This window comes from Micromonospora sp. NPDC005257, from assembly GCF_042872445.1.
In the GTDB taxonomy this organism is placed as follows: Bacteria; Actinomycetota; Actinomycetes; order Mycobacteriales; family Micromonosporaceae; genus Micromonospora.
The window spans coordinates 402,739-460,409 of sequence record NZ_JBIAKL010000001.1; the positions used below are offsets into that span (position 1 = coordinate 402,739).

General features: G+C 73.7%; 49 protein-coding genes (2 of these 49 only partly in view). 39 read left to right on the forward strand and 10 right to left on the reverse strand.

What is annotated here, in order from left to right; all coding sequences use genetic code 11:
* The 7 genes from ACFYO8_RS01535 to ACFYO8_RS01565 form a co-directional block, all read left to right on the forward strand.
* Window positions 1-169: the end of an ABC transporter substrate-binding protein gene (locus ACFYO8_RS01535; protein WP_354864023.1), read on the forward strand. It extends 827 nt beyond the left edge of the window; only the last 169 of its 996 coding nucleotides appear in the window; its start codon lies beyond the left edge, outside the window; it ends in the stop codon at window positions 167-169.
* Between the two features lie 72 nt (window positions 170-241).
* The gene (locus ACFYO8_RS01540) at window positions 242-1,777 is read left to right on the forward strand and encodes a sugar ABC transporter ATP-binding protein (RefSeq protein ID WP_354864021.1); all 1,536 of its coding nucleotides are present in this window, start codon (window positions 242-244) and stop codon (window positions 1,775-1,777) included.
* The gene (locus ACFYO8_RS01545; RefSeq protein ID WP_354864019.1) at window positions 1,774-2,844 is read left to right on the forward strand and encodes an ABC transporter permease; all 1,071 of its coding nucleotides are present in this window, start codon (window positions 1,774-1,776) and stop codon (window positions 2,842-2,844) included. The genes ACFYO8_RS01540 and ACFYO8_RS01545 overlap by 4 nt, the downstream gene beginning before the upstream one ends.
* Window positions 2,841-3,833 carry a galactofuranose ABC transporter, permease protein YjfF gene (yjfF, locus tag ACFYO8_RS01550; protein ID WP_354864017.1) on the forward strand — a complete coding sequence of 331 codons (993 nt, stop codon included), beginning with the start codon at window positions 2,841-2,843 and terminating at the stop codon, window positions 3,831-3,833. The genes ACFYO8_RS01545 and yjfF overlap by 4 nt, the downstream gene beginning before the upstream one ends.
* Window positions 3,834-3,859: 26 nt before the next feature.
* The gene (gene araA / locus ACFYO8_RS01555) at window positions 3,860-5,362 is read left to right on the forward strand and encodes an L-arabinose isomerase (protein ID WP_357710964.1); all 1,503 of its coding nucleotides are present in this window, start codon (window positions 3,860-3,862) and stop codon (window positions 5,360-5,362) included.
* A 247-nt stretch (window positions 5,363-5,609) separates the two neighbouring features.
* Entirely contained in the window at window positions 5,610-7,685 is a 2,076-nt protein-coding gene (locus ACFYO8_RS01560) for an RICIN domain-containing protein (RefSeq protein ID WP_357710967.1), read from the forward strand.
* A 317-nt stretch (window positions 7,686-8,002) separates the two neighbouring features.
* On the forward strand, window positions 8,003-8,992 hold the full coding sequence (locus ACFYO8_RS01565) for a LacI family DNA-binding transcriptional regulator (RefSeq protein ID WP_354864011.1): 990 nt from the start codon (window positions 8,003-8,005) through the stop codon (window positions 8,990-8,992).
* Between the two features lie 118 nt (window positions 8,993-9,110).
* Here ACFYO8_RS01565 and ACFYO8_RS01570 read toward each other — a convergent pair whose 3' ends face one another.
* From ACFYO8_RS01570 to ACFYO8_RS01580, 3 genes are read right to left on the reverse strand one after another with little or no spacing between them, the layout of a single operon-like run.
* Window positions 9,111-9,722, reverse strand: coding sequence for a copper resistance protein CopC (locus tag ACFYO8_RS01570; protein WP_357710970.1), 612 nt, complete (start codon window positions 9,720-9,722; stop codon window positions 9,111-9,113).
* Between the two features lie 21 nt (window positions 9,723-9,743).
* Window positions 9,744-10,976 carry a Dyp-type peroxidase gene (locus tag ACFYO8_RS01575; RefSeq protein WP_354864007.1) on the reverse strand — a complete coding sequence of 411 codons (1,233 nt, stop codon included), beginning with the start codon at window positions 10,974-10,976 and terminating at the stop codon, window positions 9,744-9,746.
* Window positions 10,973-11,539, reverse strand: coding sequence for a copper chaperone PCu(A)C (locus tag ACFYO8_RS01580; RefSeq protein ID WP_354864005.1), 567 nt, complete (start codon window positions 11,537-11,539; stop codon window positions 10,973-10,975). The genes ACFYO8_RS01575 and ACFYO8_RS01580 overlap by 4 nt, the downstream gene beginning before the upstream one ends.
* Before the next feature lie 229 nt (window positions 11,540-11,768).
* On the opposite strand from ACFYO8_RS01580, the gene ACFYO8_RS01585 reads away from it, so the two are divergent.
* Entirely contained in the window at window positions 11,769-12,173 is a 405-nt protein-coding gene (locus ACFYO8_RS01585) for a transcriptional repressor (RefSeq protein WP_354864003.1), read from the forward strand.
* 123 nt (window positions 12,174-12,296) lie between these two features.
* Here ACFYO8_RS01585 and ACFYO8_RS01590 read toward each other — a convergent pair whose 3' ends face one another.
* Both ACFYO8_RS01590 and ACFYO8_RS01595 read right to left on the reverse strand, forming a co-directional pair.
* Complete coding sequence (locus ACFYO8_RS01590; RefSeq protein ID WP_387256627.1) at window positions 12,297-17,759, reverse strand: carboxyl transferase domain-containing protein; 5,463 nt, start codon at window positions 17,757-17,759, stop codon at window positions 12,297-12,299.
* A 245-nt stretch (window positions 17,760-18,004) separates the two neighbouring features.
* Window positions 18,005-18,406 (reverse strand): DUF2188 domain-containing protein, encoded by a 402-nt coding sequence (locus ACFYO8_RS01595; protein ID WP_387256628.1) that lies wholly within the window; start codon window positions 18,404-18,406, stop codon window positions 18,005-18,007.
* A gap of 199 nt (window positions 18,407-18,605) precedes the next feature.
* Here ACFYO8_RS01595 and ACFYO8_RS01600 point away from each other — a divergent pair, with 199 nt between their 5' ends.
* Window positions 18,606-19,256: a class I SAM-dependent methyltransferase gene (locus ACFYO8_RS01600; RefSeq protein ID WP_387256629.1), complete on the forward strand. Its 651-nt coding sequence runs from the start codon at window positions 18,606-18,608 to the stop codon at window positions 19,254-19,256.
* A gap of 13 nt (window positions 19,257-19,269) precedes the next feature.
* On the opposite strand, the gene ACFYO8_RS01605 is transcribed toward ACFYO8_RS01600, so the two are convergent.
* On the reverse strand, window positions 19,270-20,466 hold the full coding sequence (locus tag ACFYO8_RS01605) for a sugar efflux transporter (RefSeq protein WP_387256630.1): 1,197 nt from the start codon (window positions 20,464-20,466) through the stop codon (window positions 19,270-19,272).
* A 56-nt stretch (window positions 20,467-20,522) separates the two neighbouring features.
* The gene (locus ACFYO8_RS01610; RefSeq protein WP_355096717.1) at window positions 20,523-22,097 is read right to left on the reverse strand and encodes an FMN-binding glutamate synthase family protein; all 1,575 of its coding nucleotides are present in this window, start codon (window positions 22,095-22,097) and stop codon (window positions 20,523-20,525) included.
* A 40-nt stretch (window positions 22,098-22,137) separates the two neighbouring features.
* Here ACFYO8_RS01610 and ACFYO8_RS01615 point away from each other — a divergent pair, with 40 nt between their 5' ends.
* The 4 genes from ACFYO8_RS01615 to ACFYO8_RS01630 all read left to right on the forward strand — a co-directional run bounded on the left by ACFYO8_RS01615 (window position 22,138) and on the right by ACFYO8_RS01630 (window position 24,649).
* On the forward strand, window positions 22,138-22,746 hold the full coding sequence (locus ACFYO8_RS01615; RefSeq protein WP_387256631.1) for an RNA polymerase sigma factor: 609 nt from the start codon (window positions 22,138-22,140) through the stop codon (window positions 22,744-22,746).
* Window positions 22,739-23,452 carry a hypothetical protein gene (locus ACFYO8_RS01620; protein ID WP_354863991.1) on the forward strand — a complete coding sequence of 238 codons (714 nt, stop codon included), beginning with the start codon at window positions 22,739-22,741 and terminating at the stop codon, window positions 23,450-23,452. Before ACFYO8_RS01615 ends, ACFYO8_RS01620 begins: the two co-directional genes overlap by 8 nt.
* 68 nt (window positions 23,453-23,520) lie before the next feature.
* The gene (locus ACFYO8_RS01625; RefSeq protein WP_354863989.1) at window positions 23,521-24,051 is read left to right on the forward strand and encodes a hypothetical protein; all 531 of its coding nucleotides are present in this window, start codon (window positions 23,521-23,523) and stop codon (window positions 24,049-24,051) included.
* A gap of 37 nt (window positions 24,052-24,088) precedes the next feature.
* Window positions 24,089-24,649, forward strand: a complete 561-nt coding sequence (locus ACFYO8_RS01630) for a DUF5872 domain-containing protein (protein ID WP_354863987.1) — start codon at window positions 24,089-24,091, stop codon at window positions 24,647-24,649.
* 67 nt (window positions 24,650-24,716) lie between these two features.
* Here the strand turns inward: ACFYO8_RS01630 and ACFYO8_RS01635 are convergent, their stop codons facing one another.
* Window positions 24,717-25,910: an endo-1,4-beta-xylanase gene (locus ACFYO8_RS01635; RefSeq protein ID WP_355014845.1), complete on the reverse strand. Its 1,194-nt coding sequence runs from the start codon at window positions 25,908-25,910 to the stop codon at window positions 24,717-24,719.
* A 205-nt stretch (window positions 25,911-26,115) separates the two neighbouring features.
* Entirely contained in the window at window positions 26,116-27,120 is a 1,005-nt protein-coding gene (locus ACFYO8_RS01640; RefSeq protein WP_354863983.1) for a LacI family DNA-binding transcriptional regulator, read from the reverse strand.
* A 177-nt stretch (window positions 27,121-27,297) separates the two neighbouring features.
* On the opposite strand from ACFYO8_RS01640, the gene ACFYO8_RS01645 reads away from it, so the two are divergent.
* The 9 genes from ACFYO8_RS01645 to ACFYO8_RS01685 all read left to right on the forward strand — a co-directional run bounded on the left by ACFYO8_RS01645 (window position 27,298) and on the right by ACFYO8_RS01685 (window position 41,046).
* A complete protein-coding gene (locus tag ACFYO8_RS01645; protein ID WP_354863981.1) occupies window positions 27,298-28,566 on the forward strand; it encodes an extracellular solute-binding protein in 1,269 nt (422 codons plus the stop codon).
* Window positions 28,563-29,561: a sugar ABC transporter permease gene (locus ACFYO8_RS01650; protein WP_354863979.1), complete on the forward strand. Its 999-nt coding sequence runs from the start codon at window positions 28,563-28,565 to the stop codon at window positions 29,559-29,561. Before ACFYO8_RS01645 ends, ACFYO8_RS01650 begins: the two co-directional genes overlap by 4 nt.
* Entirely contained in the window at window positions 29,558-30,424 is an 867-nt protein-coding gene (locus tag ACFYO8_RS01655; protein WP_387256632.1) for a carbohydrate ABC transporter permease, read from the forward strand. Before ACFYO8_RS01650 ends, ACFYO8_RS01655 begins: the two co-directional genes overlap by 4 nt.
* A gap of 39 nt (window positions 30,425-30,463) precedes the next feature.
* Complete coding sequence (locus tag ACFYO8_RS01660) at window positions 30,464-32,782, forward strand: glycoside hydrolase family 3 N-terminal domain-containing protein (protein WP_354863975.1); 2,319 nt, start codon at window positions 30,464-30,466, stop codon at window positions 32,780-32,782.
* A 205-nt stretch (window positions 32,783-32,987) separates the two neighbouring features.
* Entirely contained in the window at window positions 32,988-34,094 is a 1,107-nt protein-coding gene (locus tag ACFYO8_RS01665) for a glycosyltransferase family 39 protein (protein ID WP_354863973.1), read from the forward strand.
* A 105-nt stretch (window positions 34,095-34,199) separates the two neighbouring features.
* Window positions 34,200-36,068: a glycosyltransferase family 2 protein gene (locus tag ACFYO8_RS01670; RefSeq protein ID WP_354863971.1), complete on the forward strand. Its 1,869-nt coding sequence runs from the start codon at window positions 34,200-34,202 to the stop codon at window positions 36,066-36,068.
* Complete coding sequence (locus ACFYO8_RS01675; protein ID WP_387256633.1) at window positions 36,062-37,216, forward strand: glycoside hydrolase family 26 protein; 1,155 nt, start codon at window positions 36,062-36,064, stop codon at window positions 37,214-37,216. Before ACFYO8_RS01670 ends, ACFYO8_RS01675 begins: the two co-directional genes overlap by 7 nt.
* Window positions 37,217-37,356: 140 nt before the next feature.
* Window positions 37,357-38,244: an alpha/beta hydrolase gene (locus ACFYO8_RS01680; RefSeq protein ID WP_354863967.1), complete on the forward strand. Its 888-nt coding sequence runs from the start codon at window positions 37,357-37,359 to the stop codon at window positions 38,242-38,244.
* A gap of 93 nt (window positions 38,245-38,337) precedes the next feature.
* Window positions 38,338-41,046, forward strand: a complete 2,709-nt coding sequence (locus tag ACFYO8_RS01685) for a LuxR family transcriptional regulator (protein WP_355014840.1) — start codon at window positions 38,338-38,340, stop codon at window positions 41,044-41,046.
* A 32-nt stretch (window positions 41,047-41,078) separates the two neighbouring features.
* On the opposite strand, the gene ACFYO8_RS01690 is transcribed toward ACFYO8_RS01685, so the two are convergent.
* Entirely contained in the window at window positions 41,079-41,837 is a 759-nt protein-coding gene (locus tag ACFYO8_RS01690) for a class I SAM-dependent methyltransferase (RefSeq protein ID WP_354863963.1), read from the reverse strand.
* Between the two features lie 182 nt (window positions 41,838-42,019).
* On the opposite strand from ACFYO8_RS01690, the gene ACFYO8_RS01695 reads away from it, so the two are divergent.
* From ACFYO8_RS01695 to ribA, 17 genes are all read left to right on the forward strand, one after another.
* Window positions 42,020-44,299: an FAD-dependent oxidoreductase gene (locus ACFYO8_RS01695; RefSeq protein ID WP_354863961.1), complete on the forward strand. Its 2,280-nt coding sequence runs from the start codon at window positions 42,020-42,022 to the stop codon at window positions 44,297-44,299.
* Window positions 44,296-44,616: an antibiotic biosynthesis monooxygenase family protein gene (locus ACFYO8_RS01700; protein ID WP_354863959.1), complete on the forward strand. Its 321-nt coding sequence runs from the start codon at window positions 44,296-44,298 to the stop codon at window positions 44,614-44,616. Before ACFYO8_RS01695 ends, ACFYO8_RS01700 begins: the two co-directional genes overlap by 4 nt.
* Complete coding sequence (locus ACFYO8_RS01705; RefSeq protein ID WP_354863957.1) at window positions 44,613-45,839, forward strand: cytochrome P450; 1,227 nt, start codon at window positions 44,613-44,615, stop codon at window positions 45,837-45,839. The genes ACFYO8_RS01700 and ACFYO8_RS01705 overlap by 4 nt, the downstream gene beginning before the upstream one ends.
* 52 nt (window positions 45,840-45,891) lie before the next feature.
* Window positions 45,892-46,557, forward strand: coding sequence for a TcmI family type II polyketide cyclase (locus ACFYO8_RS01710; protein ID WP_354863955.1), 666 nt, complete (start codon window positions 45,892-45,894; stop codon window positions 46,555-46,557).
* A gap of 76 nt (window positions 46,558-46,633) precedes the next feature.
* Window positions 46,634-47,017, forward strand: a complete 384-nt coding sequence (locus tag ACFYO8_RS01715) for a DUF1622 domain-containing protein (RefSeq protein ID WP_354863953.1) — start codon at window positions 46,634-46,636, stop codon at window positions 47,015-47,017.
* Between the two features lie 55 nt (window positions 47,018-47,072).
* Window positions 47,073-49,142, forward strand: coding sequence for a heavy metal translocating P-type ATPase (locus tag ACFYO8_RS01720; RefSeq protein WP_387188590.1), 2,070 nt, complete (start codon window positions 47,073-47,075; stop codon window positions 49,140-49,142).
* A gap of 95 nt (window positions 49,143-49,237) precedes the next feature.
* On the forward strand, window positions 49,238-49,639 hold the full coding sequence (locus tag ACFYO8_RS01725) for a MerR family DNA-binding transcriptional regulator (protein WP_354863949.1): 402 nt from the start codon (window positions 49,238-49,240) through the stop codon (window positions 49,637-49,639).
* Window positions 49,636-50,418 (forward strand): molybdate ABC transporter substrate-binding protein, encoded by a 783-nt coding sequence (gene modA / locus ACFYO8_RS01730; protein ID WP_387188588.1) that lies wholly within the window; start codon window positions 49,636-49,638, stop codon window positions 50,416-50,418. Before ACFYO8_RS01725 ends, modA begins: the two co-directional genes overlap by 4 nt.
* Window positions 50,415-51,212 carry an ABC transporter permease gene (locus ACFYO8_RS01735; RefSeq protein WP_354863945.1) on the forward strand — a complete coding sequence of 266 codons (798 nt, stop codon included), beginning with the start codon at window positions 50,415-50,417 and terminating at the stop codon, window positions 51,210-51,212. Before modA ends, ACFYO8_RS01735 begins: the two co-directional genes overlap by 4 nt.
* A complete protein-coding gene (locus ACFYO8_RS01740) occupies window positions 51,209-52,264 on the forward strand; it encodes an ABC transporter ATP-binding protein (RefSeq protein ID WP_354863943.1) in 1,056 nt (351 codons plus the stop codon). Before ACFYO8_RS01735 ends, ACFYO8_RS01740 begins: the two co-directional genes overlap by 4 nt.
* 95 nt (window positions 52,265-52,359) lie before the next feature.
* Window positions 52,360-52,632: a hypothetical protein gene (locus ACFYO8_RS01745; RefSeq protein ID WP_354863941.1), complete on the forward strand. Its 273-nt coding sequence runs from the start codon at window positions 52,360-52,362 to the stop codon at window positions 52,630-52,632.
* Between the two features lie 49 nt (window positions 52,633-52,681).
* Window positions 52,682-53,701 (forward strand): zinc-binding alcohol dehydrogenase, encoded by a 1,020-nt coding sequence (locus ACFYO8_RS01750; RefSeq protein WP_387188584.1) that lies wholly within the window; start codon window positions 52,682-52,684, stop codon window positions 53,699-53,701.
* A gap of 2 nt (window positions 53,702-53,703) precedes the next feature.
* The gene (locus ACFYO8_RS01755) at window positions 53,704-54,102 is read left to right on the forward strand and encodes a 6-carboxytetrahydropterin synthase (RefSeq protein WP_030499242.1); all 399 of its coding nucleotides are present in this window, start codon (window positions 53,704-53,706) and stop codon (window positions 54,100-54,102) included.
* Between the two features lie 4 nt (window positions 54,103-54,106).
* Window positions 54,107-55,144 (forward strand): glycosyltransferase family 4 protein, encoded by a 1,038-nt coding sequence (locus tag ACFYO8_RS01760; protein WP_354863937.1) that lies wholly within the window; start codon window positions 54,107-54,109, stop codon window positions 55,142-55,144.
* Window positions 55,141-55,950 carry a class I SAM-dependent methyltransferase gene (locus ACFYO8_RS01765; RefSeq protein WP_354863935.1) on the forward strand — a complete coding sequence of 270 codons (810 nt, stop codon included), beginning with the start codon at window positions 55,141-55,143 and terminating at the stop codon, window positions 55,948-55,950. Before ACFYO8_RS01760 ends, ACFYO8_RS01765 begins: the two co-directional genes overlap by 4 nt.
* 123 nt (window positions 55,951-56,073) lie before the next feature.
* Window positions 56,074-56,994: a lysylphosphatidylglycerol synthase transmembrane domain-containing protein gene (locus ACFYO8_RS01770; protein ID WP_354864488.1), complete on the forward strand. Its 921-nt coding sequence runs from the start codon at window positions 56,074-56,076 to the stop codon at window positions 56,992-56,994.
* Window positions 56,995-57,063: 69 nt separating this feature from the next.
* A protein-coding gene (ribA, locus tag ACFYO8_RS01775) for a GTP cyclohydrolase II (protein WP_354863933.1) crosses the window boundary here: on the forward strand, window positions 57,064-57,671 show its 5' portion. The gene runs 22 nt beyond the window's last position; the window shows 608 of its 630 coding nt (coding positions 1-608); the start codon lies at window positions 57,064-57,066; its stop codon lies off the right edge, out of view.

Sequence of the window (57,671 nt, forward strand, 5' to 3'; positions counted from 1 at the left end):
CGGCAAGTTCAACTTCATCGCCGAGTGCAGCCCGCTGCTCGGCCCGCAGTTGATGGACCTCGCCAAGAAGGTCAAGGCCGGCGAGGAGGTGCCCCCGCGGATCGAGACCGAGGAGACCACGTTCACCCAGGAGCAGGCCAAGGAGGCGCTGCCCAACCGCAAGTACTGAGTCACCCGGGGGCCGCCGTCACAGCCGACGGCGGCCCCCGTACCACCACCGTCGAAGAAGAGGTCCGATGGGATGACGGGTAACCGTCCGGTCCTGACCATGACCGGCATCAGCAAGACCTTCCCCGGGGTCCGCGCACTGCACGACGTCGACTTCCGGCTGTTCCCGGGCGAGGTCCACGCCCTGATGGGCGAGAACGGCGCCGGCAAGTCCACCCTGATCAAGGTGCTGACCGGCGTCTACGGGACCGACGCGGGCGTCGTCACGCTCCACGGCGAGCAGGTCTCGTTCACCGGCCCGATGCAGGCCGCCGCGGCCGGCGTCAGCACCGTCTACCAGGAGGTCAACCTCTGCACCAACCTGTCGGTGGCAGAGAACGTCTTCATCGGCCGGGAGCCCCGCCGGCTCGGCGCGGTGCGCTGGGGCGAGATGCGCCGCCGGGCACGCGACCTGCTGACCCGGCTCGACCTCGACCTCGACGTCAGCGCGCCGCTCGGCTCGTACTCGCTGGCGGTGCAGCAGATGGTCGCCATCGCCCGGGCGATCGACGTGCAGGCGCGGGTGCTCATCCTTGACGAGCCGACGTCCAGCCTGGACGCGGGCGAGGTGGCGCAGTTGTTCCGCATCATGCGGCAACTGCGCGACGAGGGGATCGCCATCCTGTTCGTCACCCACTTCCTCGACCAGGTCTACGGCATCGCCGACCGGATCACCGTGCTGCGCAACGGCACCCTCGTGGGGGAGTACCGCACCGAGGAGCTGCCGCAGTTCAGCCTGGTCGAGAAGATGATCGGCCAGGAGCTGGACGTGCTGGAGCGGCTGGACGAGCAGCAGAAGCGCGCCACAGTCGACGCGGGCGGCGAGGCGCCGCTGGTGGACGCCGCCGACCTGGGCCGGCGCGGCGCGGTCGCCCCGTTCAGCCTGCGCATCCACGCCGGTGAGGTGGTCGGCCTGGCCGGCCTGCTCGGCTCCGGCCGGACCGAGGTGGCTCGGCTGATCTTCGGCGCGGACCGGGCCGACCACGGCCAGGTCCGGCTCGACGGCACGCCGGTGCGCAACCCGATCCAGGCCATCGCCCAGGGCGTCGGGTTCTGCTCGGAGAACCGCCGGGCCGAGGGCATCGTCCCGGAGCTGTCGGTCCGGGAGAACATGATGCTGGCGATGCAGGCGGCGCGCGGCTGGCTGCGCCCGATCCCGCGCCGCAGGCAGGACGAGCTGGTCCGTAGGTACATGGAGGCGCTCAGCATCCGTCCGGCCAACCCGGAACTGCCGGTGCGCAACCTCTCCGGCGGCAACCAGCAGAAGGTGCTGCTGGCCCGCTGGCTGATCACCGAACCGCGCCTGCTGATCCTGGACGAGCCGACCCGCGGCATCGACGTCGGCGCCAAGGCCGAGATCCAGAAGCTGGTCGTGCAGCTCTCCGACGGCGGCATGGCGGTGCTGTTCATCTCCGCCGAGCTGGAGGAGGTGCTGCGCCTGAGCCACCGGGTCGCGGTCATGCGCGACCGCGAGATGGTCGCCCAGCTCGACAACGACGACACGCTCGACGCCGACCGCGTCATGCGCACCATCGCCAGTGGAACGCCCCGGGAAGAGGTGACCCGATGACCGCAGTCGCCGACCGCCTCCGACCGCTGACCGGCCACCGCCTTTTCTGGCCGGCGCTGGTGCTCGTGGTCATGATCGCCGCGAACACCGTCTACCGTCCCGGCTTCCTCGCCGTCGAGGTCAAGAACGGCCACCTGTACGGCACGCCGATCGACATCCTCCGGCTGAGCGCGCCGCTGATCCTGGTCGCGCTCGGGATGACGCTGGTCATCGCCACCGGCGGCATCGACCTGTCGGTCGGCTCGCTCTGCGCGATCAGCGGCGCGATCGCCTGCCTGCACATCAGCGGGGCGGCCGACCAGAGCAGCCCGGCCACGGTGGCCACCGCGCTCGCCCTGGCCTTCGGCGCCGCGCTCGTGCTCGGCGCGTGGAACGGCGTGCTGGTGGCGGTCATCGGCATCCAGCCGATCATCGCCACGCTGATCCTCATGGTGGCCGGGCGGGGCATCGCCCAGCTTGTCACCGAGGGGCAGATCATCACGATCAACTCCGGTCCGTACCGGGCGATCGGGCTCGGGCACTTCCTGACGCTGCCGCTGGCCATCCTGATCGCGCTCGCCGCCGCGCTGCTCGTGGCCGCGTTCACCCGCCGTACCGCGCTCGGGCTGATCGTCGAGTCGGTCGGCGGCAACGCCGAGGCCAGCCGGCTCGCCGGCATCCGGTCGCGGCGCATCGTCTTCCTCGTCTACGTGATCAGCGCGGTCTGCGCCGCGCTCGCCGGTTTCATGGTCACCGCGAACGTCTCCAGCGCCGACGGCAACGCGGCCGGCCTGTGGATCGAGCTCGACGCGATCCTGGCGGTCGTCATCGGCGGCACGTCGCTGGCCGGCGGCCGGTTCTCCCTCGGCGGCACCGTCCTCGGCGCGCTGATCATCCAGACCCTGACCACCACGGTGTACGCCATGAACATCTCGCCGCAGACGTCACTGCTGTTCAAGGCGGTCGTCGTCATCGCCGTCTGCCTCGTGCAGGCCCCGGCGTTCCGCGCCCGGTTCCGTCGCCGCCGGCGCGGGACGGAACCCGGCCCGGCGGCGCCGCAGCGGGAGAAGGAGCAGGTGCCGGCATGAGCAGCACGTCGTTGACCTCCGGCCGGTCCTGGCGGCCCAGCCTGCCCCGGCGGCACGTGCCGGTGCTGGCCACGCTCGCGCTGCTGCTGGTCATGTACGGCATCGGCGTGTCCCAGTACCGCGCCTTCTCCAACGTCCAGGTCGTCTTCAACGTCTTCATCGACAACGGCTTCCTGCTCGTCGTCGCGGTGGGCATGACGTTCGTGATCCTCACCGGCGGCATCGACCTGTCCGTCGGCTCGGTGGTGGCGATGACCGCGATGGTGTCGGCCGCGCTGCTGCGCGACGGCCTGCCTGCGGCACTGGTGCTGGTGATCGCGCTGCTGATCGGCCCGATGCTCGGTTTCCTGATGGGCTGCGCGATCCACTTCTTCGAGATCCAGCCGTTCATCGTGACACTCGCCGGGATGTTCTTCGCCCGGGGCATGTGCACGTTCATCAGCGACGCCTCCATCTCCATCACCGACGGCTTCTGGACCTCGATGTCGCAGCAGCGCATCGGCGACCCGGCCGGCAACTTCGTGTCGATAAGCGTGCTGATCGCGTTCGCGGTGGTGCTGATCGCGGCGTACGTGCTGGCGTACACCCGGTTCGGCCGCAACGTGTACGCGGTCGGCGGCAACGCGCAGTCGGCGCTGCTGATGGGCCTGCCGGTGGCGCGGACCCGGATCGCCGTCTACACGATCAGCGGACTCTGCTCGGCCATCGGCGGCATCCTGCTGTCGTTCTACACGCTCTCCGGGGCGCCGCTGATCGCGGTCGGGATGGAGCTGGACGTGATCGCCGCGGTCGTGATCGGCGGCACCGTGCTCACCGGCGGTTCCGGGTACGTCTTCGGCACCGTGCTCGGCGTGCTGGTGCTGGGCGTGATCCAGACCCTGATCACGTTCGACGGCAGCCTCAACTCCTGGTGGACCAAGATCGTGATCGGCGGTCTGCTCTTCGCGTTCATCCTCCTCCAGCGCCTCATCGGCATCCGGTTCAAGTGACGGTTCCTAGCGCGGAAGGCAACAACATGGCAACTCATCCCCAGCCCGAGGTCTGGTTCCTGACCGGCAGCCAGGGCCTCTACGGCGAGGACACCCTGCGGCAGGTCGCCGAGCAGTCCCGGCAGATCGCCGCGCGCCTGGACGAGTCGCCGGACATCCCCGTACGCGTGGTCTGGAAGCCGGTCCTCACCTCCAGCGCGGACATCCTGGCGGCGTGCCGGGACGCGGCCGCGCAGGGCGTGGTCGGGGTGATCGCCTGGATGCACACGTTCTCCCCGGCCAAGATGTGGATCTCCGGGCTGGACGCGCTGCGCACGCCGTTGCTGCACCTGCACACGCAGGCCAACGTGGCGCTGCCGTGGGACGACATCGACATGGACTTCATGAACCTCAACCAGGCCGCGCACGGCGACCGGGAGTTCGGGTTCATCCAGACCCGACTCGGGGTGGCCCGCAAGACCGTCGCCGGTCACGTCACCGACCCGCGCGTGATCGGCCGGGTGGCGTCCTGGGCGCGGGCCGCCATCGGCTGGTCGGCGGTGCGGACGCTGCGGCTGGCCCGGTTCGGCGACAACATGCGCGACGTCGCGGTCACCGAGGGGGACAAGGTCGAGGCGGAGCTGCGCTTCGGCGTCTCGGTCAACACGTACGGCGTCAACGACCTGGTCGCCGCCGTCGACCAGGTGCCCGACGCGCAGGTCGACGACCTGGTCAAGGAGTACGACGACACCTACCGGGTCGCCGCCGAGCTGCGACCCGGCGGTGACCGGCACGACTCGCTCCGGTACGCGGCGCGGCAGGAGCTGGGCCTGCGCGCGTTCCTCGGCGCCGGTGGCTTCCGGGCGTTCACCACGAACTTCGAGGATCTCGGCGGCCTGCGCCAGCTCCCCGGGATCGCGGTGCAGCGCCTGATGGCCGACGGCTACGGCTTCGGGGGCGAGGGGGACTGGAAGACCTCGGTGCTCGTGCACACGCTCAAGGCGATGGCGGTCGGCGTGCCGGGCGGCACGTCGTTCATGGAGGACTACACCTACGACCTGACGTTCGGCCAGGAGCTGATCCTCGGCGCGCACATGCTGGAGGTGTGCCCGAGCATCGCCGCCGACGTGCCGAGCGCGGAGGTGCACCCGCTGAGCATCGGCGGGCGGGAGGACCCGGTACGCCTGGTCTTCGACGCGGCGTCCGGCCCGGCCGTCGTGCTGGGCATGGCGGACATGGGGGAGCGGTTCCGGCTGGTCGCCAACGCGGTGGACGTGGTGCCGCCGCCGCAGCCGCTGCGCCGGCTGCCGGTGGCGCGCGCGGTCTGGCGCCCGCAGCCCGACCTGGCCGGCTCGGCGGAGGCGTGGATCACCGCGGGGGCGCCGCACCACACCGTGCTGTCCCAGGCCGTCGGCGTGGAGGAGTTGCGCGACCTGGCCGCCATGGCCCGGACCGAGCTGGTGGTCATCGACGCCGAGACGCGCCCGCACCGCTTCGCCGACGAGCTGCGCTGGAATCAGGCGTACTACCGCCTCGCCCGGGGCTTCTGAGCCCTCTCGGGCCGCCCGCCGACCCCCCGCGCGGCGGGTCCCTGTTACGGCTTGACGAACGGCATGTTATCGCTCACAGTCGATGGATAGGGTCACCGGCACCGCTCGCGGGCCGTTCCGGGCGCGATCTGCGCCGCAGTTGCCAGGGATCCGACTCCGCCTGGGTGGGCATCGCTGTTAGCGATAACGCTGCCGTCATCGGCGCGTGCCGCCGTGCCCGGGCTCCGGTCGACGAAGGAGGATCGTGGTGACGGCTCGACTGTCCCGTGGACGTGGACGCCCGGCCCGGCTGCTGGCCGGGGTGGTGGCGCTGCTGGTCGGAGGTGTGGTGGTGGGCGCGGTGCCCGCGCCGGTATCGGCCGCCACAGTGGACACCGGCGCGTACTACGTGCTGGTGAACCGCAACAGCGGCAAGGCGCTGGACCTGTACAACCAGGCGACGAACGACGGCGCGCGGATCACCCAGTGGACGCGCAACGACGGCGCCTGGCAGCAGTGGCAGTTCGTGGACTCCGGCGGCGGCTACTACCGGCTGCGCTCCCGGCACTCGGGCAAGGTGCTCGACGTGACCGGCGCGTCCACCGCGAACGGCGCCGCGGTGGTCCAGTGGACCGACCACGGCGGCACCAACCAGCAGTTCCGGCTGGCCGACTCCGACGGCGGGTACGTCCGGCTGATCAACCGGAACTCGAACAAGGCGATGGAGGTGCAGAACGCCTCCACCGCCGACGGCGGCAACATCGTCCAGTACGACGACTGGAACGGCACGAACCAGCAGTGGCAGCTGGTGCGGGTCGGCGACAACCCGGGTGACCCGGGCACGCCGAGCGGCAACTTCACCAACCCGGCCGTCTGGCAGGACTTCGCCGACGTCGACATCATCCGGGTCGGCGACGTCTACTACATGTCCGCCTCGACCATGCACTACTCGCCGGGCGCGCCCGTGCTGCGCTCCTGGGACCTGGTGAACTGGGAGTTCGCCGGGCACTCGGTGCCGCGGCTGGAGTTCGGCACCAAGTACGACCTGAGCGGCAGCGAGCAGGCGTACGTGGACGGCATCTGGGCGTCGACGCTGAACTACCGGCCGAGCAACCGCACGTTCTACTGGGCCGGGTGCATCGACTTCGCGCAGACCCACATCTACACCGCCGCCGCCGTGGACGGCGCGTGGAGCCGGCTGACCACCATCCCCAACTGCTACTACGACGCCGGCATGCTGATCGACGACAACGACACCATGTACGTCGCGTACGGCAACGGCACGATCAGCGTGGCCCAGCTCTCCGCCGACGGGCGCAGCCAGGTCCGGGCCCAGCAGGTCTACCAGACGCCGTCGAGCATCGGCACGCTGGAGGGCGCGCGCTTCTACAAGCGCAACGGCGCGTACTACATCTGGCTCACCCGCCCGGCCAACGGGCAGTACGTGCTGAAGTCCACGAACGGCCCGTTCGGCCCGTACGAGCAGCGGCAGGTGCTGCTGAACCTGCCCGGCCCGATCTCCGGCGGCGGCGTGCCGCACCAGGGAGGGCTGGTGCAGACCCAGACCGGCGCCTGGTACTACATGGCGTTCACCGACGCGTACCCGGGCGGGCGGATGCCGACGCTGGCGCCGATCACCTGGACCGCCGACGGCTGGCCGCAGGTGCAGACCGTCAACGGCGCCTGGGGCGCGAGCTACCCCAACCCGCTGCCGACCCGCCCGGTCAAGCCGCTCACCGGCACCGACACGTTCTCCGGCACCACGCTCGGCCCGCAGTACGAGTGGAACCACAACCCGGACAACAGCAGGTGGTCGGTGAACGACGGCCTGCGCCTGCAGACCGCGAGTGTCACGAACGACCTGTACCGGGCCCGCAACACCCTCACCCACCGCATCCAGGGTCCGACCTCGACCGGCACGATCGAGCTGGACTACTCGACCATGCGCGACGGTGACCGGGCCGGCCTGGCGATGCTGCGGGACAGCTCGGCCTGGATCGGCGTACGGCGGGACAACGGCGCGACCCGGGTGGTGATGACGAACGGCCTGACCATGGGCTCGAACTGGAACACCACGAGCACCGGGACGGAGATCGCCAGCGCTGCCGTGTCCGGCGGGCGGATCTGGTTGCGGGCGAACGCCGACATCCGGCCCGGCTCGGGTCGGCAGGCGCGGTTCTCCTACAGCACCGACGGGGTGAACTTCGTATCGCTGGGCAACGCGCTGACGCTCAACAACGCGTGGCAGTTCTTCATGGGCTACCGGTTCGGCTTCTTCAACTACGCCACCCAATCGCTGGGCGGCGCGGTGACGGTGCGGCAGTTCTCGCTGACGACACCGTGACAACGGTCACCATTCACGACCGTTGACACATCTTCGAAAGCCCGGGGTGCGGCTGCGGCAATCGCCGGAAAAGCCGCACCCCGGGCCCGAATACACCGCCTCTGAACTGCCTGTTCGTGCCGCTGCGTGACGGGAGGGAATGAGCCGTCGATCGATTCCGCGATATCGCCGCGCCACTGTGGGAACGGTCGATCGGCGGTGCCGATACCGATGGGACCGCTGGCGTAGACTGTCGCCACCCGGGCCGGTCCGGTCGAGATCGACCGGGTATGGCCGCGGGCAGTGGCGAAAGTGAGGTGGCCGTGCGCGGTCCTGCGATGACGGACGTGGCCCGCCTCGCCGGGGTCTCACACCAGACGGTCTCCCGGGTTCTCAACGGTCACCCCAACGTGCGTGAGCAGACCCGCCTGCGGGTGCAGGCCGCCATCACCGAACTCGGCTACCGGCCCAACCGCGCGGCCCGCGCGCTGGTGACCGGCCGATCCCAGGTGATCGGCGTGGTCGCGCAGAACACCACGCTCTACGGTCCGGCGTCGCTGCTCGCCGCGTTGGAGCAGACCGCCGCCGAGGCCGGTTTCGCGGTGAGCATCGGCAGCGTCCGCGACCTCGACCACCGCTCCATCTCGGCGGCCGTGGAACGGCACCTGGCGCACCGGGTCGCCGGCATCGTGGTGATCGCGCCGGTCGAGTCCGCCGGTGAGGCGCTGGAACGGCTGCCCCAGGACGTGCCGCTGGTGACCGTCGACGGCGACCCGCGAAGCCCGATCCCGCTGGTGACCGTCGACCAGGTCGCCGGCGCCCGGGCCGCCACCGAGCACCTGCTGGCCGCCGGGCACCGCACGGTGTGGCACGTGTCCGGCCCGTCGGACTGGTTCGACAGCGCCGGCCGGATCGAGGGCTGGCGCGAGGCGTTGCGGCAGGCCGGCGCCGAGATCCCGCCGCTGGTCCCGGCGGACTGGTCGGCGGCGGCGGGCTACCGGTGCGGGCAGATGCTGGCCCGGATGCCGGAGGTCACCGCCGTCTTCACCGCCAACGACCACCTGGCGCTGGGCGTGTTGCGGGCGCTGCACGAACACGGCCGCCGCGTCCCCGACGACCTCAGCGTGGTCGGGTTCGACGACGTGCCCGAGGCGGCGTACTTCATCCCGCCGCTGACCACGGTGCGGCCGGACTTCGTCGCGGTGGCCGCGGCGAGCCTTGACCTGCTCCTGGCCCAGATCGAGTCGCAGAGCGCCGGGCCGCTGCGGCAGACGATCGCGCCGACGCTGGTGCGGCGCCGCAGCGTCGGCCCGCCGCCCGCCCGCTGAGGCGGTCGCCCTCCCACCGGCGGCCCGGCCGCTCGCCCGTGCCCGGTCCGCTCGTCCTGGCCAGGTCCACTCGCCCATGCCCTGCCCGCTCGCCCGTGTCCGGCCCGCCGTACCGGCGTCAGCGAGCGCGTCCCCGGCGCGCGACGAGCAGCACGATCCCGGCGATCACGACCAGTCCGGCGACCGCCCCGCCGGCGAGCAGCGCCGCCGGCGGGCCGTCGTCGTCGGCACGCGGAGCGGCGGCGTCGGGCCGGCCCGCGTCCGACGGGCCGCCCGACGCCGGGGTGCCCGCCGTGGCGTCCGCGCCGCTCGACGGGGGAGCCGACGGCGACGCGGGCGCCGACGTCTCGGGCGCGGCCGGGTCTGCCACCGTGAAGCGGTACGAGCCCTGGACCGGGTGGCCGTCGCGGGAGACCACCCGGTAGGCGACGGTGTAGGTGCCGTTGCCCAGCGGCTCGTCGATCGTGGCCCTGCCGGTGACGCCGTCCACAGTCGGCGCGCCGGTGGGCACCGCGCGCTGCCCGGCGTCGCTGAGCGTGATGGTGGTGAAGGCCGGGTTCAGGCGCTGCATGAACCGCAGCGTGACCTGCGTCGGCGCGCTGGTGAGCCGGGCGTCGCGCGCGGGGGTGGCCTCCTGCAGCGAGTTGTGCGCCGCCGCGGGTGTGGCCGGGACCAGCAGCAGCGCGGTGAGGGCCGCGGCGAGCAGCGCGGTGACGGATCGGGTACGCATGACGGGCCTTTCCTGTGGTGGTCAGCCGAGCAGCTGCCGGCCGATCCAGCCGCCCTCGGGGCAGCCGGGCGGTACGGCGAACACGGCGGAGCCGATCGGGGTGGTCCACTCGTTGAGCAGGTCGCGCTCGGCGAGCCGGCGTTGGATGGGCAGGAACTGCCGGGCGATGTCGGCCTGGTACGCGGCGAAGACGAGCCCGCTGTCCGCGTTCCCCTCGGGGGTCGGCACGCCGTCGTAGTTGTAGGGCCGGCGCAGGATCTTCTGCCGGTCGTCGGTGACGCGGGCGCGGGTCAGGTGTGAGAAGTCGGGTATCACCGTGAGCCCGTCCGGGCCGAGCGCGGCGAAGTCCGGCTCGTCGTGTTCGGCCCGGCCGGTCAGCGGCGCGCCGGTGTCGAGACGGCGCCCGACGGCCAGTTCCCGGTCGGCGCGGCCCAACAGGTCCCAGGTCTCCAGGTTCATGCTGATCCGCCGCACCACCAGCGTGGTCGAGTCCCGCAGCCAGTCCGGCCCGTCGCCCACCCACACCGCGCTGTCGGCGGGTGTGCCCGGCTTCGGGTTGGCGGTGCCGTCGAGCTGCCCGAACAGGTTGCGCTGGGTACGCCCCGGCTCGGCCCCGGCCGCCCGCCGGAAGCCCTGCTGCACCCAGCGGACGACGGCGAACGGCCGGCTGTCCTTGACCAGGACCCGCTGCGCGTGGGCGACGGTGAGCGGGTCGTCGGCGCAGATCTGCAGCAGCAGGTCCCCGCCGGACCAGCGGGGTTGCAGCCGGTCGATGCCGAACGCGGGCAGCTCGGTCACCGAGGCGGGCCGCCGGTCGTCGAGCCCGGCGGCGGTGTACAGCCCGGGGCCGAAGCCGAACGTGACCGTCAGCCGGGCCGGCAGCACGCTCAGCTCCGGCTCGGTGTCGGCCAGCGCCGGGCGGCCCTGGGTCAGGCGGGCGGCGTCGTCGGAGAGCAGCCGCAGCATCCGGCCGAGCGCCGCCCGGTCGGTGCCGGGACGCAGCGTGAACGCGACGAACGCCGCGTGCGCCTGCGGATCGGTGGTGACCCCGGACTGCCGGGCACCGTGGAACGGCTCGACCGTGTCGCCGACCCGGGCCACCGGGACGGCGTCGCCGGGGCGTACCCCGGGAGTGCGGGAGCGGACGGCGGCGAGGGCGCCGGCGCCGGCCAGCGTGCCCCCGGCGGCCGCCGCGCCGCCGGTGAGCAGGCCACGCCGGCTCACCCGGCGGGCGGGTGCGCCGGTGCCGGTCATGACGCCGGGCTCGCGCCGTGCCCGGGCGCGTAGCTCTCCTGGGCGCCGGTGAACGGCTTCGCCACGGCGGTGAACGTCTGGGTCCGGCCGTCGGCGAAGGTGAGCGTGACGTCGAGCTGGTCGCCGGCGCGCACCGGCCGGGTGAGGTCCATCAGCATGAGGTGGTCGCCGCCGGGCTCCAGGGCGACCTGGGAGCGGGCGGCGACCACGACGCCGCCCTGCTTCTGCCGCATCGTCATCTTCCCGTCGGCCATGGCCATCTCGTGGATCTCGGCCCGGGACACGTCGGTGCTCACGCCGGTGATCGTGACGTCGGTGTCGCCGTCGTTGACGATCGTGGCGAACGCTGCCGTCATGCCCTTGTCGGCGGCCTTCACCCACGGGTCGCGGACCGTGAGCACGCCCGCCGCGGCGCTCGCCGACGCCGGGGCCGGCGCCGAGGTGGCCGGTGAGGTGGCGGACGTCGTGTCCGAGGACCCGCAGGCGGTGATCGAGGCGGCGAGCACGGCGGCGCCGATCAGTGCCGCCGGGCGCTGGAACCGGCGGCGGGTGGTGCTGGACATGACGTCCTCCCCTCGAAGATCCGGTGTTCGTACCGTTTGTCGGCGCGGCGCCACGGATAGTTCCGGCCGGGGCCGTCGGGCACGTCACACCCCGGCCCGGTGGACCGTCGCCGAGCGGGTTCGGCGGTGCGCCCGGAAGGCATAATGGTTCCGGGTGTCACGTGGCGCGCCGGGTGCGGCCGCGGCCGGCCGAGGGTGCCGGGCGGGCGCCCGGACGAGGGAGGCGACGGTGACCCAGGCGACGACCGGGGCGACCCGCAACACCCGTCAGCGTGCCGAGGTGCTGGCGCTACTGCGGGAGTTGGACGGCTTCCACAGCGCGCAGCAACTGCACCAGATGCTCGTCCAGCGGCAGGCGAAGGTCGGCCTCACCACCGTCTACCGGACGCTGCAGATGCTCGTCGACAACGGCGAGATCGACTCGGCCCGGCTGCCCGGCGGCGAGCATCTCTACCGGCGGTGCAGCCAGAGCCGCCATCACCACCATCTGGTCTGCCGCCGCTGCGGCCGGGCCGTGGAGGTGGCCGGCCCGGCCGTGGAGCGGTGGGCCGACCAGGTCGCCGCGCGGCACGGCTTCACCGACGTCGGGCACACCCTGGAGATCTTCGGCACCTGCGACCGCTGCGCCGCCTGACCCGCGCGCGGCGAGCTGACGAACACGGTTCCCGTTACCGGATTGCGTGACCTGTCGCGCATCGCCTCACGTGAAACGGCGGGCGGACCCTCGGGTCCGCCCGCCGTCCCGCGGCGCGACGGGTCAGCGCAGCCGTGCCTCGATCGCCTCGATGACGCGGGGACGCAGCTCGGCCGCGCGGATGACCGCGTCGACCGACCCGACCTCGACGGCCCGCTGGATGCTGTGCACCCGGTCGAACTCGGCGGCCACCTCGCCCAGCTTCTCCGCCCGCACCGACGCGCGCAGCTCGTCCAGCTCGGCGGTGAGGGTCGCCCGCTCGGTGCCGGCCGCGGCGGCGACCCGGGCCTCCAGGTCGCGTACCCGCACGTCGGCCGCGGTGCGGGCGGCGACCTCACCGGCGAACACCACGGCGGCAGCCGGCGCGCCGCCCAGCACCGAGGCGAACGACCCCTCGATCGCCAGGACGGTCATGTCCGGGTTGAGCGCCTTGGAGAAGACCACGAACGCGCCGCCGTGGTAGCGCGAGATCACGCAGAACACGATCGGGCCGCGGAAGTTGACGATCGCCCGGCCGATCTCCGCGCCGTACTCCAGTTGCAGCTTGCGCATCGACTCGGGTGAGCCGTCGAAGCCGGAGAGGTTGGCGAGCACGACCAGCGGCCGGTTGCCGCTGGCCGCGTTGATCGCCCGCGCGGCCTTCTTCGACGAGCGCGGGAAGAGCGTGCCCGCCGTGTAGGTGTCCGGGCCGTCGGTGGGCGGGAAGCCGCGCCGGGGCACCGAGCGGGACTCGATGCCGAGCAGGCACACCGGGATGCCGCCGAGGTGCACGTCCTGCACCACCGCCGTCTCCGCGTCCGCCATGCCGGCCCACCGCTCCAGCACCGGGTGGTCCTGGTCGGCGAGGGCCCGCATCACGGAACGGATGTCGAACGGCTTCTTGCGGTCCGGGTTCGCCGTGGCGGAGAAGATCTCACCGACGGTGGCGAAGTCGCTGCCGGCCACCGCGTGCGGGTAGCCGCAGATGTCCCGGTCCACCGGGTCCATCGTGACCGCCCGGCGCGGGGCGGCCTCGCCCGGCGCGACGTACGTGTGGTCGTAGTGCGCCATCAGCACGTCCCGCGCGGCCGGCAGGTCCGGCGCCCAGTACTGCGCCTGCCCGTTCGGGCCCATCACCCGGTCGTAGCCGCCGATGCCGAAGTTGTCCTCGGCGGAGACACCGCCGGAGAAGTCGAGCGACTGCTTGCCGGTGAGCACCATCGCCGAGTCGGGCGTCATGACCAGCACGCCCTTGGTGTGCATGAGCATCGTCGCCTCGGCGTTCCAGTACGGCTGGGCGCCGACGTTGATGCCCGCCACCACGATGTTGATCTCACCGCCGTCCTGGGTGAACTCGACGATGCGCTTGAGCGCCGCGGCCACCCAGTCCATGTTCTCCGTGCCGGAGGTCATCGAGATCCGGGCGCCGGCGGACAGCGCGTACCACTCCAGCGGCACGCCCATCCGCTGCGCCAGGTCCAGCGCGGCGATCACCCGCCGGCACTCCGGCTCGGACAGCGCGCCGAGCGACTTGGTCGGGTCGCCGAGCAGCACCACCCGGGTCACCCCCTGCGGATGCCGCGGCGTGGGCGTGGTGACCACGCCGGCCACGATCGCCGCGGTGTTGCGGCCCTTCGGCCGGTCCACCGGCACCAGTTCGTTCTCCGCGTCCAGGTCGTGCTCGACGAAGTCGCCCAGAAGGCCGGTCAGCTCGTACGGGTAGACGGTGTTGCGCCCGGCCGCGCGCAGCACCTTCAGCCGGTACTCGTCCAGCGGCTCGACCGGCTCGGCCGGCGGCTCGCCCACTGTCAGTTGCGCGTGCCCGGTCACGTCGAAGGTGATCCGCACGCCGACCTTGGTGAGCTCCCCGGTACGGCGGTCGCGCTGCCGGGCGATGAACAGGATCTCCTCCAGTTCGGCGCCCACAGTGGTCGGGCGTACCCGCGCGGCGATCAGTTCCATCTCCTCGCGGGTCAGCTCGCTGGGCGGCCACACGTAGATGACGATCCGGTTGGTCGGGAACCGCGACTTCGACGGCCGCCGCGACCGCGCCCGGCGGATCGAGTCGATGCAGGCCGCCACCGCGTCCTCGGTGGTCGGCAGCGCCACCAGGCGGCCGTCCTGTTCCCGCAGCTCGGTCAGGTCACGCACCTGCGCGAACGCCACCAGCCGCTGGTCGGACGGATTCTGCCGGGCGACCGCCTGGAACAGGTAGACCTCCTCGTCCAGCGACGGCAGCCGGGTCAGGTCGAACTCGCGCAGCCGCTCCAGCTGCATCCGCTGCGCGATGTACGGGTGCAGGCCGCGGATCAGCCGCTCCTCGGCCATCCCGCCGCCCTCGGCCGGACGGAACGTGACGTGGTGGTGCATCACCGCGCCGGCCCGCCCGGCGACTGTGGTGGTGAGCCGGCGTACCTGCTGCGGCAGCGGGTGCGCGTTCACCACCTCCAGCAGCGCGGCGGCGGTGGCGCCCAGGTCCTCGGGCTGGTTCTCCCAGGCCAGGTAGACGTCCGCGTCGACGGCCTCGCAGTCCCGGGCCACCTCGGCCAGCCCGCGCAGCGCGTCGCCGAGCGCGTCGAAGCGTACGGCGGCCGAGATCACGTCCGACCCGGTCCGCCCGGCCACCACGAACGTGCAGCCCTCGGCGGTGCGGGTGCCGACCTCGATGAGCGCCTTGTTGCCGTAGTACCGGCGGGTGAGCACCTCCAGCATGGTCCCGTTGTCCGGGTGGTTGCGGACCAGACGCTGGCCGAGCAGCCGGACCAGCGGCTCGGTGCTGCGCACCATCTCGGCGATCCGCTCGGCGCGGTCCGGCGCGTCCGGCTGCGCGTCGAGGTGCCGCAGGTGCGAGCGGACCCGGGCGTAGACGCGGGCCCGGTTGCGGCGCAGCAGCGGCTGGGCGAACCAGGCGAACACCACGCCCCGGGCCAGGTCGGCGACCACCGGGAAGCGGACCTGGGTGGCCGCGATGAGGCGTTCCAGCGCCAGCCCGGCCGGCTCGCGCAGCGCCTCGTCCGGCGGCGGCTCGCGCAGCCAGGAGCGCAGCAGCGCGGCGATCACCGTGGCGTCAGCGGCGGCCCGCTGCTGGGCCAGGAAGATCCGGAAGACCGCGGCCTCCAGCTCGGGGGAGCGGTCCAGCTCGGTGACGCCGTAGTGGGCGAGCGCCTTGGCCAGGCGGGCCCGGAACGACTCCGGGGAACCGGCCCGCTCGACGTCGAGGCTCTGCAGGTAGGTGTGGAAGTACTCGCGGGCGCTGGGCGCGTGCCCGCCCGGTGCGTCGTCGCCGGGCCGGTTGCGGCTCAGCTCGGCCAGGTCGGCGAAGATGTCGACCAGGTCCAGTTCCTCGGCCAGCGGCCGGTGCCCGGCCTCGGTGGCCGCGCGCCGCGCGTCCAGGTAGTCGTCGAGCACCCGGCGCTCGTCGTGCGGGTCCACGTCGTAGCCGAGCAGCAGCGCGCACAGGTCCTCCAGGCCGCGTCCGGCCCGGGACCGCGCCGGCACGTCCGCGGGCGCCACGGGCAGGTCCAGCTCCACTGTCGGCCCGGCCGGGCCGGCGGCGGCCTCGGCGTCGGACTCCGCGACCGGCTCCAGGCGCAGCAGTGGCGCCCCGGCCTCCACCTGGGTGCCCACCGCCACCGACGACTCCTTGAGGCGGGCGCGGAACGGCGCCCGCAGCACCGTCTCCATCTTCATCGCCTCCAGCACCAGCACCGGCGCCCCGGCCTCGACCTCCGCGCCGACCGCGAGCGGGGTGGCGACCACGAGCGCCGGCATGGGGGAGCGCAGCACGCCGCCCTCGTCGCGGCTGATCCGGTGCGTCACGCCGTCCACCTCGACCAGGTGGACGGGGCCGTGGGTGTCGGTGAGCAGGCGGAACCGGGCGCCGTTGACGGCGATCTGGCCGGTGTGCCGGTCGAAGCGGTCCAGCTCGACGTCGGCGGTGCGCACGTCGTCGCCGACCTCGACGCCGACCCGGAACCGGTGCGCGCCGACCCGGGCCACCCGCATCCGGTAGGTCACTCCGCGCAGCTTCAGGTCCAGCGGCCGGCCGCTGCGGTGCTGCACCTGGGGGCGACCACCGGCCGCCGTGGACAGTAGCCGCTGCCGTTCGGCGGTCTCGTCCTCCTCGTACGCCTCGATCGCGGCGGCGGCCAGCGCGACGGCGGAGTGCCGGTGCGTGACCAGGCGGCCCTCGCCGCGTACCCGGTCGATCCAGCCGGTGTCCGCGCTGGCGTCGATCACCTCGGGCTGGTCGAGCAGGTCGAGCACGAAGCTCTTGTTCGTCGCGCCGCCGGCGATGACCACAGTGGTGTTCGCCATGGCCCGGCGCAGGCGGCCCAGCGCCTCGTCGCGGTCCCGCCCGTACGCGATGATCTTCGCGATCATGGAGTCGAAGTCGGCCGGGATGACGTCGCCCTCGCTGACCCCGGTGTCGACCCGGATGCCCGGCCCGGCGGGCAGGTCCAGCCGGGTGATCCGGCCGGGGGAGGGCGCGAAGTCGCGGTCCGGGTCCTCGGCGTTGAGCCGCGCCTCGATCGCGTGCCCGCGCTCGACCGGCGGCTCACCGGTGAGCCGCCCGCCGCCGGCCACGTGCAACTGCGCCTTGACCAGGTCGAACCCGGTGGTCGACTCGGTGATCGGGTGCTCGACCTGAAGGCGCGTGTTCACCTCCAGGAACGCGAACAGCCGGTCGCCCGGGTGGTAGAGGAACTCCACAGTGGCCGCGCCGCGATAGCCGACGGCGATCGCCAGCCGCTCCGCGGACTCCTTCAGCTCCGCGGTCTGCTCCGGGCTCAGCACCGGCGACGCGGACTCCTCGATCACCTTCTGGTTGCGCCGCTGCACGGAGCAGTCCCGTACGCCGAGCGCCCACGCGGTGCCCTGGCCGTCGGCGATCACCTGGACCTCGACGTGCCGGGCGCCGGTGACCAGGCGCTCCAGGAACACCACGCCGCTGCCGAATGCCCGCGCCGCCTCCTGGCTGGTGCGCTCGTAGGCGTCGGCCAGCTCGGCGTCGCTGCGGATCACCCGGATGCCGCGCCCGCCACCACCGGCTGTCGCCTTGAGCATCAGCGGGTAGCCGATCGAGGCGGCCGCGCGCAGCGCGTCCTCCAGGCTCTCCACCGCGCCGCGGCTCCACGGCGCGACCGGCACGCCGACCTCCTCGGCGATCAGCTTCGCGCCGATCTTGTCGCCGAGCTTGCGCATGGCGTCCGGGCTCGGCCCGACGAACGTCACGCCGATCTTCTCGCACAGCTCGGCGAACGCCGGGTCCTCGGCCACGAAACCCCAGCCCACCCACGCGGCGTCCGCGCCGGTCTCGACCAGCGCGCGCTCCAGGGCCTTCAGATCGAGGTACGGGCGGGCCGACGCGGGGCCGAGGTCGTAGGCGATGTCCGCCTCGCGGACGAAGGTGGCGGTACGGTCGACGTCGGTGTACAGCGCGACGGTCTCGATCCGGCTGCCGGTCTCCGCGGCCAGTTCCCGGATCGCGTGGATGAGCCGCATCGCGGCCTCACCACGGTTGACGATGGCGACACGGGTGAACACGTGACCGTCCCCTTCGGTAGACCCACAGTGGCGCGCCGGGCGGCGGCGATGCCTCCGGCTTGCCTCACCCTTCCGCCTGTGCGCGGGCCGCGCCATGTCGTAACCGCCGAAGCCTGAGCGGGGACCGTTGTGGGAACCGAACAAAAGTTTTTAGCCAACCGCTCACTACCGGCGGGTATGCGCCAACGGCGCCGGACCCGAGCGGGTCCGGCGCCGTCTTGCGCCGTGCGGTGTTGGGGTGCGGCTCAGCCCGGGATGTCCCGGGGGTCGCGCTCGCGGGGGTACGTGTTCTTCTCGCCGATCGTGCCGTCCTGCTTCTTGATCACGTGCTCGGCGCCGCGTTCGACGGCCATCTCCCGGCCCGCCGCCTCGGCCTCCGCCTTGGTGTCGTGCCGGCTGGTCGCGCGCTCGTTGCCCTCCGGGCGGTTCTTCCACTGTCCGTCCTGCTGGTAGGTGTCGATGTCGCCCTTCGCCATGCCGTCAGCTCCCTCGTTCGCGTGTCCGATGACAAATGTCTGCCCATGCGCGGGGAGTGCTAATCCTGACGGCGCGATCCGGCGGTCGCGCAGGTAGCCGATCACCCGGTCGAAGCCGATCCGGGCCAGGCGGACGACGATCTCCTCCTCCCGGTCCTGCGGGGCCAGCACCAGGACCGGCCGGTCGGGCGTGACGACACTGCCGGCGGTCTCGGCGAACCGGCCGTCGGCCGGGACGTTGAGTGCCGACCCGGCTGCGCCCGCCGGCGGTGCGCCTTTGCCGGAACGGCAAGGTTAATTGCTGTTCGTTCGATCCGGGTGCACGATCGCGGAGGCCAGTCGGGATGCGCCCGGCGGCGAGGAGGCGGACATGACGGGGCACCATGACCACGAGCACCCGGCGGACACCGACGCGGCCCGGTTCTGGGACGAGCGGTACGGCCAGCGGGACCGGATCTGGAGCGGCCGGGTGAACCCGATCCTGGCCGAGGTGGCCGGCGCGCTGCCGCCGGGCACCGTGCTCGACCTGGGCAGTGGTGAGGGCGGCGACGCGGTGTGGCTGGCGTCGCGGGGCTGGCGGGTCACCGCCGTGGACATCTCGTCGGTCGCGCTGGACCGGCTCGCCGTGGAGGCCGAACGGGCCGGAGTGGCGGAGCGGATCACCACCGTGCGGCACGACCTCACCCAGGGCTTCCCGCCCGGCCGGTACGACCTGGTGTCCGCGCAGTTCTTCCAGTCGCCGCTGGTCCTGCCCCGGGAGAAGGTGCTGCCCCCGGCGGCCGAGGCGGTCGCGCCCGGCGGGCGGCTGCTCGTCGTCGAGCACGGCGCGCCGCCGCCCTGGGCCGGGCCCGACACCGGCCACCACCGGTTCGCCGAACCGGAGGAGATCCTGGCCGCCGTGGCCCTCGACCCGGACGGCTGGGACGTCGAGCGGCTGGGCGCGGCACGCCGCACCGCCACCGGCCCGGACGGGCAGACCGGCGAGCTGATCGACCACGTGGTGCTGGTGCGGCGGCGCTGACGGCGCGCGCCGGTCAGGTCCGGGGTGCCGGCCGGGTCAGCAGCAGCACCAGCAGCCCGGCCGCGCACAGCGCGGTGGCCATGCCGTACGCCCACCGGTAGCCGATCTGCGCGGAGAGCCCGAGCAGCGGCCCGGCGAGCATGGCGCCGATCGGGAACGTGTTGGTGAACAGCGTGGTGGCCCGGCCCGGCTCGCCCGGCAGCAGATCCTGCACGTAGGCGATGCCGACGCCGGACACCGCGGCGATGAACAGCGCGTTCACCGGCTGTATGAGCAGCAGAACCGTGACGCCCGGTGCCACTGCGGCGGTCGCGTAGTAGGCGACCCCGCAGGCGCCGCCGACCAGGACCAGCGGCCGCAGCCGGACCCGCGCGGTCAGCGCGCCCAGCCCGAGGATCAGCGGGATCTCCAGCGCCGCGCACAGGCCCAGTACCAGCCCGGCGCGGGAGGGGTCGTCGTTCAGTTCGGTGTCGATGAACAGCGGCATCGCCTGCACGCCGACCGTCAGCGGGCACTGGAGCAGGACGAACGTGAGCGCCGTCAGCGCCAGCCGCAGCCGGGACGCGCCGGGTGGGCCGGGCGCGGCGCCGTCCGGATCGCCCGCGACCGGCCGCGTCGGCAGCTCCTCCAGCCGGAACGCGGCCACCAGCGCGGCCAGCGCGTACATGACGGCGGCCATGCCGTACACCAGGCGGAAGCCGCCGACGTCGAGCAGCACCGCGGCCAGCGCCGGCCCGGCCACCCAGGCCAGCGAGAACACGGTACGCATGAGGCTGACGCCGAACGCGGCCCGCGCCGGATCGTCCCTGTCGAACAGCGCCCGGGTGTACGCGAACGACTGCGGGAACAGCGAGTTCGCCAGTGCCGTGGCGGTCGCGGTCAGCCCCAGCAGGATCCAGTAGTCGCGGACGTACGCGGTCAGGCCCGCGCCGACCACGCCGGCCAGCGCGGCGCCGACCAGCAGCGCGCGCCGGATCGGCCGGCGGTCCGACAGCCGGCCGATCAGCGCGGAGGCGACCACCCCGGACAGCGGGGCGACGATCAGGAACACGGTCACCCGTAACGGACTGGCGTGGACCTCCCGGTCGAGGAACAGCGACAGGAACGGCAGCACCACGGCGGTGGACAGACCGACGGTCAGGAACACCACACCCAGCGGGAGCAGCCGGAATCGGCCGGCGCGCACCGCCGGCCTCGTGTCGACAGCCATGCGGCGGACTGTACGCCGCGGCGGTGCGGCGGCCGACCGGGTTTCCGCTGCCCGGGCTAGCCGACCGCGGTGGGGGAGGGCGGCACGCTGCCGCCCTGCGGCGCCTCGGCCGTCATCAGCCGCACGATCTCCGCCCGGTCCGCTGCCGACGGCATCCCCCACTCCGGCCGGTAGCCGAACGCCCGGTCCAGCGGGGTCGAGGAGGTCCGGCCGTCGAGGATCTCCACGGCGTCGGTGCCGATCAGCCCGGGATGCTCCACGCCGCACGCCTCGGCCACCTTGACCAGGTCGCGGCGCAGCGTACGGATGTAGTTCGCGGCCCGCACCGACTTGCGGGCCGGGTCCAGGCCCCGGGCCAGCCAGGCGTTCTGCGTGGCGACGCCGGTCGGGCAGGTGTCGGTGTGGCACTTCTGCGCCTGGATGCAGCCGATCGCCAGCATCGCCTCCCGCCCGACGTTGACCATGTCGGCGCCGAGCGCGAACGCCACCACCGCGTTGTCCGGCAGGCCGAGCTTGCCGGCGCCGACGAACACCACCTGCTCGTGCAGGTCGCGTTCGGCGAAGGTCCGGTAGACCCGGGAGAAGCCCTGCTGGAAGGGCAGCGAGACCGAGTCGCTGAAGATCAGCGGCGCGGCGCCGGTGCCGCCCTCGCCGCCGTCGACGGTCACGAAGTCCACGCCCCGGCCGGTGTCGCGCATCAGCGTGGTCAGCTCCTCCCAGAACCCCAGGTCGCCGACCGCGGACTTGATGCCGACCGGCAGGCCGGTCTCGGCGGCGAGCAGCTCCACCCAGTCCAGCAGGCTGTCGCAGTCGGAGAACTCGGCGTGCCGGGACGGGCTGACGCAGTCGCGTCCGGCCGGGATGCCCCGGGTGGCGGCGATCTCGGCGGAGACCTTCGCCGCCGGCAGCAGGCCGCCCAGGCTCGGTTTGGCGCCCTGGCTCAGCTTGATCTCCAGCGCCCGTACCGGCTCGGCCGCGACGAGGTCCTTGAGCCGTTCCAGGCTGAACCGGCCCTGCTCGTCCCGGCAGCCGAAGTACGCGGTGCCGAGCTGGAAGACCAGCTCACCGCCGTTGCGGTGGTACGGCGACAGCCCGCCCTCGCCGGTGTTGTGCAGACAGCCGGCCAGCGCCGCGCCCCGGTTCAGCGCCTCCACCGCGTTGCCGGACAGCGAACCGAAGCTCATCCCGGAGATGTTCACCACCGACTCCGGCCGGAACGCGCGCGCCCGGCCGCGCGCCGCGCCGAGCACCTTCGCGCAGGGCAGTGTCACGTCGTGCCCGGCGGCCGGCGCCGACGGCGGGACCGCCCGGCCGAACGTGCGGTGCTTGATGATCGGATAGCCGGAGGTGTGCTCGATGTCGTTGTCGGTGCCGAACCCGAAGTAGTTGTTCTCCTGCTTGGCCGAGGCGTACACCCAGCGGCGCTGGTCGCGGGTGAACGGCCGCTCCTCGTCGTTGCCGGCCACGATGTACTGCCGCAGCTCCGGGCCGATCGACTCGAGCAGGTACCGGGCGCGGCCCAGCACCGGGAAGTTGCGGCGCAGCGCGTGGTCGCGTTGCAGCAGGTCCCGCGCCGCCAGCGCGGCGACGGCGGTGACGGCTGCGGGTACGGCTCTTCTCGCCCAGCTCATCCCGCCACTCTTTCCGGCCCGGCACCCGGTCAAACGCCGGATGGAACCCGGCCGCCCCGGGCGGTGTCATGAATACGGACCGACGGCGGAGGCTGCCCTGGACGACGACGAGCTCGTCACCCGCGTACGCGCCGGCGACCGGGAGGCGTACGACGCCCTCGTCGCCCGGCACACCGCGTCCGCGTACCGGACGGCGGTGCTGCTCGGCGCCGGGCCGGACGCCGAGGACGTGGTCCAGGAGGCGTTCGTGAAGGCGTACCGAAAACTGTCCCGCTACCGGGCCGAGGCGTCGTTCCGGTCCTGGCTGCTCGCGATCGTCGCCAACGAGACCCGGAACCTGCACCGGACGCGTACCCGGCGGGACGGGCTGACGCTGCGCGCGGCGGCAGATCGGGGCGTGGCGGCCACCGTGCCCGACGGGCTCGACGCCGTGCTGGCGGCCGAGCGCCGGACGGAGCTGGTGAGGGCGCTGCGGCGGCTGCCCGTTCGCGACCGCGAGGTGATCGTCTGCCGTTACCTGCTCGACCTCGGCGAGGACGAGACAGCCACAGTGCTCGGGGTGCCCCGGGGCACCGCGAAGTCCCGGGCCCACCGGGCCTTGGCGAAGCTTCGTGCCCTGCTGGACCGGGAGGTGGCGCACCGTGGATGACCTGGAACGGGAGTTGCGGGAGCTGACCGCCTGGCTGGAGCCGGCGCGGACACCGGATGTCACCGCCCGGGTCCGGGCCCGCCTCGACGCGCCCGCGCCCCGCCGCCGGTGGCGGCACATGCTGGCCGCCGCCCTCGCCGCGCTGCTCGTGGCGGCGTTGCCGCCGGGGCGGGCCGCGATCGCCGACGCGGTGACCGGGCTGCTGCGGTTCTCCGGAGTCACCATCGACACCGCCCCCGCGCCGTCACCGACGGGTACGCCCTCGCCGCTGCCCGCGCAGCACGAGGTCGCCCTGGCCGAGGCGCAGCGGCAGGTGCGCTTCCCGATCCGGGTGCCGGCCCGGCTCGGCGCGCCGGAACGGGTGCTCGTCGCCGATCCGGACGGCACCGGCGCCCACCGGGTCGCCAGCCTGCTCTACCGGGGCGGGACGGTCCGGCTGGACGCCTTCGACGGCTCGCTCGACATCGTGTTCCACAAGCGGTCCCTCGGGGCGGACGTGACGCCCACCCAGGTCGGCGGCGAGTTCGCGATCTGGGTCGGTGGTCCGCACGCGCTGGCGTACGTGGACCGGTCGGGGACGGAACGGGTCGCCACCGCGCGGTTGTCCGCCGCGACGCTTATCTGGGAGCGGGCCGGGGTGAGCTACCGGCTGGAGGGAGACCTTACCCGTGAGCAGGCGCTGGAGGTCGCGTCCTCGCTGGAGTGAGCGCGGCGGGAACCTCGGGGCGCCGGGCGGTGTCCTGAAGGCGAGAGTCGTCGACGGGGGAGGCCCGGATGTCCGTTCCGAGAAGTGTCCTGCTGGTGCCGGTCCTGCTGCTGGCCGGTTGCAGTGGCCCGGCCGCGGTCCCGGCCGGCGCGCCGGGCACGGTCCCGGCCACCACGCCTGCCACCGAACCGGCCGTGCCGGCGGCCTGCGCCGAACGGCTGGAGACCGGCCGGCTGCCGGACTGGGCAGACGCCGGGTTCACCGGCGACACCCGCGTGCGGCACGTCCTCGGCACCAGCGGCGACATCGTGGCGATCCTGTTCGCGTACCCGCTGGCGTACGCGCGCGGCGACGGCGCCAACAACAAGATCCTCTGGGTGGCCCGCCCCGAGCCCGGCCGGTCCGAACCGGCGCCGCGGTCCCCCCTGGTGATCACCGCGACGCGGGCCGGGACCGACACCCCTGTCGTCCGGGAGGTCGAGGGCGGGCCCGGGCCGTCCATCGTCGACCTGCCGGCCGCCGGGTGCTGGCGGCTGCGACTGGACTGGTCCGGCCGCACCGACAGGATGGATCTGGTCTATCGGCCGGCGCCTCGCTGACCGGCATGGCCGCCGCCGGTCCGGGTAACGCTGCGTCATGGCGAAGTACACCGAGCCGGAACTGCGGGAGCGCCTCAAGGCCGAGATCCGCGCCTCCGACAGGGGTGGCCGGCCGGGGCAGTGGTCGGCCCGCAAGTCGCAGTTGCTGACGAACGAGTACAAGAAGGCCGGCGGGGGATTCGAGGGCCCGAAGGACGCACGACAGCGCTCGCTGCAGCGCTGGAGCGGCGAGAAATGGCAGACCCGCAGCGGTGACACGCGCGCCCGCAACGGCGGCGAAACGCGCCGTTACCTGCCCAAACAGGCGTGGGAGGAACTGTCGGAGACCGAACGGCGCGCCACCGACACCCGCAAGCGCCGCGCGTCGCGCTCCGGCCGCCAGTATGTGCCGAACACCGGCCCGGCGAAGCGGGCCCGCCGGGACGCCACGGCCGCCGGGCAGATCAACGAGTTGCCGGTGACCGAGGCGGTCAAGCTGGTCCGCGACCTCGGCACCCGGCAGCTCGACGCGGCGCTGCGCCGGGAGCGCGGCGGCAAGGCCCGAAAGACGCTCATCGGACGGCTGGAGTCGGAACTGGGCCGGCGCCGGGCGGCGTGAGCGCGTACCGCCGTGGCACACCGCGACGGCGGGGCCGGCCCGAAGGCCAGGCCCCGCCGTGTGAGGGTCAGCGGCGCGGGTGCTGCGGGACGCGCGGCAGCACGTAGGGCGGACCGGAGAAGATCAGGTCAGCCTTCAGTTCGTGGTACGCCCGCTTCGGCTGGTAGTTCTCGTCGTAGACGGTGGCCAGGCCCTCCGGCGGGTCGGAGAACGCCCCGGGCACCCAGGAGTGCTTGTCGGTGAAGCCCCAGAGGGTGAACGACAGGCAGTGCCGCTCGGCCAGGCAGGCCTGCATCAGCACGCTGAAGTTCGCCGCTGACGCCTGCAACCTCGGGTTGATCTCCGCGGAGTCGCCGGCCTCCACCCTCTCGGTGATCTGGCTGCGCACGTCCACCTCGGTGAGGGCCGTGGCCAGCCCGAGCCCGGCGAACTTGCGCAGGGCCGCGGCCACCTGGAGCGTGCTGAAGTTGCCGTACTGGGTGCCCAGGTGGCCCTGTGCGCCCACGCCGTCGATCGGCACGCCCTTGGCCCGCAGCTCACGGGCCATGTCGTAGACGAACTGCGTCTTGTCGTCGGCCGGGTTGCCGGAGCCGAACGCCTCGATGTTGTAGTCGTTGTAGAACAGCAGCGCCTTCGGATCGGCGGCGCGGGCCCAGCGGAACGCGTCGGCGATGTAGCCGGGGCCCAGGTTCTGCGCCCAGAACCCCTTGTAGTGCAGGGTGGAGGGGGTGTCCCAGGGGTCGCTGACCGCCTCGTTCACCACGTCCCACTGCCAGATCTTGCCCTTGAAGTGGGTGACCACCGCGGTGATGTGGTTGCGCAGGATCTGGCGCAGCTCGGCCTTGCTGATCGAGCCGTCCGCGACGCCGCTGGTCAGCCACGCGGGCAACTGGTTGTGCCAGACCAGCACGTGGCCCCGGACCCGCTGGTTGTTCTTACGGGCGAACTCGATCAGCTCGTCGGCCGGGCCCCAGTTGTAGGTGCCCCGGGTGGGCTCCAGGCTCTCCCACTTCATCACGTTCTCGGCGGTGACGGTGGAGAACTCGGACGCGGCCAGCTCGCGGTAGCGCGGCTCGGCGGCGTCGTTGAGGGCGGCCATGTCCACCGCGGTGCCCACGTACAGGCCGTGGCGCTTGGCCAGGTCACGCAGGCTTTGCGCGGTCGGATCGTACGGTCGTCCGGCTGTCGCGGGTACGACGTTGAGGGCGGTGGCGGTCGCGACGGCGACGGCGCCGGCGGCGAGCCAGCGTCTCAGCTTCATTGTCGTTCCTCTCGGGAGGGTGCGCGCGGCCGGGGGCCGGCGGTGACGGTGCCGGGGACGCCGCGCCGTGGAACGGATCGGCGGGCGCCCGGGTGGACGAAGCGGCTTCCGAAACTTCCGGTCTACCTTCCGGAAGTAGCCCGAAACATTACGGACGCCGATAGCCGCCCGTCAATCACCTGGGCCGTGCGGGTGAGATGGCGGGTCAGCGCAGCGGGCAGCAGGAGGCCCGGACGACCAGCTCGGTGGGGAGCTGGATGTGCGTGTCCCGCTCCACGCCGGCGATCAGGTCGATCAGCAGGCGCAGCGATTCGGCGCCCATGCGTTGCAGCGGCTGCCGGATCGTGGTGAGTGGCGGGTCGACCAGCGCCGACTCGGGGATGTTGTCGAAGCCGATGACCGACAGGTCGTCCGGCACGCGCAGGCCGAGGCCGCGGGCGACGTCCACCGTGGAGATGGCCGAGAGGTCGTTGCCGGCGAAGATCGCGGTCGGCCGGTCGGGGAGCGCGAGCAGTTCGGCGGCGGTGCTGGCGGCGGTCTCGGTGCGGAACCCGCCCACCCGCACGAGCCGCTCGTCCACCGGCACGCCCGCGTCGGCCATCGCCTTGCGGAACCCGGCGTCCCGCAGCCGGGCCGACTCCAGGTCGGGCCGGCCGCTGATGTGCGCGATCCGCCGGTGCCCCAGCGACAGCAGGTGGTCGGTGGCCAGCACCGCGCCGGCGAAGTTGTCGGAGTCGACTGTGGGCAGGCCGGACGGGCCGGTGTGCGGGTCGACGGCCACCACGTGGAAGCCGTGCTTGGTCTCGACCACCGTCGGCGTCACGATCACCGCACCGTCGATCAGCGTGCCGGAGAGCCGGGCCAGCGAGCGCCGCTCCCATCCGATGGCCGCGCCCTCGCCGTCCCCGCTGGAGTAGGCGAGCAGTTGGTACCCGCTGCCGGCGACCTCCCGGGACGCGCCCTTGAGTAGCTCCGTGGAGAACGGCTCGAACTCGGCGACCAGGATGCCCAGCACGTTCGTACGGTGGCTGCGCAGGCTCTGCGCGCCCAGGCTGGCCTCGTACCCCAGCTCGCGGATGACCTCCTGGACGCGCTCGACGGTGGCCTGCGCGACGCCGTACCTTCCATTGACAACCTTGGATACAGTTGCCACCGAGACGCCGGCCGTACGTGCCACGTCCGACATCTTGACGCGCTGGGGGAACACCACGCCGACGATGATAGAGGGCCCTTCCCGGCGGATCGAAGACGATGTCGAAAACGTTATCGATACCGATTGACTTCACGTTACAGCCCTGTAAAACTCCCCGGCAGGTAACCCGGCTGAGTGGTCGAGGAGACATCTATGACGATGAAGCGCCGTGCTGGTGCCGTCCTGGCACTGTTTGTGACAAGCGCTCTGCTGGCCTCCGCGTGCAGCGGTGGTGGCGACGACGAGAAGGCGGCCGAGAGCGAGCTGTACAAGAACCCGGTGACGCTGACCTGGTGGCACAACGCCTCCCAGGACGGGCCCGGCAAGACGTACTGGGAGAAGGTCGCAAAGGACTTCTCCGCGGCCCATCCGACCGTCAAGATCGAGATCGAGGCGATCGAGACGAACCAGCTCCAGCGCACCCGGCTCCCCGCCGCGCTGCTGAGCAACGACCCGCCGGACATCTTCCAGGCGTGGGGCGGCGGCGAGATGCGCGAGCAGGTCGAGGCCGACTACCTCAAGGACATCACCGACCAGGTGAAGGGCGAGGTGGCCGACATCGGCAACGCCGCCGAGATCTGGCAGGTGGAAGGCAAGCAGTACGGCCTGCCGTACCGGATGGGCATCGAGGGCGTCTGGTACAACAAGGACATGTTCGCGAAGGCGGGCATCGCGGCGCCGCCGACCACCTTCGAGGAACTCAACGCCGCTGTCACCAAGCTCAAGGCCATCAACGTCGTCCCGATCGCCCTCGGCGCCGGTGACAAGTGGCCCGCCGCGCACTGGTGGTACAACTACGCGCTGCGTGCCTGCTCGGTCGACACGCTGAAGAAGGCGACGAAGGACCGGACCTTCGACGACCCGTGCTTCGTCAAGGCGGGCCAGGACCTGAAGGCCTTCATCGACACCAAGCCGTTCCAGAACAACTTCATCGCCACGCCGGGCCAGAACGACCCGACCAGCGCCAACGGTCTGCTCGCCAACGGCAAGGCCGCGATGGAGCTGATGGGCGACTGGAACCGGGGCACCCTGGACACCGTCGCCACGGACAAGGCGGCCCTGGGCAAGTTCCTCGGCTGGTTCCCGGTGCCGGCGATCTCCGGCTCCGCCGGTGACCCGAAGGCCGCCCTCGGCGGCGGCGACGGGTTCGCCTGCTCCAAGAACGCCCCGGCCGAGTGCGTCGAGTTCCTCAAGTACCTCGTCAGTCCCGAGGTGCAGAAGGGCTACGCCGCCACCGGCACCGGCCTGCCGGTCGCCAAGGGCGCGGCGGACGGCGTGACCGACCCGGCCCTGAAGTCCATCCTGGAGTCCACCTCCTCGGCCACCTACGTGCAGCTCTGGCTCGACACGGCCTTCGGCAGCACCGTCGGCAACGCGATGAACGACGCGATCGTCGCGATCTTCGCCGGCAACGGGACACCTGAGAAGGTTGTCTCGGCCATGAAGGCGGCCGCAAGCAAGTGACGTCCGCATCGCAGACCCGTATGCCCGCCGGCGGCGTGACCACGCCGCCGGCGGGCCTCCGGTCCGGCGCCCGAGCCGCCTCACGCCGCGCCGAGACCCGCCGCAAGTGGTACGAGATCATCGGGCTGACCACGCCGGCGGTCCTCATCTACGTGCTCTTCGTGCTGGTGCCGATGGGCTTCGCGTTCTACTACAGCCTGTTCCGCTGGCGCGGGGTCGGCCCGCCCACCGAGTACGTCGGTTTCCGCAACTACACGCTCGCGTTCCAGGACCCGATCTTCCTCGACGCGTTGCGCAACAACGCGATCATCGTCTTCGGGTCGCTGCTCATCCAGGGGCCGGTCGCGCTCGGCATCGCCCTGCTGCTCAACCGCCGCTTCCGCGGGCGCTCGGCGTTCCGCCTGCTGATGTTCGTGCCGTACGTGCTGGCCGAGGTCACCGTCGGCATCATGTGGAAGCTGATCCTGACCGACGGAGGCACGCTCGACGCGCTGCTGCGGTCGGTGGGGCTGGGCGGCCTCGTGCAGGCGTGGCTGGCCGACCTGGACGTGGTGATCTGGACGCTGCTGTTCATCCTCACCTGGAAGTACGTCGGCTTCGCCATCATCCTGCTGCTCGCCGGCCTGTCGAACGTGCCGCCGGAGCTGAACGAGGCCGCCGAGATCGACGGCGCGAGCTGGTGGCAGATTCAGCGCCACGTCACGCTGCCGCTGCTCGGCCCCACCATCCGGATCTGGATGTTCCTGTCGATGATCGGCTCGTTGCAGGTCTTCGACATGATCTGGGTGACCTCGGTGCCCGCGGTGCGGTCACTCGGCGCCTCGGCCACCATGGCGACCTACATGGTGGACAACGGCTTCTTCGCCCGGCTCTGGGGCTACGGCAACGCGGTCGCCGTGATCCTGTTCGTCATCTCGTTCGTCGCGGCGCTGCTGTTCCAGCGTTTCCTGCTCAACCGCGACATCGAGGGCGCCATCACCCGGAAGGGGAAGTGACAGTGGCCGTGAACTCCGTATCCGTCCCCTCGGCCGGGCGCCGGCCGGTGCAGTGGAGCACGCCGCTGACGTACGCGCTGGCACTCGCGATCGCGGCCGTGTCGATCGCACCCGTCGTGTACGTCATCGTCGGCGGTTTCCGCAGCACGCCGCAGATCGTGAACGACCCGGCCGGCCTGCCGGACCCGTGGGTCTGGGACAACTACTACCGGGTGCTGACGCAGAGCGACTTCTGGAAGCAGGCGTTCAACAGCGCTGTGGTGGCGCTGGGCACCACGCTCGGTGTGGTGGTGCTCGGCATGGCCGCCGCGTTCGTGCTCGCCCGGTACACGTTCCGGGGCCGCGAAGGGCTCTACACCTTCTTCACCCTCGGCCTGCTGTTCCCGGCCGGCGCGGCGATCCTGCCGCTGTACCTGCTGCTGCGCGACCTGAACCTGATCAACTCCTACTACGCGGTGATCCTGCCGCAGGTGGCCTTCTCGCTGCCGCTCACGATCGTCATCCTGCGGCCGTTCCTGACGGCCATCCCGCGGGAGCTGGAGGACGCGGCCGCCATCGACGGCGCCGGCCGGCTCGGCTTCCTCTGGCGGATCGTGCTGCCGCTGTCGCGGCCCGCGGTCGTCACCGTCGGCATCCTCGCGTTCGTGGCGAGCTGGAACGCGTTCCTCCTGCCGCTGCTCGTCCTCGGGGACGTCAACCTGCACACCCTGCCGCTGGGCGTGCAGAACTTCTCCAGCCAGTACACCACGGACACCGCGGGCGTCCTCGCCTTCACGTCGCTGGCGATGTTGCCGGCGCTGCTGTTCTTCACCCTGGCGGAGAAGCAGATCGTGGGCGGACTCCAGGGCGCGGTCAAGGGCTGAGCGGCAGCGGTACCAGCACAACCAGTGGAAAGGCACACCATGACAGAGGTCCACGCGGTGGTGGGCGGGCCGGCTCGGGCAGGTTCGGACCACGACCGGCCGGACGGGCACGACACCGAGACGCGCGTACGGGAACTGCTCGCTCGTATGACGATCGAGGAGAAGGTCGCGCAGCTCGTCGGGTTCTGGGAGAAGGAGGACGGCGAGGCGGTCGCACCCCTGCAGGGCGAGTTCGCCGACACCGGCCGGCTCGACGACTTCTCCCGGCACGGGCTGGGTCACCTCACCCGCGCCTACGGCACCCGTCCGGTCGACGCCGCGGCCCGCGCTGCCTGGCTGTGGAAGTTCCAGCGGGACCTGGTGACCGGCACCCGGCTGGGCATCCCGGCGATCGTGCACGAGGAGTGCCTGACCGGCCTGTCGGCGTGGAAGGCGGCCACCTTCCCGACGCCACTGGCCTGGGGCGCCGCGTTCGATCCGGACCTGGTCACCGAGATGGCGGCGGCGATCGGGGCCTCGATGCGCGCGCTCGGCATCCACCAGGGCCTGTCCCCGGTGCTCGACGTGATCCGGGATCCGCGGTGGGGCCGGGTCGACGAGTGCATCGCCGAGGACCCCTACCTCGTCGGCACCATCGGCACCTCGTACGTGCGGGGACTCCAGTCGCAGGGCGTGCTCGCCACGCTGAAGCACTTCGCCGGCTACTCCGCCTCACGGGCCGGGCGCAACTTCGGCCCGGTCCACGCCGGTCCCCGGGAACTCGCCGACGTGCTCCTGCCGCCGTTCGAGATGGCGATCCGGGACGGGAACGCCCGCAGCGTCATGCATTCGTACGCGGAGGTCGACGGCGTGCCGGTCGCCGCCGACCCGACGATGCTCACCGACCTGCTGCGGGACCGGTGGGGCTTCGACGGGACGGTGGTGGCCGACTACTACGGCGTCGCCTTCCTCGACCTGCTGCACCACGTCGCGGCCGACAACGCCGACGCGGCGGTGCAGGCGCTGAGCGCGGGCGTCGACATCGAGCTGCCCACGGGCGACGCCTACCTGACCCTGACCGAGACGGTGCGGGCCGGCGGGCTGGACGAGGCGCTCGTCGACCGGGCGGTGCTGCGCGTCCTGCGGCAGAAGCAGGAACTCGGGCTGCTCGACGCGACGTTCGCCGACGAGCCACCGGGCCCCATCGACCTCGACTCGCCGGAGCACCGGTCGATCGCGCGGCGGCTCGCCGAGGAGTCGGTCGTCCTGGTCGCCAACGAGGGCGTGCTACCGCTGGCGGCGGGCCGCCGGGTGGCGGTCGTCGGCCCGAACGCCGACCGGCAGGGCGCGCTGTTCGGCTGCTACTCGTTCCTCAACCACGTGCTGGCCCACCACCCGGGCGTCGAGACCGGCTTCGAGGTGCCGACGGTGCTGGAGGCGGTCCGCGCCGAGATGGGCGCCGACCGGATCACCTTCGCGGCCGGCTGCGAGGTGGACTCGGCGGACCGGTCCGGGTTCGACGAGGCGGTCGCCACCGCGTCCGCCGCCGACGTGGCAGTCCTCGTGGTCGGTGACCACGCCAGCCTCTTCGGCCGCGGCACCGTCGGCGAGGGGTGCGACCGGGACGACCTGGAGCTGCCCGGCGTGCAGCGCCAGCTCGTCGAGGCGGTGCTGGACACCGGAACGCCTGTCGTCCTGGTGCTGCTCACCGGCCGCCCGTACGCGCTGGGCTGGGCGCTGACCCGGTGCGCGGCGGTGGTGCAGACGTTCTTCCCCGGCGAGGAGGGCGCCGGCGCCATCGCGGGCGTGCTCTCCGGACGGGTCAACCCGTCCGGCCGGCTGCCGGTCACCCTGCCCGGCTCGGCCGGCGCGCAGCCGTACTCGTACCTGCACCCGGAGCTGGGGGAGGGCATGAACGGCACCAACCTGCCGGCGACGCCGGTGGCGCCGTTCGGCCACGGCTTGTCCTACACCACGTTCGCGTACGCCGACCTGACCGTGCCGGCCGAGGCGCCGACCGACGGGGAACTGCGGGTGTCGGTGCGCGTGACGAACACCGGCCCGGTCGCCGGTGACGACGTGGTGCAGCTCTACGGCCGCGACCTGGTCGCCTCGGTGACCCGGCCGGTGGCGCAGCTGCTCGGCTACCGGCGGGTGCGTCTGGAGCCGGGCGCCTCGGTCACCGTCGAGCTGACCGTGCCCACCACGCGGCTGGCGCTCACCGACCGCGCGCTCAACCGGGTGGTGGAGCCCGGGGACATCGACGTCTGGGTCGGCACGAGCGCCCGGCGCGACGTCCAGGCGCGGACGACGCTGACCGGTGACACCGCGGCGATCACCGCCGCGTCGCCCCGCTGGACGACCACGGATCTCCGCTGAGCCGGGCCCGCCGGTCGTCCACGGGGCGGCCGGCGGGCTCTTTCAGCTCATATTGGCGTTATGTCGCTTTTGACTCACTAGGCTCCAAGGTGTCATCCAGCCCGTGACCCGGGACGTCCGGCGCTGCCCGCCACGCGTGGGCCGCGTCCCGCCGTCCGGCCGGCTGGACCCGGTCGCCGGCACCCACAGGGATGCGTGAGTCACGATGATGGACGCGGACACCATGGTCCTGCCCCGGCTCGGGGACGCCCCGGTCGAGGACCCGTGGGGCGAGGACCGGCCGCGCCGGGCAACCGCCCGATCCGCCGCCGCGCTGACGTGGTGGCGCGTCGCGGCGTGGCTGGTGCCGGCGGCGCTGATGGGCGTGCTCGGCGCCGCCCGGATCACCGCGTCGGGACCGAGCGCCGAAGAACTCGTCACCCGCCGCGCGGCCACGTCGCCCCGGCCGGGCGTCGGCGCCGCGCTGACCGGCGACGATGTCGCGCTCGGACCGTACCACCTGCTCATGCGCGGCTGGGTGGAGCTGGCCGGCGCGGCGGACCTCGCGTGGCGCGTACCGTCGCTGCTGGCCATGGTCGGCGCCGCGGCGCTCGTCGGCGCGCTCGCCGCCCGGATCGCCACGCCCGCCGCCGGCCTGCCGGCCGGGGTGATCTTCGCGGTGCTGCCCACCTCGATCCGGTACGCGCAGGAGGCGCAGCCGTACGCCCTGGCGGTCTTCGCCGCCGTGCTCGCCACCTGGCTGCTGGTCCCCACGCTCGGCCGGCCGCGCCCGCGGCGGCTGGCGCCCTACGCGGGCGCGGTGCTGCTGCTCGGCCTGTGCCAGCCGGTGGCGTTGCTGCTGCTCGCCGGCCACGGCTGGGTCGTGCTGGCGTTCCGTCGCCGCCATGCCGTCCGGTGGCTGGCCGCCGTGGCCCTCGGACTGCTCCCGGTCGCCGCGCTGTTCGCCGTCGGCCTGCGCGCCGGCGGGCACCTGGCGTCCGGGGTGCGACCCGGCGCCGCCGTGCTGGCGGCCACGCCCGGGGATCTCTTCGGCGTCGCCGCGCTCGGTGGCGTGCTGGCCGGGCTGGCCCTGTTCAGTCTCCCGTTGCGGTACCCGGCGGCGGCCTGCACCGCCTGGGCGCTGGTGCCGGCGCTCGGCCTGCTGGCGCTGGCGCAGGTGATGCCGGTCTGGTCGGCCGTGAACCTGCTGTTCACGGTGCCGGCCTGGGCGGTGCTCGCCGGGGTCGCCCTGTCCCGGGCGCGGACTGTCGGCACCCTTGCCGTGCCGGCGCTCGTCGCGCTGCTCGCGGTGGCGGCGCAGCTCCCGTCGTGACTGTCGACAAACGGGCGATGTCTGCCTGATTATCCGTTTTGCGGGTGATTGTCGGCTTAGCATTCGGTCGGCTCCTGAGCCGGATGCAGACCATGGGGGGAAAACGTGGCCGTCGCCGCCGATACACGCCCGTCCCGCGCCACGACGGCCGGGACGCCGGGTGCCCGCCCGGCCGCGCCCGCCCCGCCCGGGGCGCCCGCAGACCCGGACCGCCGGCAGCGCAACGTCAGCGCCCGTTTGGCGTACGCGCGCTGCGGCGCCACCGCCGGGCCGCTGCGCCCGCCCCGCCGCCCCGACGCGGCGGTCGAGTTCCGCCCCACCGCCTCGGTGGCCGCGCGGCTGGTGCTGACCGTGCTGGTGCTGGTCAACAGCGCCGCCGGCCTGATCTTCGTCGGCTGGCTGCTGCTGCCCCGGCACGTGCCCGGCCCGGGCGTCGTCGGGCTCGGCGGCTGGCAGACGGCCGCCGCCCGGCTCGCGTTCTGCGTCGTCGTCGGCGTCGAGCTGATCCGCCTGGCGCAGAACGTGGTGGTCTGGGTGTTCGCCTTCCACGCCCGGGACCCGGTCCCGGTCGACCCGCCGGTCGGCCTGCGGGTCGCCCTGCTCACCACGATCGTGCCGAGCAAGGAGCCGATCGAGGTCGCCGAGCGGACGCTGCGCCGGCTCCGGGAGATCGTCTACTGCGGGCACGTCGACGTGTGGATCCTCGACGAGGGCGACGACCCGGCGGTCCGGGCGATGGCCGCGCGGCTGGGCGTACGCCACTTCACCCGCAAGGGCCGGCCCGAGTACAACCGGCCCGGCGGCGAGTTCCGGGCCCGGACCAAGTCCGGCAACCACAACGCCTGGCGGGCCGAGCACGAGCACCGCTACGACGTCGTCGCGAACGTCGACCCCGACCACGTGCCGCTGCCGAACCTCCTGGAACGCACGCTCGGCTACTTCCGCGATCCGGACGTCGCGTTCGTGGTGACCCCCCAGGTGTACGGCAACATGCACCAGAACTTCGTCGCCCACGGCGCCTCGGTGCAGCAGTACCTCTACAACGGGCTGATCGCCCGGGGCGGCAACGGCCTGGACGCGCCACTGCTGACCGGCACCGGGCACCTCTACCGCCCGGCGGCCTGGCGGACCGTCGGCGGCTACCAGGACTCGATCATCGAGGACCACCTCACCAGCATCCGGGTGCACGCCGCCGTCAACCCGGCCACCGGCAACCGGTGGAAGGGTGTCTACACCCCGGACGTGGTGGCGCTCGGCGAGGGGCCGACCTCCTGGGCGGACTACTTCAACCAGCAGAAGCGCTGGGCGGCCGGGATCTGCGAGATCCTGCTCCGGCGCGACCTGCGTACGCCGCGCGACCTGCCGTCGCGCCGCCGCTGGCAGTACCGCCTGCTCCAGTTCTACTACCCGAGCGTGGCGGTGAGCCTGCTGCTGGGCAACGCCGCCACCGCGTTGTACCTGCTGACCGGCGTCGACGCGGGCCGGCTCGACCCGCAGGTCTGGGCGACGCTGTGGGGTTGCACGATCGGCACCTGGTTCCTGCTCTGGCTGTGGCTGCGCCGCTTCAACATCGCCCCGCACGAGCGGGAGGAGGTGGGCATGGCCGGCATGGCGCTGGCCCTGTTCGCCGGACCGGTCTACGTGGCCGCCGCGGTGGGCGCCCTGCTGCGCCGCAAGCTCGGGTTCGTGGTCACCGCCAAGGGCGCGCTGCGCACTGTGGAGTCGGTGCGCACGTTCCGGCTGCACCTGTGCTGGGCGTTCGCCGCCGCCGGGCTGCTCGCGGCGAGTTTCGCGCTGGATCACGACTACCCGCTGCTGCGGGTCTGGCCGGCGCTGACACTGCTGACCGGGCTCGCACCGCCGCTGATCTCCTGGGTGGAGAGCCTGCGGGCCCGCCGGGTCCGGGCCGCCGACACGGTCCGTGAGCCCCAGGTGGTGCCCCGGGCAGTGACCGACGGCGGTGCGCCGTGCTGAGGCCGACGCTGCCCCGGGTGGGTCTGGCGCTTGCCGGGTTGCTGCTGCTCGCGTACGCCTTCGTGGTGGCGCCCGGCGCGTGGCGCGACCCCGGCGCCGGCGCCTCGGCCCGGCGGCCCGCCCCGGCGACGCCGCAGGCGAGCACCGACGTGCCGGCGGCGGTCGTGCCGAGCCCGCGCGGCGGCCCGTTCCCCCCGGCCGGGCAGGCGTTCCTCGGGGTGATGACCGACAAGGGCCCGTACGACTTCGCGCCGGTCGACCGGTTCGCCGAGGCGGCCGGGCGGTCGCCGCAGGTGATGCTCTTCGGCGCCGACTGGGCGTCGGCCGAGTTCGACCGCACCCTGTTCGACCGGATCGCCGAGCGGGGCATGATGCCGATGCTCGGCTGGGAGCCGTGGGACCACACGGTCGACCGGGCGGCCCGGCGCACCGGCCTGACCGACCGGCAGATCGACCGGCTGCGCGCCACCCAGCCGGACTACCGGCTGGCGCGCATCGCGGGCGGCGACTTCGACGCCTATCTGAGCTCCTGGGCGCGGGGGATCCGGTCGCTGGGGTACCCGGTCGCCATCCGCTTCGGACACGAGATGAACGGCGACTGGTATCCCTGGTGTGAGCGGGCCAACGGCAACCGCCCGGGCGACTACGTACGGGCCTGGCGGCACGTGCACGACGTCTTCACCGAGGCCGGCGCCACGAACGTCACCTGGGTGTGGAGCCCGAACGCCCGCTGGGACAAGACCACCGCCGGGCTCACCGGCCTCTACCCGGGCGACGGGTACGTCGACTGGGTCGGCGTCACCGGCTACTACGGCAGCGGCGCGTTCACCAGGACGTACTGGTCGTTCGACCAGATCTTCGGCCCGACGATCGCCGAGATCCGCAAGGTCACCGGCAAGCCGCTCGTGGTCACCGAGACCGGCGCCGCCGACGCGGCCGGGTACAAGGCGCGGTGGATCCGGGACACCTTCCGCGCCCTGCCCCGCTATCCGAACCTGATCGGGCTCATCTGGTTCGAGGTGGACAAGGAGAAGGACTGGCGCATCGCCGGTTCCCCGGCGGCGGCGACCGCGTTCGCCGAGGCGGTGGCCGTCCGGCGCTACGACGTGACCTGGTCGCCGGCGGTACGGCCGCGCACCGGGCCCTGATCCCCTACCGGGCCCGGCCGACCTGCCATGCCGGACGGCGCGGTTCACCGAGGGACCGGTGATTTCGCCGATGCGGGCCAGCGGCCCGGGCGCGGATGCTGACGCATGTCGATGTAATTCCGGCGCAAGGAGTAACCGACGTGCCCACCACCCGTTCCCGTACCCCCGTCCGTGCCCTCGCCCGCCTCGCCGTGGCGGCGCTGCTCGCCACCGGCGGAGCCCTCTCCGTCCCGGCCGCGGCGAACGCGGCCAGCCCCTACGAGCGCGGCCCGGCGCCCACGAGCGCCGTCCTGGAGGCCAGCCGCGGCCCGTTCGCCACCTCGTCGATAAACGTCTCCTCGCTGAGCGTGACCGGCTTCGGCGGCGGCGTCATCTACTACCCGACCAGCACCGCCGAGGGCACCTTCGGCGCGGTCGCCATCTCGCCCGGCTACACCGCCTCCTGGTCCAGCCTGAGCTGGCTCGGACCGCGGATCGCCTCGCACGGTTTCGTGGTGATCGGCATCGAGACCAACACCCGGCTGGACCAGCCGGACAGCCGGGGCCGCCAGCTCCTGGCCGCGCTGGACTACCTGACCGAGCGCAGCTCGGTGCGGGGCCGCATCGACTCCTCGCGGCTCGCCGTGGCGGGGCACTCGATGGGTGGCGGCGGCAGCCTGGAGGCCGCGGCGGCCCGGCCGTCGTTGCAGGCCGCCGTCCCGCTCGCGCCGTGGAACCTGGACAAGACCTGGTCCGAGGTGCGGGTGCCGACGCTCATCATCGGCGGCGAGACCGACAGCGTGGCGCCGGTGGCGACCCACTCGGTCCCGTTCTACAACAGCATCCCGGCGTCCTCGGAGAAGGCGTACCTGGAGCTGGACGGCGCGAGCCACTTCTTCCCGCAGACGACGAACACGCCGACGGCGAAGCAGATGGTGGCCTGGCTGAAGCGGTTCGTCGACGACGACACCCGCTACGAGCAGTTCCTCTGCCCGGGTCCGAGCGGGTCGGCGATCCAGGAGTACCGCAACACCTGCCCCAGCGCCTGAGCCCGTCCGCTCCCGGGGTGGTCGCCACGGCGACCACCCCGGGAGCATGTCTGCCTCTTTTCCGACGGGTTGCCCATCTGTGACACTGCATGCATGGTTTCTGCATCGACAGTGCATATAGCCTTGTGGGGGCGGGACGACGAGCGCGACGCGATCCGCCGGCTCCTCGACCGCGACGACGGCGGCGCGCTGCTGTTCCACGGGCCGCTCGGCTCCGGGCGCAGCACCCTGCTGGCGTACGCCCGCGGGTGCGCGGGGGAGCGCGCCGTGCTCACCGGCGTCGGCCTGGCCGACGAGGCGACACTGCCCTACGCCGGGCTGCACCGCCTGCTCGACCCGGTGCTGGACGCGGACGCGGCCCTCCCGGTGCGGCAGCGCCGGCTGCTGCGCCGCGCGCTCGGCGGCGACGGGTGCCCGGCCGAGCAGCGGCTGGCCCTGGCCGCGGCAGTGCGTTCCCTGCTCGCCGCGGTAGCGGTGGACCGGCCACTGCTGTGCACTCTCGACGACCTCGACGCAGGGGATCCGCAGAGCGCCTGGACGCTCGCCGTGGTGGCTCGCCGGCTGCGCCGGCTGCCGGTGGCACTGCTGCTGACCGCGACCGCCCCGGCCACCGTCGACGGCGTACCGGCCCATCGGCTGCGTCCGCTGGACGCCGACGAGTGCCGGGCGATGCTCGCCGGGCTCCGGGACCGCCCGCCCGCGCCGGTGGCCGCCGCGCTGGCCACGCTCAGCCGGGGCAGCCCGGCCGCGCTCGCCGACCTGGCCGGCACGCTCACCCCGGCCCAGTGGCGGGGTGAGGCGTCGCTGCCCGACACCCCGCCGGTGGACGGCGCGCTCGCCGCCTCGTACCGGGCCCGCCTGGACCGGTTGCCGGTCCCGACCCGGCGGATGGTGCTGCTCGCCGCGCTGGACCCCGGCGACGACCCGGGCATCCTGGTCCGCGCCGCCTGGGCGACCGGCCTGACCGTCGAGGCGCTCGCCCCCGCCGAGGCCGCCGGCCTGCTGCGGACCGGGCCGGGCGGGGTGACGTTCCCGCACCCGCTGGCCCGCACGATGATCACCGCCGTCGCGCCGCTCGCCGACCTGCGCGCGGCCCACCTGCTGCTGGCCGGCACGCTGGCCGAGGGCCCGCTGGGCCGGGCGCTGCGCCACGCCATCGCCGCCGACTGTCCGTCCGACGTGCTCGCTGCCGAGCTGGCCTCGGCTGTCGACGAGGTGCCGGACCGGGCCGCCGCCGCGGTAGTGCTGCGCCGCGCCGCCGAGCTGAACCCCGACCCCGGGCGCGCCGCGGAGCTGACCATCGCGGCGGCGCGCTGCGCCTGGACCGCCGGCGACCCGGACCGGGCGCGCGGGCTGCTGCGGCGCGTGCCTGCCGGATCACCCTCCGCCAACCTGGTGCGCGGCGACATGCAACTGCGCTGCGACGCGCCCGCCGACGCGGTCGCCACGCTGCTGGCCGCCGCCGACGCGGTCGCGCCGGTCGACCGGCGAGCCGCGCTGCTGGCGCTGGTTCGGGCCGGTGAGGGCATCTGCGTCACCGGCGACCAGTACCGGTACGCCGAAGTGGCCCGCCGCGCCGAGGCGCTGCGGCGGCCCGGCGACCCGCCCGGCCTCGACCTGCTGGCCACATTCGCCTCGGGCGTCGGGGCGACGCTGCGCGGCGACCACGCGCGCGGCGGCCCGGCGCTGCGCCGCGTCGTCGTCCTCGGCAGCCGGCTGACCGGGCCCACGCTCACCCCCGGCGCGCTGGTCTGCGCCGCCGCGGCGGCCCTGCTGGTCGCGGTGGACGCGCCCGCGCACCGCCTCGCCGGCCGCGCGGTGGAGGTGGCCCGCTCGCGCGGCGAGCTGTCCCTGCTGCCCCGGGCGCTGGAGCTGCGGGCCGTCGCGGAGTACTGGCTGGGCCGGCACGAGGCCGCGGCGCAGACCGCCCGCGAGGGCGTGCGCGCGGCCCGGGCCACCGGTCAGCACGTGTGCGCCCAGGTGCACCTCGGCATCCTCGCCGTGCTGGCGGCGGTCCGCGCCGACCGGGACGCCGCGCTGGCCCGGATCGCCGAGATCGGGGACGGGGCTGCGCCGGGGAGCCGGCCGGACGCGTACGCCAGGTGGGCCCTCGGCGTGCTGGATTTGATCGACGGCCGGTACGCCGACGCGGCGGCGCGGCTGTCCGAGCTGGCCCGCACCGGCACCGGCCGGGGTCAGGTGCTGGTCCAGGTGATGGCCACGCCGTACCTGGTGGAGGCCGCCGCCCACGACGGCGGGCGGCCGGCCGCCGCGCTCGCCGTGTTCGACCACTGGGCCAGCAGCACGGCGAGCCCGTCGCGGCGGGCCCTCGCCGCGCGCTGCCGGGCGCTGCTCGCCCCTCGTGGCGGCCCGGAGGCCGAACGGGAGTTCCACGCGGCGCTGCGGCTGCACCCGGCCGACACCGACCGGTTCGAGCGTGCCCGCACCGAGCTGCTGTTCGGCCGCGAGCTGCGCCGCCGGCGACGGCCCCGGGACGCCCGGCCGCACCTGCACCGGGCCCGGGAGGCGTTCACCCTGCTCGGCGCCACCGTCTGGGCCGACCGGGCGGGCGAGGAGCTGCGCGCGGCGGGGGAGTCGGTCGGGCCGGTGCGGCCCGGCCCGGAGCAGTTGCTGACCGGCCAGCAACTGCACATCGCCCGGTTGGTCGCGGAAGGAGCGACCAACCGGGAGATCGCCACCCGGATGTGCCTGTCCACCCGGACCGTCGACCACCACCTGCGCAACGTCTTCCACCGGCTGGGCGTGCGCTCGCGTACCGAGCTGGCCCGCCTGCTGGCCTGATCGCCGGGCCGGTCCGGCGCTCCCGGCCCGGGTCAGCGCAGCGCGGCCACCGCGGCGTCCGCGCCGCCACGCCAGAGCACGCCGGCCTCGGCGAACCCGGCCGCGCGCAGCGCGTCCAGGTGCCACGCCGCGGGCGGGCTCCACTCCGGGCTGTGCCCGGTCGGGTAGATCTCCCGCCGCTTCTTCACCAGCGGCCCGAGCACCGGGTCGTCGGCGGCCTGCACCCACCAGTCCGGCCAGGACAGCGCCGCACCGGCCCGGTGCCGGGCGTCTCGCCGTGCCTTCGCCAGTGCGCCGAGACGGGCGGCGAGCGTCGGCATCGTGTCGTCGGGCATGTGGTCGGCGTTGACGAACACGCCACCGGGACGCAGCACGTCGCGGATCTCGCGGTACAGCTCGGCCAGGCGCGGAGCGTCCACCCAGTGCAGGGCGGTGGCGGTGAGCACCGCGTCGTAGTCCCGGTGCGGCAGCACGGCGGCCCAGTCGGGCCGGTTGAGGTCGGCGGTCACCACGGTGGCCCGCCCGGACAGCGCCGCCCCGGCGAGGGTGAGCAGCACCGGGTCGAGGTCGAGCACCGTGACCTCGGCGTCGGGCCGGCGGGCCAGGGTCCGCAGGCTGATCGACCCGGTGCCGCCGGCCAGGTCGAGCACCCGGGGCGGCCGGTCACCGGCGACCGCCTCGACGGCGTCGAGCATCGCGTCGAAGCGGTGCTCCCGGTCCGGCATGAACGTCTCCTGCTGGCGGTCCCAGCTCTCCTGCCAGGCACGCACATCCAGGTCGTAAGGAGTCATGCCGCTGACGATAGTTACACGTCGCGGTCCTGTCGAGGCTTGTTGCCAAAGTTTTGCAATAAGAGCGGGCCGTCCCGGCGCCGTCACCGGGACCGGACGCGCGCCGGGGCGACGGTGACGAGCGGGTGACGCGCGCTGCGGCAGGGTCGCGGCACGACGACGGCACCGTCCGAGGGGGCTGCATGATCAGAACGATGCTCCGGCTGCGCGCGCGCCCCGGCTGCGAGCCCGCGGTCGGACCGGCGTTCGAGACGGTCGCCGGGCAGCTCGGCGCGCTGGCCGGCAACCTGCGGCACGAGTTGCTGCGCGACGCCCTCGACCCGCGCGGCTTCGTCGTCGTCACCGAATGGACCGACGAGGTGGCGCTGCGCGCGTACCGGCGGGGGCCGGTGGCGGCCCGCCTGGCCGACCTGCTCCGGCCGCTGACCGAGCCGGCCGACGATCCCGGATATCCGCTTCTGCGGGAGACCGGGGACGGCGACGGCCCGGTCTACGTGGACGTCGAGCTGACCGTGCCGCTCGACCGGCTCGCCGAGTTCCACCGCGGCTACCCCGAGGTGCTCCGGCGGATGACCGCCATCCCCGGTTACCGCCGCGAGCAGTTGCTGCGCCAGCCCGGTTCGGACATCCACCACATCTTCGCCGAGTGGGACGGCCGCGCGCCGTTCCTCGCCTGGATCGGTGACCCGGCCCACGCCTCCGCGCAGGCCGGGCCGATCGCGCCGTTCCTTCTCGACATCCGGCGTCGGCTGTTCCACGTCGTTCCCGACGTGGACGGCCGCCGACACCCCACTACGGGCTGGGAGGCCGACGTGCACAGGACAACAGACGTACTCGTCGTCGGGGCGGGACCCACCGGGCTGACCGCCGCCGTCGAACTGGCCCGGCGGGGCATCGGCTGCCTGGTGATCGACAAACAGGTCACCCCGCCCGGCCACGCGGACAAGGCGATCGGCGTGCACTGCCGCACGATGGAGATCTGGGAGGAACAGGACGTCGTCCGGGAGGCCATGGACGCCGGCATCTGGCTCACCGGCAACATGGTCTTCGTCAACGGCGCGCAGACCCACCGGATGAGCTGGGAGCTGCCCGGCCTGCCGTACGCCCACCTCGGGCTGCCCCAGTACGAGACCGAGCGGATCCTCACCGGCCGGCTGGCCACACTCGGGGTGCGCCCGCAGCGTGGCGCCGAACTCGTGGACTTCACCCAGGACGCCGACGGTGTGACAGCCACCGTCCGCACCGCCGACGGCGGCACCGAGACGGTACGCGCGGCGTACCTGGTCGGCGCCGACGGCGCGCACAGCCGGGTACGGGAGCGGCTCGGGCTCACCTTCACCGGCGGGCTGGGCCGGTTCCCGCAACTGTTCATGCTGGTGGACGTCGACGTGGACTGGGACATGCCGGACGGGCACCTGCTGCGGTTCCTGCACATGACCGACGGGCAGATGGACGGGATGCTCGTCTGTGTGCCGCTGCGCGGCGAGCACCGCTACCGCATCGCCACCCTGGCCCCGCCCCGGTTCTTCGCCCAGACCGGCGGGCGCGACGCCCCGCCCGGTTTCAGCGAGGAGCTCGACGAGCCGACCATCGAGGACGTGCAGGCCGCGCTGGACCGCCTCGCGCCACCTGGCACCCGGGCGACCAACCTGCGCTGGTCGTCGGTGTTCCGGATCAGCCACGGCATCGTCGACCGCTACCGCGACGGCCGCGTGTTCGTCGCCGGGGACGCCGCCCATCTGCATCCGCCCGCCGGTGGCCAGGGCATGAACACCGGCATCGAGGACACCTGGAACCTGGCCTGGAAGCTGGCGCTGGCGGTACGCGGGCTCGCCGCGCCCGGTCTGCTGGACAGCTACGAGACCGAGCGCCGCCCGGAGGGCGAGGAGATCGTCGGTCGGGCGGTACGGATGGCCGGCACCGAGGAGGTGGACCGCGCCGACCTGGAACGGCAGTTCCTCCAGGAGATGTCGATGCTGCTCAGTTACGCCGGCAGCCCGCTGGTCGGGGAGACCGTCGCCGACCCGGCCGCGCTCGGCGACGCGCCCCGCCCCGGTGACATCGCGCCCGACGTGGACGGGCTGCGACGGCGCGGGGTGGGCCACCCGCTGCGGCTGCGCGACCTGACCCGGGGCACCCGGCACGCGCTGCTGCTCTACGCCGACCGCACGGCCGACGCGGGGGAGCTGGCCGCGTTCACCGGCCTGTGCGCCGACGCGCGCCGGCTCGCCGGTGGGGAACTCGACGCGTACCTGCTGCTCGACCCGGACGCCGACGAGCCGCGACTGCTCGACCCGCCAGTGGTGCGTGACGCCGGGCGCCGCTTCCGCGCCGCGTACGGGCTGGACGGCACCGGCCTGTACCTGATCCGCCCGGACGGGCACGTCGGGTTTCGGGGTGCCCCGGTCGACCCGGACGCGCTGCGCAAGCACCTGCACCTGGTGTTCGGGAGCGCGAGGTGAGCCGGGTCCGGACGGTGCTGTCGATGCGGACCCGGGAGGGCTGCGAGGAGCGCTTCGAGGCCGAGTGGCTCACCGCCGCCGAACAGATCCGCACGCTCGACGGCTGCCTGCACCAGGACCTGGTCCGCGACGCCGACGACCCGCGCAGCTACCTGATCATCAGCGACTGGGCGGACCGCGAGCGGCTGGACGCGTTCGGCCGCAGCACGCACCGCGACCGGCTGCTGAGCATCATCCGCGAGCTGCGCGAGTCCGCCGACCGGCACACCTACCAGGTGCTGCACAGCGTGACCGGCGAGATGAGGGAGGGGCGATGACCGACGACGTGGTGCCGGCGAGCCAGCTCTACACCGACGCGTTCGCGGCCGACCCGTACCCCGCGCTGGCCCGGCTGCGCGCGGACCGGCCGGTCTGCCCGGTCGGCTCGCCGCGCTTCGACTCCTGGCTGATCACCCGCTTCGACGACGCGCGCACCGCGCTGACCGACCCGCGCCTGTCCAAGGACCTGTACGGCCCGGAGCAGCACTACCTGAAGATCTTCGGCCCGAACTCCGAGGGCCTGAACCGCAACATGCTCAACTCCGACCCGCCCGAGCACACCCGGCTGCGCCGGGTGGTGTCGCAGGCGTTCGCGCCCCGGCGGATCGAGGCGCTGCGCCCCCGGGTGGCGTCGATCGTCGAGCAGCTCATCGACAAGATGGCGCCGCACGGCGAGGCGGACCTGATGCACGAGTTCGCCATCCCGCTGCCGATGACAGTCATCTGCGAACTGCTCGGGGTGCCGCCGGCCGACCACGACCGGGTGCTCGACTGGACCCAGGTCATCCGCACCTCCGGCTCCGGCAGCCGGCCGCCGGAGCAGGAACGGGCAGCGGTGCAGGAGGCCCAGCTCCGGTTGCACCACTACCTGGCGGACCTGGTCCGCGCCAAGCGCGACGACCCGGCCGACGACATCATCGCCGCGCTCATCAAGGCGGTCGACCGCGACGGGACGCTGTCCGAGGCGGAGCTGGTCACCACCACGTTCCTGCTGCTGTTCGCCGGGCACCAGACCACCGCCGACTTCCTCGGCAACGCCGTGCTGGCCCTGCTCACCCACCCCGAGCAGATGGAGTTGCTGCGCGACTCGCCGCGCCTGCTGCCCGCGGCGATCGAGGAGCTGCTGCGCTTCGACGGGCCGCTGCCGGTGGCCAGCCCGCGCATCGCCACCGAGGACGTCGACTACCAGGGCGTACGCATCCCGCGCGGCGCGATCGTCGGGGTGGCGATAAACGCGGCCAACCACGACCCGGCGCACTTCGCCGACCCGGACCGGCTGGACCTGCGCCGGGTCCGGGGCCCGCACCTCGGTTTCGGGCACGGCGTCCACTACTGCCTGGGCGTCTCGCTGGCCCGGATGGAGGCCGAACTCGCGCTCGGCGCGCTGCTGCGCCGGCTGCCCGGCCTGCGCCTGGGCGTGCCGCTCGCCGAGGTACGCCGGCTCCCCGCCGCCTCGCCGTTCCGCGGTCTGCTGGAACTGCCTGTCACCTTCACCGTCTGACGGCGCCGCCACCTCGCGCCGCCGCCCCCGTCGCAATCACCAAGGAGCAGTCATGGTCTTCCGCAACGTGATCGTCTGTCACATGGTCCCCGGCAGCGAGCAGATCGTCGGCGGCGTGTTCGGCCACTACGACCAGGCCACCCGCCCGCAGGATCTGGGCGTCATCGGCCGGTACCTGCTGTCCCACCACGATCTCTACATCCACGTGATCGAGCGGGAGCAGGACCCGCGTATCTCCGGGCAGACCCGAGGGCTGCCCGCCTTCCAGAAGATCGCCGAGGAGATCGGCCCGTACGTGACTCCGTACCCGCGCTACTGGAAGAACCCGTCGGACTCGGTGGCGAAGGAGTTCTACCACTGGGCGCCCGAGGGCGAGCCGCCCGCCGACACCACGCTCACCGTGATCGTCGGGCGGATCAAGCCCGGCGCCGAACCGGACGTCGCGCGGGTCTTCGCCGAGTCCGACGCCGGTTCGCTCCCGGCCGACCTCGGCGTCACCGGGCGGTGGCTCTACTCCATCGACGACGTGTACGTGCACCTGCTCGAACAGGAGTCGTCGGCGGCCGAGGCGACCCGGGACCGGCACGGCGACAAGCCGGCCTTCGGCAAGGTGATGCAGGATCTCGGCCCGTACATCGAGCCGTACCGGCCGGAGCAGTGGCAGGGCCCGCAGGACTCGCTGGCCACCGTCTTCTACCGCTGGCAGGCCCAGGACTGAGCCCTCCCGTCGCCCGGGAGCGCGGAAACGCCACCCCCGCTACCGGCCGTACGCCAGGCTGGGGCGGGGGTGCCGGGTGTCGACGAAGGAGATCGTCCAGCACGTCGGGGCGCTGCTGGACCTGGCCGGGGTGCTCGTCATCGCGGCCGGCGTCGCGGTCGCCACGGCGGTGTTCGCGGTGCGCTGCGCCCGGACCCGGGCGGTGGTCGCGCACTACCGGGCGTACCGGCAGGGGGTCGGCCGGGCCATCCTGCTCGGCCTGGAGTTCCTGGTCGGCGGCGACATCATCCGTACGGTCGCGGTGTCGCCGACGTTCACCAGCGTCGGTGTGCTGGCGCTGATCGTGCTGGTCCGCACGTTCCTCAGCTTCTCCCTCGAGGTGGAGCTGGACGGCCGCTGGCCCTGGCAGGGCCGCCCTCCGGTGGACCGGCCGAGCGTGGGTGCCCGGCCCCAGCGCTGACCGGACGCCGCCGATTACCCCCTGGGGGTATGGTGGTCGGCGGAGGTGACGTTCGATGGAGCACGGACCTGGCCGCCACGGCGGCCACGACACCGGCCACCACGGCGGCCACGGCGGCCACGGCGGCGCGCACGCCGGGCACGACCCGGAGCAGTTCCGCCGCCGGTTCTGGCTGAGCCTGGCGCTCACCGTGCCGATCGTCGCCACCAGCCACATGGTGATGGACTGGTTCGGCTACTCGCTGGACTTCCCCGGCGTGCGCTGGGTCGGCCCGGTGCTCGGCACCGTCGTGTTCGCCTACGGCGGCTGGCCGTTCCTCACCGGCGGGCTGCGTGAGCTGCGCGAACGCAGCCCCGGGATGATGCTGCTGATCTCGATGGCGATCGTGGTGGCGTATCTCGCCTCGGCCGCCACCAGCCTCGGCCTGTTCGACCTGGACTTCTGGTGGGAGCTGGCCGCACTGGTGACCATCATGCTGCTCGGTCACTGGCAGGAGATGCGGGCGGTCGGGCAGGCGCGCGGCGCGCTCGGCGCCCTCGCGGCGCTGCTGCCCGACGACGCCGAACGCCTGGACGAGGCCGGGCGGCCGCATCCGGTGCCGGTCGCCGAGCTGCACGTGGGCGATCTGGTGCTGGTGCGCCCCGGCGGGCGGGTGCCGGCCGACGGCCGGGTCGTCGAGGGCGCCGCCGAACTGGACGAGTCGATGATCACCGGGGAGTCGCGGCCGGTGGCCCGCGCCGCCGGAGACCGGGTGGTCGCCGGCACCGTGGCCACCGACTCCACCCTCCGGGTACGCGTCGAGGCGGTCGGCGCGGACACCGCGCTGGCCGGAATCGGACGGCTGGTGGCCGAGGCGCAGGCGTCCGGCGGACGCGCGCAGGTGCTCGCCGACCGGTTCGCCGCGCTGCTGTTCTACCTGGCGGCGTTCGCCGGCCTGGCCACGTTCGCGGTCTGGGCGCTGCTCGGCGACCCCGACCAGGCGGTGGTACGCACCGTGACCGTGCTGGTGATCGCCTGCCCGCACGCGCTCGGCCTGGCCATCCCGCTGGTGGTGGCGCTGTCCACAGCGCTGTCGGCCCGCGCCGGCATCCTGGTCAAGGACCGGCTCGCGCTGGAGCGGATGCGCACCGTCGACACGGTCCTGTTCGACAAGACCGGCACGCTCACCACCGGCCGGCACACGGTGACCGGGGTGGCCACCACCGGCGGGATGGACGAAACGAGCGCCCTGGCCCTGGCCGGCGCGGTGGAGGCCGACAGCGAGCACCCGCTGGCCCGGGCGCTGGTCGCCGCCGCCGACGCCCGCGGCGCCCGTCCCGCCGCGTGCGGCTTCCGAGCACTTGCCGGCCGGGGTGTGCGCGCCGCTGTGGACGGCGTGGACTGGGCGGTCGGCGGGCCGGCGCTGCTGCGCGAACTCGACGCCGCGGTGCCGGACGACCTGGCCCGGGCCGCGCGGGAGTGGTCGGGCCGCGGTGCGGCGGTGCTGCACCTGATCCGGCTGCCCGAGGGCGGCCCGCCCGAGGTGACCGCCGCGTTCGGGCTGGAGGACCAGGTCCGCCCGGAGGCGCGGGCCGCCGTGGCCGAGCTGCGCGACCTCGGCGTACGCAAGATCGTGATGATCACCGGCGACGCGCGCCCGGTCGCCGAGGCGGTCGCCGCCGACCTCGGTTTCCGGCCCGGCGTCGACGAGGTGTTCGCCGAGGTCCTCCCGGCCGACAAGGACAAGGCGGTGGCCGGGTTGCGCGAGCGCGGCCTGACCGTGGCGATGGTCGGCGACGGCGTGAACGACGCACCGGCGCTCGCCCGCGCCGACGTCGGCCTGGCCATCGGCGCCGGCACCGACGTGGCGATCGAGTCCGCCGGGGTGGTGCTGGCCGGCTCCGACCCGCGCGGCGTGGGCGGCGTGATCCGGCTGTCCCGCGCGTCGTACCGGAAGATGCGGCAGAACCTGGCCTGGGCGGCCGGCTACAACGTGGTGGCGATTCCGCTCGCCGCCGGTGTCCTCGCGTGGGCGGGGATCGCGCTCAGCCCGGCGCTGGGCGCGGTGCTGATGTCCGCCTCCACCATCGTGGTCGCGCTCAACGCCCAACTGCTGCGCCGGGTCCGGATCGCGCCGGTCGACTGAACCGCAGTTCCGGTTCCTGAGTGGCCGGACGGTTCGCGGATGCAAGCCGCTGTGCCCCTTCCAGCTCGCACCTGCGGGCCGCTAGGGTGGGCGGCGTGACGGTGTTCCGGATCGGCGAGGCGGCGGAGTTGCTCGGGGTCAGCGCGGACACGGTCCGCCGCTGGATCGACGCCGGCAAGCTGCCGGCCAGCCGCGACGAGCACGGCCACCGGGTGCTCGACGGCGCGGACGTGGCCGCGTTCGTCCGCGCCCCCGGCCACCCCGAGCTGTCCTCGGCCCGCAACCGGCTGCGCGGCATCGTCACCGCCGTCGTCAAGGACACCGTGATGGCCCAGGTGGACATCCAGGCCGGGCCGTTCCGGGTGGTGTCGCTGATGAGCCGTGAGGCCGTCGACGACCTCGACCTCCAGGTCGGCTCCGTCGCCGTCGCGGTGATCAAGTCGACCACCGTGGTGGTCGAACGCGCCGTCAACCCGAGGGGAAGGACAGGCCCGTGACCGTACGGTGGATCCGCGCCGCGCTCGCCGCCGGGCTGGTGGCGGCGCTCGGCCTGGCCGCCTGCGGCGGAGCCGACGAACCGGCCGGACCCGACGGGACCGGTCCGGTGACCGTGTTCGCCGCCGCCTCGCTCACCGAGTCGTTCACCACGCTCGGCAAGGAGTACCAGGCCGCGCACCCGGGCAGCACCGTCAGGTTCAACTTCGGCGGCAGCTCCGGGCTGGCCACCCAGATCACCCAGGGCGCACCGGCCGACGTGTTCGCCGCCGCGTCCCCGGCCACCATGAAGACGGTCACCGACGCCGGTGACGCGGCGGGTGAACCGGCGGTGCTGGTACGCAACCAGCTCGTCGTCGCCGTGCCCCGGGGCAACCCGGCCCGGGTCGGCGGCCTGGCCGACCTCGCCCGTCCCGGCGTCAAGGTGGCGCTCTGCGCGGAGCAGGTGCCCTGCGGCGCCGCCGCGCGCACCGCGCTGGACGCCGCCGGTGTGCGGCTCACCCCCGCCACGCTCGAACAGGACGTCAAGGGCGCGCTGGCCAAGCTGCGCCTCGGCGAGGTCGACGCCGCGCTGGTCTACCGCACCGACGTCCGCGCCGCACCTGGGCTCGACGCGGTCGAGTTCCCCGAGTCCGCACGCGCGGTGAACGACTACCCGATCGTGGTGCTGCGCGCCGCCGGCAACCCGGCCGGCGCCCGCGCCTTCGTCGACTTCGTCCGCTCCGACGCCGGGCTCGCCGTGCTCACCGCCGCCGGGTTCCAGGCGCCGCCCGGCGCATGAGCCGCACCGTACGCCGGCAGCGGGTGCCGGTGGCCCTGCTCGTGCCCGCCGGGCTCGGCCTGACCTTCCTCGTCCTGCCGCTCGCCGGTCTGCTGCTCCGCGCGCCGTGGACCACGCTGCCCCGGCGGCTGACCGAGCCGGGTGTGCTCACCGCGCTGCGGCTGTCCCTGGAGACCGCCACCGTCGCCACGCTGCTCTGCGTGGCGCTCGGCGTACCCCTGGCCTGGCTGCTGGCCCGCGTGGAGTTCCCCGGCCGACGGCTGGTCCGGGCGCTGGTCACCGTGCCGCTGGTGCTGCCGCCGGTGGTCGGCGGCGTGGCGCTGCTGCTGGTCTTCGGCCGGCGCGGGCTGATCGGGTCGTGGCTGGACGAGACGTTCGGGGTGACGCTGCCGTTCACCACCGCCGGGGTGGTGCTGGCCGAGGCGTTCGTGGCCATGCCGTTCCTGGTCATCGCCGTCGAGGGGGCGCTGCGCGGAGCCGACCCCCGGTACGAGGAGGCCGCCGCCACGCTCGGCGCCGGGCGGTTCACCACCTTCACCCGGGTCACGCTGCCGCTCGTCGCCCCGGGCGTGGCGGCAGGGGCGGTGCTCTGCTGGGCGCGCGCCCTCGGTGAGTTCGGCGCCACCATCACGTTCGCCGGCAACTATCCCGGCCGCACCCAGACCATGCCGCTGGCGGTCTACCTGGCGCTGGAGACCGACCTACAGGCCGCGATCGTGCTGAGCCTGATCCTGCTCACCGTCTCTGTGGTCATCCTCGCCGCGCTGCGCGACAAGTGGGTCGGCAGCACATGACGGTGATGCTGGACGCGCATCTGGTCGCCGAGCGGGACGGCTTCACCCTCGACGTGCCGCTGCGCATCGCCGCCGGTGAGGTGGTGGCGCTGCTCGGCCCCAACGGCGCCGGCAAGACCACGGCGCTGCGGGTGCTCGCCGGGCTGCACCCGCTGCGCGCCGGGCATCTCACGCTCGACGGCGCCGACCTGGACCGGCCCGGGCGCCGGGTGTGGACGCCGCCGGAGCGGCGGCCCGTCGGCGTGGTGTTCCAGGACTACCTGCTGTTCCCGCACCTCAGCGCGCTGGACAACGTGGCGTTCGGACCGCGCCGCCGGGGCGCCGACAAGCGCGCCGCCCGCGCCCTGGCCCAACGGTGGCTGGACCGGGTCGGCCTCGGCGACCAGGCCCGCCGCCGGCCCCGGCAGCTCTCCGGCGGTCAGGCCCAGCGGGTCGCCCTGGCCCGCGCGCTCGCCGTCGACCCGGCCCTGCTGCTGCTCGACGAGCCCCTGGCCGCGCTCGACGCGCGGACCCGGCTGGACACCCGCGCCGAACTCCAGCGCCACCTGGGCGCGCACCCCGGCGCGACGCTCCTGGTCACGCACGACCCCCTCGACGCCCTGGTGCTCGCCGACCGACTGGTCATCGTGGAGGACGGGCGGGTCGTGCAGGAGGGCGACGCCGCCACCGTCACGGCCCGGCCACGCACCGACTACGTGGCCCGGCTCGTCGGTCTCAACCTGCACCGCGGCCACGCCGACGGGCGTTCGGTCACTGTCGGTGAGCTGACGCTCACCGTCGCCGACACCGTCCACGGTGACGCGTTCGTGGCGTACCCGCCGTCGGCCGTGGCGCTGCACCCCTCCCGGCCCGAGGGGAGCCCGCGCAACGTCTGGGCGGCCACCGTGACCGGCGTGCAGCGCCACGGCGACAACCTGCGCGTGCAGCTCACCGGGCCGGTCGAGATGGCCGCCGACGTCACGCCCGCCGCGGCGGCCCATCTCGGACTGATCCCCGGCCGGCCGGTCTGGGCAGCGGTCAAGGCAGCCGAGACGCGTGCCTATCCGGCGTGACAAACACCGCTGGTCAGGACGTGTGCGCAGGTGAGAGGTTTGATCTGCGCTCAACCGGTCACTGGGACGGTAGCGACGACGCAAAGGGGAACACGGTGCCCGACACGATCCGCAACAGGTCCAGTCAGGACGCCGCTCTGCCACAGGGCGTGACCGATCCGTTGCTGTGGCGTGCCGCGTACGACGTTGCCGCCGCCCACCGGCCCGACGAGTCCGGCCGGTGCGAGAGCCTGCTGTGTGACGGCCAGGTCGCGCCGTGTGACGCGCTGACCGCGGCCCACCGGGCCATGGAGCTGGCCGGGGACCGGCACGACGGCCGGGCCGAGTCCGAGACCTGGCGTACGGAGCAGCGCCGGCGCGCCGCCTGAGCACCGGGTCGCGGGCGGTTCGAACCGCTGGCGCCCCGCTTCCGTGTTTATGATCGACAACTCGGTCGGAATGCGGGGAAGAGGAGAGTTCGTGACGGTCGACGCCCACGCGTTCTGGCTCCGTGCCCCCGGTGAGGGCGAGATCCGGCCGGTCCGGCTCGCCCCGCCCGGCCCGGGCGAGGTGCTTGTCCGTACCCGCTTCTCCGGGGTCAGCCGCGGCACCGAGACGCTGGTCTTCACCGGGCGCGTCCCGGCCGACCAGCACGCCGCCATGCGTGCGCCGTTCCAGGAGGGCGATTTCCCGGCACCGGTGAAGTACGGCTACCTCAGCGTCGGCACCGTCGAGGCGGGCGACGAGCGGCTGCTCGGCCGTACCGTCTTCTGCCTCTACCCGCACCAGAGCGCGTACGTGGTCCCGGCCGACGCCGTGACTGTCGTGCCGGACGGCGTGCCGGCGCAGCGCGCGGTGCTGGCCGGCACCGTGGAGACCGCGGTGAACGCGCTGTGGGACGCCGCGCCGCTGGTCGGCGACCGGGTCACGGTGATCGGCGGCGGCATGGTCGGCTGTGCGGTGACCGCGTTGCTGGCCCGCTTCCCCGGCGTACGCGTCGAACTGGTCGACGCCGACCCGGCCCGCGCCGAGGTGGCCGCCGCGCTCGGCGCCGGCTTCGCCACCCCCGCCGACGCCACCGGGGAGCGCGACCTGGTGGTGCACGCCAGCGCCACCGCCGACGGGCTGCAACGCGGCCTGGAGCTGCTGCGCCCGGAGGGCACCGTGCTGGAGCTGAGCTGGTACGGCGACCGGCCGGTCACGCTGGCGCTGGGCGGCGCGTTCCACTCCCGACGGCTGGGCATCCGCAGCAGCCAGGTCGGCACCGTGTCGCCCCGGCGGGCCGACCGCAGCTACGCCGACCGGCTCGCGCTCGCCCTGGACCTGCTGGCCGACCCGGCGTTCGACGCGCTGCTCACCGGCCGCTCCCGCTTCGACGACCTGCCCGACGTGCTGGAGCGGCTCGCCTCGGGCCGTCTGCCGGCGCTGTGCCATCTCATCACCTACGGCGAGGAGTGAACGTGTTCAGCGTGACCGTCCGGGACCACATCATGGTCGCCCACAGCTTCCGCGGCGAGGTCTTCGGCCCCGCCCAGCGACTGCACGGCGCGACGTTCGTCGTCGACGCCACGTTCCGCCGGCCGGAGCTGGACGACGACGGGATCGTGGTCGACATCGGGCTGGCCACCGAGCAGCTCAAGGCCGTGCTCGGCGAGCTGAACTACCGCAATCTCGACGACGAGTCCGCCTTCACCGGGGTGAACACCACCACCGAGGTGCTGGCCCGCACGGTGGCCGACCGGCTCGCCGACGCGGTGGCGGCCGGCCGGCTGGGGGAGGGCGCGCGCGGCCTGACCGGGATCACCGTCACCCTGCACGAGTCGCACATCGCCTGGGCGAGCTACGAGCGGTCGCTCTGACCGGATGAGCGTCGTTCACGTGGTGCTGCCGGGCGACATCGACGACCCGGCGGACCCCAGCGGCGGCAACGCCTACGACCGCCAGGTCTGCCGGGGCCTGGCCGAACGCGGCTGGACGGTACGCGAACACCAGGTGCCCGGCGGCTGGCCGCACCCCGGGCCACGGGAGCGCGCCGGCCTGGCCGGCCTGCTCGGCGGGCTGCCCGATGGCGTACCGGTGCTGCTCGACGGCCTGGTGGCCTCGACCGTGCCGGACGTCCTCGCCCCGCACGCCGCGCGGCTGCGCCTGGTCGTCCTGGTGCACCTGCCGATCGAGGGCGAGACGGAGGCACGGTCGCTGGCGGCGGCCACCGCCGTGGTCGCGACCAGCGAGTGGACCCGGCGCCGCCTGCTCGACCGGTACGCGCTGCCACCGCAGCGGGTGGCGGTCGCCCCGCCCGGCGTCGACCCGGCGCCGGTCGCCGCCGGCACGCCCGGCGGGGGACGGCTGCTCTGCGTCGCGGCGGTCACCGCGGTCAAGGGCCACGACGTGCTGGCCGACGCGCTCGCCGAGGTGGCGGACCTGGACTGGACCTGCGACTGGGTGGGTCCGCTGGACCGGGACCGGGCGTTCGCCGAGGGGTTGCGCGGGCGCCTCGACGCCACCGGCCTCGGCGGACGGGTCCGGCTGACCGGGCCGCGCGCCGGCACCGACCTGGCCGCCACGTACGCCGCCGCCGATCTGCTGGTTCAGCCCTCCCGGCGGGAGACGTACGGAATGGTGGTCACCGAGGCGCTGGCCCGGGGCGTACCGGTGCTGGCCAGCGACACCGGCGGCCTGCCGGACACGCTCGGGCACGCCCCCGGCGGCGACCGGCCCGGCCTGCTGGTGCCACCGGCCGATCCGGGCGCGACCGCCGCGGCGCTGCGCCGCTGGCTCACCGACGCCGGCCTGCGGGACCGGCTGCGCCACGCCGCCCGGCAGCGGCGGCACACCCTCACCGGCTGGCCGGCCACAGTGGACCGGCTGGCGACGGCACTGAAGGAGGCGACAGCGGCATGACCACCTCACTCCCGCCCGGCTTCGCGGACTGGCTGCGACTGCGGGAGCCCGCCGACGCGGCGGCCCGCAGCGCCGAGCTGGCCGACGCGGTCCGCGACCGGCTGCCTGCCGGCCGCCCGCTCGTCGTGCACGACCTGGGCAGCGGCACCGGCTCGATGGCCCGCTGGCTGGCGCCCCGGCTGCCCGGCCCGCAACGCTGGGTGCTGCACGAACGCGACGCGGACCTGCTCGCGCTGGCCCGGGCCGGAGGGCTCACCGCTGCCGACGGCGCCGAGGTCACCGTGACCACGCGTGGCTCCGACGTCACCCGGCTGACCGCCGCCGACCTGGCCGACGCGCACCTGGTCACCGCGTCCGCGCTGCTGGACATGCTCACCGCCGAGGAGGTCGAGCGGATGGCGGCGGCCTGCGCCGGCCACCCGACGCTGTTCGCGCTCACCGTGACCGGGCGGGTCGAGTTCACCCCGCCGGACCCGCTCGACGCCGAGCTGACCGCCGCATTCAACGCCCACCAGCGCCGTACCGTCGACGGCCGGGTCCTGCTCGGCCCGGATGCCCTGGACGTGACGGTGGCCGCGTTCCGCCGCCACGGCGTCGAGACGGTGGTGCGGCCGGCCCCGTGGCGGCTCGGCCCGGAGCAGGCGGAGCTGGCCGCCGAGTGGCTCACCGGGTGGGTCGGCGCGGCGATCGAGGAACGACCGCATCTGTCCGGGCCCTCCGCGACGTATCACAAGTGGCGGCTCGCCGAGGCCGCCGCCGGACGGCTCGGGGTGGTGCTGCACCACGCCGACCTGCTCGCCGGCTGAACCGTACCGGTCGCTGGCACGTGACAACCGGTGGGAACAAGGGAGGACCGTTTGTCACACGTCGCCGTCGCCGGGCCCGTACCGGCCGTCGCATCCTTACCGGCCCGGCCGCGCCGGGCCCGGCTGAACGGAGCATGGGTACGTCCGCTGCTCGGACTCGCGGTGCTCGCCGCGCTCGTCGCGTCGGTGGGCACCGGCCCATTCCTGGCCGGGCTGCGGCTGATCGACGCGCCCGCGCTGGCCGCCGCGCTCGGCATCGGTGTGGTCACCACCGTCTGCTGCGCCTGGCGCTGGTCGCTTGTCGCCGGTGGGCTGGGCGTACGGCTGCCGATGGGCGCGGCGGTGGCGCACTGCTACCGGGCGGTCTTCCTGAACTCCACGCTGCCCGGTGGCGTGCTCGGCGACGTGCACCGGGCGGTCCGGCACGGTCGCGACGCCGGGGACGTGGCCCGGGGCGTGCGGGCGGTGGTCTGGGAACGCACCGCCGGGCAGGTGGTGCAGGTGGTCATCGCTGTGGCACTGCTCGCCGCGTTCCCGTCGCCGGTGCGCCGGTACCTGCCCGCGCTGGCCGCCGCGCTCGCCGTGGTCGCGCTCGCGCTGGTGCTCGCCGCCCGCGCGGTGCCCCGCTCCGGCGCGTCGCGCTGGGCCCGCGCCGCCCGGACCGCGGTCGCCGACGTCCGGTCCGGGCTGCTGGGCCGCCGGACCTGGGCCGGTGTGGTGGTCGCCTCGACTGTGGTGTTCGCCGGTCACCTGGCCACGTTCGTGGTGGCCGCCCGCACGGCCGGCGCTGATGCCCCGCTGTCGCACCTGCTGCCGCTGACGCTGCTCGCCCTGATGGCCATGGCGGTGCCGCTGAACGTGGGCGGTTTCGGGCCGCGCGAGGGGGTGGCCGCGTGGGCGTTCGCCTCGGCCGGGCTGACCGCCGCACAGGGTGTGGCGGCCGGCACCGTGTACGGCGCGCTGGTCCTGGTGGCCAGCCTGCCGGGCGCCGCGGTGCTGCTGGCACGGCGGATGCCCCGGCCCGAGCCCGGCAACTGTCGGTGATCCCGCCTACGGTGGGGGAGCGAGGTGTGCGTCGCCGGGTCCGCCCGGCGACCGGACGACAGGAGAACCATGGACAAAACGCTGCCCACCGCGACGGTCCGGACCCGCGTGACGGTTCCGCTCCGGTTCCCCGACGGCTACGTGACCACGGCCCGCGTGCACACCTTCCACGGTCTCGTCGACGGACGCGAGCACCTGGCGTTCGGGCTCGGTGAGCACACCGACGCCGACCCGCCGCTGGTCCGCCCGCACAGCGAGTGCCTCACCGGGGACGTGTTCGGCAGCCAGCGCTGCGACTGCGGGCCGCAGTTGCGCGAGGCGGTGCAGCGCATCGCCGAGGCCGGTGGCTACCTGCTCTACCTGCGGCAGGAGGGGCGCGGCATCGGCCTGTACGCCAAGCTCGACGCGTACGCCCTGCAGGACGACGGGCTGGACACGTACGAGGCGAACCTGGCGCTCGGGCGCGGCGCCGACGAGCGCGACTACACGGTGGCCGCGCAGATGCTCGCCGCGCTGGGCGTGGACCGGGTGGCCCTGCTCAGCAACAACCCGGACAAGGCGGCCCAGATCGAACGGCTGGGCGTGACGGTGGCCGACCGGGTGTCCACCGGCGTGCACCTGTCCCCGGCGAACGCCGGCTATCTGGCGGCCAAGGTGACCCGCGCCGACCACGCCCT

What these genes read in the sequence shown, in the direction of transcription:
- ACFYO8_RS01540 (WP_354864021.1), top strand. Translation starts at nt 242, where the DNA reads ATGACGGGTAACCGTCCGGTCCTGACCATGACCGGCATCAGCAAGACC.
- ACFYO8_RS01545 (WP_354864019.1), top strand. Translation starts at nt 1,774, where the DNA reads ATGACCGCAGTCGCCGACCGCCTCCGACCGCTGACCGGCCACCGCCTT.
- yjfF (WP_354864017.1), top strand. Translation starts at nt 2,841, where the DNA reads ATGAGCAGCACGTCGTTGACCTCCGGCCGGTCCTGGCGGCCCAGCCTG.
- araA (WP_357710964.1), top strand. Translation starts at nt 3,860, where the DNA reads ATGGCAACTCATCCCCAGCCCGAGGTCTGGTTCCTGACCGGCAGCCAG.
- ACFYO8_RS01565 (WP_354864011.1), top strand. Translation starts at nt 8,003, where the DNA reads ATGACGGACGTGGCCCGCCTCGCCGGGGTCTCACACCAGACGGTCTCC.
- ACFYO8_RS01570 (WP_357710970.1), bottom strand. Translation starts at nt 9,722, where the DNA reads ATGCGTACCCGATCCGTCACCGCGCTGCTCGCCGCGGCCCTCACCGCG.
- ACFYO8_RS01575 (WP_354864007.1), bottom strand. Translation starts at nt 10,976, where the DNA reads ATGACCGGCACCGGCGCACCCGCCCGCCGGGTGAGCCGGCGTGGCCTG.
- ACFYO8_RS01580 (WP_354864005.1), bottom strand. Translation starts at nt 11,539, where the DNA reads ATGTCCAGCACCACCCGCCGCCGGTTCCAGCGCCCGGCGGCACTGATC.
- ACFYO8_RS01600 (WP_387256629.1), top strand. Translation starts at nt 18,606, where the DNA reads ATGACGGGGCACCATGACCACGAGCACCCGGCGGACACCGACGCGGCC.
- ACFYO8_RS01605 (WP_387256630.1), bottom strand. Translation starts at nt 20,466, where the DNA reads ATGGCTGTCGACACGAGGCCGGCGGTGCGCGCCGGCCGATTCCGGCTG.
- ACFYO8_RS01610 (WP_355096717.1), bottom strand. Translation starts at nt 22,097, where the DNA reads ATGAGCTGGGCGAGAAGAGCCGTACCCGCAGCCGTCACCGCCGTCGCC.
- ACFYO8_RS01615 (WP_387256631.1), top strand. Translation starts at nt 22,138, where the DNA reads ATGGAACCCGGCCGCCCCGGGCGGTGTCATGAATACGGACCGACGGCG.
- ACFYO8_RS01625 (WP_354863989.1), top strand. Translation starts at nt 23,521, where the DNA reads ATGTCCGTTCCGAGAAGTGTCCTGCTGGTGCCGGTCCTGCTGCTGGCC.
- ACFYO8_RS01630 (WP_354863987.1), top strand. Translation starts at nt 24,089, where the DNA reads ATGGCGAAGTACACCGAGCCGGAACTGCGGGAGCGCCTCAAGGCCGAG.
- ACFYO8_RS01635 (WP_355014845.1), bottom strand. Translation starts at nt 25,910, where the DNA reads ATGAAGCTGAGACGCTGGCTCGCCGCCGGCGCCGTCGCCGTCGCGACC.
- ACFYO8_RS01660 (WP_354863975.1), top strand. Translation starts at nt 30,464, where the DNA reads ATGACAGAGGTCCACGCGGTGGTGGGCGGGCCGGCTCGGGCAGGTTCG.
- ACFYO8_RS01665 (WP_354863973.1), top strand. Translation starts at nt 32,988, where the DNA reads ATGATGGACGCGGACACCATGGTCCTGCCCCGGCTCGGGGACGCCCCG.
- ACFYO8_RS01685 (WP_355014840.1), top strand. Translation starts at nt 38,338, where the DNA reads ATGGTTTCTGCATCGACAGTGCATATAGCCTTGTGGGGGCGGGACGAC.
- ACFYO8_RS01690 (WP_354863963.1), bottom strand. Translation starts at nt 41,837, where the DNA reads ATGACTCCTTACGACCTGGATGTGCGTGCCTGGCAGGAGAGCTGGGAC.
- ACFYO8_RS01695 (WP_354863961.1), top strand. Translation starts at nt 42,020, where the DNA reads ATGATCAGAACGATGCTCCGGCTGCGCGCGCGCCCCGGCTGCGAGCCC.
- ACFYO8_RS01705 (WP_354863957.1), top strand. Translation starts at nt 44,613, where the DNA reads ATGACCGACGACGTGGTGCCGGCGAGCCAGCTCTACACCGACGCGTTC.
- ACFYO8_RS01710 (WP_354863955.1), top strand. Translation starts at nt 45,892, where the DNA reads ATGGTCTTCCGCAACGTGATCGTCTGTCACATGGTCCCCGGCAGCGAG.
- ACFYO8_RS01720 (WP_387188590.1), top strand. Translation starts at nt 47,073, where the DNA reads ATGGAGCACGGACCTGGCCGCCACGGCGGCCACGACACCGGCCACCAC.
- ACFYO8_RS01735 (WP_354863945.1), top strand. Translation starts at nt 50,415, where the DNA reads ATGAGCCGCACCGTACGCCGGCAGCGGGTGCCGGTGGCCCTGCTCGTG.
- ACFYO8_RS01740 (WP_354863943.1), top strand. Translation starts at nt 51,209, where the DNA reads ATGACGGTGATGCTGGACGCGCATCTGGTCGCCGAGCGGGACGGCTTC.
- ACFYO8_RS01750 (WP_387188584.1), top strand. Translation starts at nt 52,682, where the DNA reads ATGATCGACAACTCGGTCGGAATGCGGGGAAGAGGAGAGTTCGTGACG.
- ACFYO8_RS01760 (WP_354863937.1), top strand. Translation starts at nt 54,107, where the DNA reads ATGAGCGTCGTTCACGTGGTGCTGCCGGGCGACATCGACGACCCGGCG.
- ACFYO8_RS01765 (WP_354863935.1), top strand. Translation starts at nt 55,141, where the DNA reads ATGACCACCTCACTCCCGCCCGGCTTCGCGGACTGGCTGCGACTGCGG.